This is a genomic window from Aeromicrobium sp. Leaf245 (genome assembly GCF_942548115.1).
Lineage (GTDB): Bacteria > Actinomycetota > Actinomycetes > Propionibacteriales > Nocardioidaceae > Aeromicrobium.
The window spans coordinates 1,176,436-1,233,042 of the sequence record NZ_OW824151.1 but is presented as its reverse complement, the minus strand read 5'-3'; the positions used below and the strand labels follow the sequence as shown (position 1 = coordinate 1,233,042).

Annotated in this window: 58 protein-coding genes (1 of these 58 only partly in view); 10 read left to right on the top strand and 48 right to left on the bottom strand. The window is 71.5% G+C overall.

Translation table 11 applies throughout. The annotated features are described in order from the left end of the window. From NBW76_RS06150 to glmS, 19 genes are all read right to left on the bottom strand, one after another. Positions 1–1,009 carry the start of a fibrinogen-like YCDxxxxGGGW domain-containing protein gene (locus NBW76_RS06150; protein WP_250246820.1) on the bottom strand. The gene continues 1,829 nt to the left of window position 1, outside the view, so 1,009 of the gene's 2,838 nt are visible here — the first part of the coding sequence; the start codon lies at positions 1,007–1,009; its stop codon lies off the left edge, out of view. Positions 1,010–1,153: 144 nt separating this feature from the next. Then, entirely contained in the window at positions 1,154–3,466 is a 2,313-nt protein-coding gene (locus NBW76_RS06145; protein WP_250246819.1) for a fibrinogen-like YCDxxxxGGGW domain-containing protein, read from the bottom strand. Positions 3,467–3,535: 69 nt separating this feature from the next. Further along, on the bottom strand, positions 3,536–3,937 hold the full coding sequence (locus tag NBW76_RS06140) for a DUF779 domain-containing protein (RefSeq protein ID WP_055964453.1): 402 nt from the start codon (positions 3,935–3,937) through the stop codon (positions 3,536–3,538). 84 nt (positions 3,938–4,021) lie between these two features. Then, entirely contained in the window at positions 4,022–5,545 is a 1,524-nt protein-coding gene (locus NBW76_RS06135) for an aldehyde dehydrogenase family protein (protein WP_055964450.1), read from the bottom strand. 817 nt (positions 5,546–6,362) lie between these two features. After that, on the bottom strand, positions 6,363–7,676 hold the full coding sequence (locus NBW76_RS06130; RefSeq protein WP_055964447.1) for a GAF domain-containing protein: 1,314 nt from the start codon (positions 7,674–7,676) through the stop codon (positions 6,363–6,365). Between the two features lie 120 nt (positions 7,677–7,796). Next, on the bottom strand, positions 7,797–8,615 hold the full coding sequence (locus tag NBW76_RS06125; protein WP_056553449.1) for an ABC transporter permease: 819 nt from the start codon (positions 8,613–8,615) through the stop codon (positions 7,797–7,799). Continuing rightward, on the bottom strand, positions 8,612–9,559 hold the full coding sequence (locus tag NBW76_RS06120) for an ATP-binding cassette domain-containing protein (protein ID WP_055964441.1): 948 nt from the start codon (positions 9,557–9,559) through the stop codon (positions 8,612–8,614). The genes NBW76_RS06125 and NBW76_RS06120 overlap by 4 nt, the downstream gene beginning before the upstream one ends. A gap of 64 nt (positions 9,560–9,623) precedes the next feature. Then, positions 9,624–10,667 (bottom strand): tRNA (adenosine(37)-N6)-threonylcarbamoyltransferase complex transferase subunit TsaD, encoded by a 1,044-nt coding sequence (gene tsaD, locus NBW76_RS06115; RefSeq protein WP_056553452.1) that lies wholly within the window; start codon positions 10,665–10,667, stop codon positions 9,624–9,626. A gap of 78 nt (positions 10,668–10,745) precedes the next feature. Beyond that, positions 10,746–11,516, bottom strand: coding sequence for a 1-acyl-sn-glycerol-3-phosphate acyltransferase (locus NBW76_RS06110; RefSeq protein ID WP_055964435.1), 771 nt, complete (start codon positions 11,514–11,516; stop codon positions 10,746–10,748). Positions 11,517–11,571: 55 nt separating this feature from the next. Continuing rightward, positions 11,572–12,030: a DUF5709 domain-containing protein gene (locus NBW76_RS06105; RefSeq protein ID WP_056553455.1), complete on the bottom strand. Its 459-nt coding sequence runs from the start codon at positions 12,028–12,030 to the stop codon at positions 11,572–11,574. Next, complete coding sequence (locus tag NBW76_RS06100) at positions 12,027–12,494, bottom strand: DedA family protein (RefSeq protein ID WP_055964429.1); 468 nt, start codon at positions 12,492–12,494, stop codon at positions 12,027–12,029. The genes NBW76_RS06105 and NBW76_RS06100 overlap by 4 nt, the downstream gene beginning before the upstream one ends. Further along, positions 12,491–12,949, bottom strand: a complete 459-nt coding sequence (locus NBW76_RS06095; protein ID WP_056553458.1) for a GNAT family N-acetyltransferase — start codon at positions 12,947–12,949, stop codon at positions 12,491–12,493. The genes NBW76_RS06100 and NBW76_RS06095 overlap by 4 nt, the downstream gene beginning before the upstream one ends. Further along, positions 12,946–13,587: a tRNA (adenosine(37)-N6)-threonylcarbamoyltransferase complex dimerization subunit type 1 TsaB gene (gene tsaB / locus NBW76_RS06090; protein ID WP_056553461.1), complete on the bottom strand. Its 642-nt coding sequence runs from the start codon at positions 13,585–13,587 to the stop codon at positions 12,946–12,948. The genes NBW76_RS06095 and tsaB overlap by 4 nt, the downstream gene beginning before the upstream one ends. 296 nt (positions 13,588–13,883) lie before the next feature. Next, entirely contained in the window at positions 13,884–14,852 is a 969-nt protein-coding gene (tsaE, locus tag NBW76_RS06085; protein ID WP_056553463.1) for a tRNA (adenosine(37)-N6)-threonylcarbamoyltransferase complex ATPase subunit type 1 TsaE, read from the bottom strand. Then, positions 14,852–15,919, bottom strand: coding sequence for an alpha/beta fold hydrolase (locus NBW76_RS06080; RefSeq protein WP_055964416.1), 1,068 nt, complete (start codon positions 15,917–15,919; stop codon positions 14,852–14,854). The genes tsaE and NBW76_RS06080 overlap by 1 nt, the downstream gene beginning before the upstream one ends. A gap of 41 nt (positions 15,920–15,960) precedes the next feature. Then, a complete protein-coding gene (gene alr, locus NBW76_RS06075; RefSeq protein ID WP_056553466.1) occupies positions 15,961–17,076 on the bottom strand; it encodes an alanine racemase in 1,116 nt (371 codons plus the stop codon). Continuing rightward, a complete protein-coding gene (locus NBW76_RS06070) occupies positions 17,070–18,503 on the bottom strand; it encodes a bifunctional ADP-dependent NAD(P)H-hydrate dehydratase/NAD(P)H-hydrate epimerase (protein ID WP_056553469.1) in 1,434 nt (477 codons plus the stop codon). Before NBW76_RS06070 ends, alr begins: the two co-directional genes overlap by 7 nt. Positions 18,504–18,531: 28 nt before the next feature. Next, a complete protein-coding gene (locus NBW76_RS06065) occupies positions 18,532–18,888 on the bottom strand; it encodes a holo-ACP synthase (RefSeq protein WP_056553472.1) in 357 nt (118 codons plus the stop codon). Positions 18,889–18,895: 7 nt separating this feature from the next. Then, positions 18,896–20,746, bottom strand: a complete 1,851-nt coding sequence (glmS, locus tag NBW76_RS06060; RefSeq protein WP_056553477.1) for a glutamine--fructose-6-phosphate transaminase (isomerizing) — start codon at positions 20,744–20,746, stop codon at positions 18,896–18,898. Positions 20,747–20,801: 55 nt separating this feature from the next. On the opposite strand from glmS, the gene coaA reads away from it, so the two are divergent. After that, entirely contained in the window at positions 20,802–21,743 is a 942-nt protein-coding gene (gene coaA, locus NBW76_RS06055; RefSeq protein WP_055964404.1) for a type I pantothenate kinase, read from the top strand. A 749-nt stretch (positions 21,744–22,492) separates the two neighbouring features. Here the strand turns inward: coaA and NBW76_RS06050 are convergent. From NBW76_RS06050 to rplM, 4 genes are read right to left on the bottom strand one after another with little or no spacing between them, the layout of a single operon-like run. After that, on the bottom strand, positions 22,493–23,458 hold the full coding sequence (locus tag NBW76_RS06050; protein ID WP_055964401.1) for a GNAT family N-acetyltransferase: 966 nt from the start codon (positions 23,456–23,458) through the stop codon (positions 22,493–22,495). A gap of 32 nt (positions 23,459–23,490) precedes the next feature. Beyond that, positions 23,491–24,837 (bottom strand): phosphoglucosamine mutase, encoded by a 1,347-nt coding sequence (gene glmM / locus NBW76_RS06045; RefSeq protein WP_055964397.1) that lies wholly within the window; start codon positions 24,835–24,837, stop codon positions 23,491–23,493. Between the two features lie 5 nt (positions 24,838–24,842). Continuing rightward, on the bottom strand, positions 24,843–25,331 hold the full coding sequence (gene rpsI / locus NBW76_RS06040; protein WP_055964394.1) for a 30S ribosomal protein S9: 489 nt from the start codon (positions 25,329–25,331) through the stop codon (positions 24,843–24,845). 26 nt (positions 25,332–25,357) lie between these two features. After that, a complete protein-coding gene (gene rplM / locus NBW76_RS06035; RefSeq protein WP_055964390.1) occupies positions 25,358–25,801 on the bottom strand; it encodes a 50S ribosomal protein L13 in 444 nt (147 codons plus the stop codon). Positions 25,802–26,127: 326 nt separating this feature from the next. On the opposite strand from rplM, the gene NBW76_RS06030 reads away from it, so the two are divergent. The 3 genes from NBW76_RS06030 (at position 26,128) to NBW76_RS06020 (ending at position 29,818) form a co-directional block, all read left to right on the top strand. Continuing rightward, entirely contained in the window at positions 26,128–27,453 is a 1,326-nt protein-coding gene (locus tag NBW76_RS06030; RefSeq protein WP_082480663.1) for a citrate synthase, read from the top strand. Positions 27,454–27,773: 320 nt separating this feature from the next. Continuing rightward, positions 27,774–28,274 (top strand): TadE/TadG family type IV pilus assembly protein, encoded by a 501-nt coding sequence (locus NBW76_RS06025; RefSeq protein ID WP_055964384.1) that lies wholly within the window; start codon positions 27,774–27,776, stop codon positions 28,272–28,274. Beyond that, positions 28,271–29,818: a pilus assembly protein TadG-related protein gene (locus NBW76_RS06020; protein ID WP_056553480.1), complete on the top strand. Its 1,548-nt coding sequence runs from the start codon at positions 28,271–28,273 to the stop codon at positions 29,816–29,818. Before NBW76_RS06025 ends, NBW76_RS06020 begins: the two co-directional genes overlap by 4 nt. A gap of 6 nt (positions 29,819–29,824) precedes the next feature. Here the strand turns inward: NBW76_RS06020 and NBW76_RS06015 are convergent, their stop codons facing one another. Further along, the gene (locus NBW76_RS06015; RefSeq protein WP_082481772.1) at positions 29,825–31,129 is read right to left on the bottom strand and encodes a metallophosphoesterase family protein; all 1,305 of its coding nucleotides are present in this window, start codon (positions 31,127–31,129) and stop codon (positions 29,825–29,827) included. Between the two features lie 29 nt (positions 31,130–31,158). Here NBW76_RS06015 and truA point away from each other — a divergent pair, with 29 nt between their 5' ends. The 3 genes from truA to NBW76_RS06000 are packed head-to-tail and all read left to right on the top strand — an operon-like array spanning position 31,159 to position 33,549. After that, on the top strand, positions 31,159–31,974 hold the full coding sequence (gene truA / locus NBW76_RS06010; RefSeq protein ID WP_056553486.1) for a tRNA pseudouridine(38-40) synthase TruA: 816 nt from the start codon (positions 31,159–31,161) through the stop codon (positions 31,972–31,974). A gap of 41 nt (positions 31,975–32,015) precedes the next feature. Beyond that, the gene (locus NBW76_RS06005) at positions 32,016–32,894 is read left to right on the top strand and encodes an endo alpha-1,4 polygalactosaminidase (protein ID WP_056553556.1); all 879 of its coding nucleotides are present in this window, start codon (positions 32,016–32,018) and stop codon (positions 32,892–32,894) included. A 55-nt stretch (positions 32,895–32,949) separates the two neighbouring features. After that, the gene (locus NBW76_RS06000) at positions 32,950–33,549 is read left to right on the top strand and encodes a class I SAM-dependent methyltransferase (protein WP_056553490.1); all 600 of its coding nucleotides are present in this window, start codon (positions 32,950–32,952) and stop codon (positions 33,547–33,549) included. A gap of 92 nt (positions 33,550–33,641) precedes the next feature. Here the strand turns inward: NBW76_RS06000 and rplQ are convergent, their stop codons facing one another. The 7 genes from rplQ to infA form a co-directional block, all read right to left on the bottom strand. Beyond that, positions 33,642–34,244 carry a 50S ribosomal protein L17 gene (rplQ, locus tag NBW76_RS05995; RefSeq protein WP_056553493.1) on the bottom strand — a complete coding sequence of 201 codons (603 nt, stop codon included), beginning with the start codon at positions 34,242–34,244 and terminating at the stop codon, positions 33,642–33,644. 43 nt (positions 34,245–34,287) lie between these two features. Beyond that, positions 34,288–35,298 (bottom strand): DNA-directed RNA polymerase subunit alpha, encoded by a 1,011-nt coding sequence (locus NBW76_RS05990; RefSeq protein WP_055964368.1) that lies wholly within the window; start codon positions 35,296–35,298, stop codon positions 34,288–34,290. 59 nt (positions 35,299–35,357) lie between these two features. Beyond that, positions 35,358–35,966 carry a 30S ribosomal protein S4 gene (gene rpsD, locus NBW76_RS05985; protein ID WP_055964365.1) on the bottom strand — a complete coding sequence of 203 codons (609 nt, stop codon included), beginning with the start codon at positions 35,964–35,966 and terminating at the stop codon, positions 35,358–35,360. Between the two features lie 41 nt (positions 35,967–36,007). After that, positions 36,008–36,406, bottom strand: coding sequence for a 30S ribosomal protein S11 (rpsK, locus tag NBW76_RS05980; RefSeq protein ID WP_055964362.1), 399 nt, complete (start codon positions 36,404–36,406; stop codon positions 36,008–36,010). Between the two features lie 5 nt (positions 36,407–36,411). Then, positions 36,412–36,780, bottom strand: coding sequence for a 30S ribosomal protein S13 (gene rpsM / locus NBW76_RS05975; protein ID WP_055964358.1), 369 nt, complete (start codon positions 36,778–36,780; stop codon positions 36,412–36,414). Positions 36,781–36,965: 185 nt separating this feature from the next. Beyond that, positions 36,966–37,079 (bottom strand): 50S ribosomal protein L36, encoded by a 114-nt coding sequence (rpmJ, locus tag NBW76_RS05970; protein WP_008361054.1) that lies wholly within the window; start codon positions 37,077–37,079, stop codon positions 36,966–36,968. Positions 37,080–37,152: 73 nt separating this feature from the next. Continuing rightward, entirely contained in the window at positions 37,153–37,374 is a 222-nt protein-coding gene (infA, locus tag NBW76_RS05965; RefSeq protein WP_007078610.1) for a translation initiation factor IF-1, read from the bottom strand. A gap of 231 nt (positions 37,375–37,605) precedes the next feature. Here infA and NBW76_RS05960 point away from each other — a divergent pair, with 231 nt between their 5' ends. Continuing rightward, positions 37,606–38,319, top strand: coding sequence for a VOC family protein (locus tag NBW76_RS05960; RefSeq protein ID WP_056553496.1), 714 nt, complete (start codon positions 37,606–37,608; stop codon positions 38,317–38,319). 11 nt (positions 38,320–38,330) lie between these two features. Here NBW76_RS05960 and NBW76_RS05955 read toward each other — a convergent pair whose 3' ends face one another. After that, complete coding sequence (locus NBW76_RS05955; protein ID WP_055964351.1) at positions 38,331–38,771, bottom strand: Lrp/AsnC family transcriptional regulator; 441 nt, start codon at positions 38,769–38,771, stop codon at positions 38,331–38,333. Between the two features lie 153 nt (positions 38,772–38,924). Between NBW76_RS05955 and ddaH the strand changes: the two genes are divergently transcribed. Next, positions 38,925–39,800 carry a dimethylargininase gene (ddaH, locus tag NBW76_RS05950; protein ID WP_235492915.1) on the top strand — a complete coding sequence of 292 codons (876 nt, stop codon included), beginning with the start codon at positions 38,925–38,927 and terminating at the stop codon, positions 39,798–39,800. Positions 39,801–39,827: 27 nt separating this feature from the next. On the opposite strand, the gene NBW76_RS05945 is transcribed toward ddaH, so the two are convergent. From NBW76_RS05945 to NBW76_RS05920, 6 genes are all read right to left on the bottom strand, one after another. Then, positions 39,828–40,472: a heme oxygenase (biliverdin-producing) gene (locus NBW76_RS05945; protein ID WP_055964348.1), complete on the bottom strand. Its 645-nt coding sequence runs from the start codon at positions 40,470–40,472 to the stop codon at positions 39,828–39,830. A gap of 37 nt (positions 40,473–40,509) precedes the next feature. Then, positions 40,510–41,322, bottom strand: a complete 813-nt coding sequence (locus NBW76_RS05940) for a heme ABC transporter ATP-binding protein (RefSeq protein ID WP_082480660.1) — start codon at positions 41,320–41,322, stop codon at positions 40,510–40,512. After that, positions 41,319–42,332 carry an iron ABC transporter permease gene (locus NBW76_RS05935; RefSeq protein ID WP_055964343.1) on the bottom strand — a complete coding sequence of 338 codons (1,014 nt, stop codon included), beginning with the start codon at positions 42,330–42,332 and terminating at the stop codon, positions 41,319–41,321. The genes NBW76_RS05940 and NBW76_RS05935 overlap by 4 nt, the downstream gene beginning before the upstream one ends. Before the next feature lie 82 nt (positions 42,333–42,414). Further along, on the bottom strand, positions 42,415–43,503 hold the full coding sequence (locus NBW76_RS05930; RefSeq protein ID WP_200931726.1) for a hemin ABC transporter substrate-binding protein: 1,089 nt from the start codon (positions 43,501–43,503) through the stop codon (positions 42,415–42,417). A 71-nt stretch (positions 43,504–43,574) separates the two neighbouring features. After that, positions 43,575–47,846 carry an HtaA domain-containing protein gene (locus tag NBW76_RS05925; RefSeq protein ID WP_250246818.1) on the bottom strand — a complete coding sequence of 1,424 codons (4,272 nt, stop codon included), beginning with the start codon at positions 47,844–47,846 and terminating at the stop codon, positions 43,575–43,577. 124 nt (positions 47,847–47,970) lie between these two features. Beyond that, on the bottom strand, positions 47,971–48,531 hold the full coding sequence (locus NBW76_RS05920; protein ID WP_055964337.1) for a TetR/AcrR family transcriptional regulator: 561 nt from the start codon (positions 48,529–48,531) through the stop codon (positions 47,971–47,973). A 113-nt stretch (positions 48,532–48,644) separates the two neighbouring features. Here NBW76_RS05920 and NBW76_RS05915 point away from each other — a divergent pair, with 113 nt between their 5' ends. Continuing rightward, positions 48,645–50,582 carry a CHAP domain-containing protein gene (locus tag NBW76_RS05915; protein WP_156368155.1) on the top strand — a complete coding sequence of 646 codons (1,938 nt, stop codon included), beginning with the start codon at positions 48,645–48,647 and terminating at the stop codon, positions 50,580–50,582. Between the two features lie 33 nt (positions 50,583–50,615). On the opposite strand, the gene NBW76_RS05910 is transcribed toward NBW76_RS05915, so the two are convergent. The 10 genes from NBW76_RS05910 to rpsH all read right to left on the bottom strand — a co-directional run bounded on the left by NBW76_RS05910 (position 50,616) and on the right by rpsH (position 56,571). Beyond that, positions 50,616–51,002, bottom strand: coding sequence for a hypothetical protein (locus tag NBW76_RS05910; RefSeq protein WP_055964332.1), 387 nt, complete (start codon positions 51,000–51,002; stop codon positions 50,616–50,618). Next, the gene (map, locus tag NBW76_RS05905) at positions 50,999–51,835 is read right to left on the bottom strand and encodes a type I methionyl aminopeptidase (RefSeq protein WP_082482007.1); all 837 of its coding nucleotides are present in this window, start codon (positions 51,833–51,835) and stop codon (positions 50,999–51,001) included. The genes NBW76_RS05910 and map overlap by 4 nt, the downstream gene beginning before the upstream one ends. Positions 51,836–51,857: 22 nt before the next feature. After that, positions 51,858–52,424, bottom strand: a complete 567-nt coding sequence (locus tag NBW76_RS05900) for an adenylate kinase (protein ID WP_255353796.1) — start codon at positions 52,422–52,424, stop codon at positions 51,858–51,860. After that, on the bottom strand, positions 52,421–53,725 hold the full coding sequence (secY, locus tag NBW76_RS05895; RefSeq protein WP_055964329.1) for a preprotein translocase subunit SecY: 1,305 nt from the start codon (positions 53,723–53,725) through the stop codon (positions 52,421–52,423). The genes NBW76_RS05900 and secY overlap by 4 nt, the downstream gene beginning before the upstream one ends. A gap of 214 nt (positions 53,726–53,939) precedes the next feature. Then, positions 53,940–54,380 carry a 50S ribosomal protein L15 gene (gene rplO / locus NBW76_RS05890; RefSeq protein ID WP_055964326.1) on the bottom strand — a complete coding sequence of 147 codons (441 nt, stop codon included), beginning with the start codon at positions 54,378–54,380 and terminating at the stop codon, positions 53,940–53,942. A gap of 1 nt (position 54,381) precedes the next feature. Then, positions 54,382–54,564 (bottom strand): 50S ribosomal protein L30, encoded by a 183-nt coding sequence (rpmD, locus tag NBW76_RS05885; protein ID WP_055964323.1) that lies wholly within the window; start codon positions 54,562–54,564, stop codon positions 54,382–54,384. Then, complete coding sequence (gene rpsE / locus NBW76_RS05880; RefSeq protein WP_055964320.1) at positions 54,564–55,181, bottom strand: 30S ribosomal protein S5; 618 nt, start codon at positions 55,179–55,181, stop codon at positions 54,564–54,566. The genes rpmD and rpsE overlap by 1 nt, the downstream gene beginning before the upstream one ends. A 40-nt stretch (positions 55,182–55,221) precedes the next feature. Then, positions 55,222–55,605 carry a 50S ribosomal protein L18 gene (rplR, locus tag NBW76_RS05875; protein ID WP_055964318.1) on the bottom strand — a complete coding sequence of 128 codons (384 nt, stop codon included), beginning with the start codon at positions 55,603–55,605 and terminating at the stop codon, positions 55,222–55,224. After that, entirely contained in the window at positions 55,605–56,147 is a 543-nt protein-coding gene (rplF, locus tag NBW76_RS05870) for a 50S ribosomal protein L6 (protein ID WP_055964315.1), read from the bottom strand. The genes rplR and rplF overlap by 1 nt, the downstream gene beginning before the upstream one ends. Positions 56,148–56,163: 16 nt before the next feature. Next, positions 56,164–56,571 (bottom strand): 30S ribosomal protein S8, encoded by a 408-nt coding sequence (rpsH, locus tag NBW76_RS05865; RefSeq protein ID WP_055964313.1) that lies wholly within the window; start codon positions 56,569–56,571, stop codon positions 56,164–56,166. Positions 56,572–56,607 lie beyond the last annotated feature (36 nt).

Sequence of the window (56,607 nt, the reverse complement as noted above, 5' to 3'; positions counted from 1 at the left end):
CGCTCTGGTTGCGCACGGAGGTGAAGTTGCCGCCCACGTACATCGTGTTGCCGATCTGCGCGAACGCCTGCACCTCGGTCGCGAGCTCACCGGTGCCGCCGGCTCCGGTGCCGGTGACGCCCCACGGCTGGGCCAGCGAGCCGCTCTTGGCCACCGGCAGCGCCGTGACGGCACTGGTCCCCGCATCGGGGACGGTCTCGAACGAGAGGTCGGACTGACGCAGCCGCGGGCGGACGAAGACCTGGGTGAACGGCGTGGCGTTCCCGCTGCCCGTGGCGTAGAGGTAGCTCGACGAGGCCGTCGAGCCGGTGACTCCGCTGCCGTAGTTGAAGCCCCGCACCCAGCCGTTGGTGCTGGACTCGAACGTCCAGACCCGGCGCAGGCGGTTGCTCGAGAGGGTGGACGTGGTGCCGAAGTCGCGCGAGGTGGCGCCGGAGAAGGACGTGCCGTCGAACGATGCGGACGTGAGCGGGTGACCCGCGCCGAACGCCCACGACCACGAGGCCAGCGAGCGGATCTGCATCCGCACGTCCTGCCAGGAGGTGCCGTCGACGGTCGCGGCGCGCCGCAGGCGGATGCCGTCGGTGAGGGCGTCGACACGCTTGCCGCCCAGCAGGGCGTCGACGGTCGCGGTGGACAGCTTCTTCGGCGCGAACGCCGACTGACCGGTCGGGGTCGACGCGATCTGGGCCGGGGTGCCCTGGGCGTCGCCGTCCCAGTTCCAGCCGTCGCGTCCGCGACCGACGAGCACCCAGCCACCGCCGTCGGTCGTCATGTCGCAGTAGAACTGCGTGGGCGTCCGCAGCTGCGGGGTCAGCAGCCAGTAGACGCCGTCGGTCGCCGAGGGCTTGACCTGCTTGACCTCCCAGCACGAGGCGGCCGCCGACGCCTGGGTCGAGCCGTCGGGGACCACCGTGGCCGCCTGGGCGGCGGGCACGACGCCGGTCAACCCGGTGACGACGACGGCGAAGGCGGCCGCGAGCGCGGCGAGGCTGGTCTTGGTACGCACGGAGGATCCTTGATCGGTTCGGGGCGCGAGCCGGTCGTTCCCCCGACGGCCCACGGAGTGGAGGAGCACCGCGGCCCGCATCCATGACGCGACTGCCCTGCCGGAGTTCGGGTGGGTCGGGTCACACGTCCCGGGTCGACCCGCTCAGGAGGCGCGAGCGAGGGCGGTGGAGGCCGACCAGCTGCCCTGACCGTCGGCGGCCCGCACGAAGAACCGGTCGGTCGACGTGGAGCCCGGCACCGAGACCGTCGTGGAGCTGGTCGTGGCGACCACCCGGTCGTTGCGCAGCACCTCGTAGGTGACCCCGCTCGTCGAGCCGGCCTTCCACGACACGGTGGCCGACGAGCCCTCGACGACGGCCTTGGCGTCGCTGGGCGCCGACGGGGCCGTCGCCGGACGCTGCGCGAACCGCGCGAAGCCGCCGGAGAACTGGTTGCCCCCGCCGTCCTTCACGCTCGTCTGGATCGACCCGCCCGCCCACAGCGTGCCGTCCTTCGCCACCGTCACCGCCCACACGCCGAACCCGCCGCGCGACTTCCACTGCGGCGCGAACGTCGTCACGAACGCACCGGTGGCGTTCTCCCAGGCACCGAGCAGCGAGATCTTGCCCGCCTGCTTCCAGGCCACCGAGGTGGACCCGACCTTCAGCGTGTCGTAGCTCGTGGCGCCGGTGTAGCTCCAGTCACCGCAGTGGCAGCCGCCGTACACGATCCGGCCGTTGTCGCCGATCGCCTGCAGGTCACCGCCCGCCCGGGTGAGGTGCGCGGCCTTCAGCGCCAGGGTGCTCGCGTCGTACGCGAACATGCTGTGCTGCGAGCCGCCCAGCCAGACGCGGGACCCGACCTGCCGGACCGCCTGCTGGTACGTCGCCGTGCCCGTGGTGCTGTAGCGAGGCTTCCAGGCCGGTGACGCGATGCCTGCGCCCGAGGCCGTGCTGAGCGCGAGGCCCTTGCGCACGGTCCGTCCCGCTGCCTTGGTCATGTAGCCCGCGAGGTAGACGCGCTTCCCGTCCGCTGCGACGTCGAGGTCGGCCACCGTGCCGTTGATGCGCGGCTTCCACGCCCCGTCCCCGCTGCCGGTGCTGAGCTTGATCCGCGCCACGTAGGGCATGGCCGACGACGCCGACCCTCGCACGACGTGGGTGAACCGTCCGCCGAGGTAGAGGCGTCCCCCGGCCACGTCCATCGCGCGCACGGACGCCTTCTCGTCCCCGGTGCGGCGCACGACCCCCGCCGTCCAGGTCCGGTCGAGGGCGCCCGAGGTGGTGAAGACGGCCACGCTGCGTCGCAGGACGCCGTTCACGGACGTGAAGTCGCCGCCGACCGCCAGGCGGCCGTCGGGCAGGGCGGCCAGGGCCCGGACCTGGCGGTCGAGGCTCGGGCGGAACGACGAGATCCACTCACCCGTCGTGGCGTCGAAGGCGGCGAGGTAGGACTGCTTGACGCTCTGGGAGCCCGACTGGTTGCGCACGGTGGTGAAGTTGCCGCCCACGTACATCGTGTTGCCCACCTGAGCGAACGCCTGCACCTCCGTGCCGAGCTCGCCGGCACCACCGGACCCGGTGCCGGTGACGCCCCACGGCTGGGCCAGCGAGCCGCTCCTGGCCACGGGCAGCGCGGTGACCGCACCGGTCCCGGTGTCGGGGACGGTCGCGAACGAGAGGTCGGACTGACGCAGCCGCGGGCGGACGAAGACCTGCGTGAACGGCGTCGCGTAGAGGTAGGACGAGGACCCGGTGCTCCCGGCGACGGCCTGTCCGTGGTTGAACCCACGAACCCAGCCGTTGGCCTGCGACTCGTAGGTCCAGACCCGACGCAGGCGGTTGGCGGAGGTCGTCGACGTCGTGCCGGCGTCACGCGAGGTGGCGCCGGAGAACGACGTTCCGTCGAACGAGGCCGAGGTGAGCGGGTGGCCGGCGCCGAAGGCCCACGACCACGAGGCCAGCGAGCGGATCCGCAGACGCACGTCCTGCCACGACGTCCCGTCGGCGTTCGCGGCACGACGCAGGCGGATGCCGTCGGTGAGGGCGTCGACACGCTTGCCACCCAGCAGGGCGTCGACCGTCGCCGTCGACAGCTTCTTCGGCGCGAACGCCGACGGTCCCGTCGGCGCCTTCGCGATCTGCGCCGGGGTGCCCTGGGCGTCGCCGTCCCAGCGCCAGCCGTCGCGACCCCGACCGACGAGCACCCAGCCACCGCCGTCGGTCGTCATGTCGCAGTAGAACTGCGTGGGCGTCCGCAGCTGCGGGGTCAGCAGCCAGTAGACGCCGTCGGTCGCCGAGGGCTCGACCTGCTTGACCTCCCAGCACGACGCCGCGGCCGACGCCTGGGTCGAGCCGTCGGGGACCACCGTGGCCGCCTGCGCGGCAGGCGCGGTACCGAGGTGCGCCGACGTCGTGACCGCCACCGGGACGATCACGAGCGCGACCAGTCGTCGGGCAGCGGTCGTCCAGGTCACCGACCGACCGTGCCACGTCGGTGGAGGTCGTGCACCGACAATGCCGAGATCCGCGCTGTGAGCCGCGGCTCAGACCACCGGCACCAGGGCTGCGGTCTCCTCCTCGGTGAAGATGCGCGAGCGGATGATGAACCGCTTGCCCGTGGGCCCCTCGATCGAGAAGCCGGCACCGCGCCCGGGCACCACGTCGATCGTGATGTGGGTGTGCGACCAGTAGTTGAACTGCTCGCGCGAGATGTGCACCGGCACCACGCCGGCCTCGTCGATGCCCGGCTCGGGACCGATGTCGAGGTCGCCGAGGTGCACGTCGGTGGGCCCCACGATGTAGAAGCCCTGGGTGAAGCACATGGGTGCCGACCCGTCGCAGCAGCCGCCCGACTGGTGGAACATCAGGGGCTTGCCGTGCGACGTCCGGAGCTCGCGCAGGAGGTCGGCGGCCTTCTCGGTCATCGCGATGCGCTCGACGGTCATGACGGCTCCTTCGGGTGGGACGGATGGAGGACGACCTCGAGGTCCGACCCTGCGGCCGGACCTCGAGACGTCAGTGCTGTCGGCTCAGAAGAAGCCCTGGGCGTTGTTGGAGTAGCTCACCAGCAGGTTCTTCGTCTGCTGGTAGTGGTCGAGCATCATCAGGTGGTTCTCGCGGCCGATGCCGGAGGACTTGTAGCCGCCGAAGGCCGCGTGCGCCGGGTACGCGTGGTAGTTGTTCGTCCACACGCGGCCCGCCTGGATGTCACGACCGGCGCGGTACGCCGTGTTGGTGTCGCGCGACCACACCGCGGCACCGAGGCCGTAGAGCGTGTCGTTGGCGATGCTCATGGCGTCGTCGTAGCCGTCGAACCCGGTGACCGAGACGACGGGGCCGAAGATCTCCTCCTGGAAGACCCGCATCTTGTTGTGGCCCTGGAAGATCGTCGGCGCCACGTAGTAGCCGCCCGACAGGTCGCCGCCGAGGTCCACCCGCTCACCACCGGTGATGATGCGAGCACCCTCCTGCACGCCGATCTCGAAGTAGCTGAGGATCTTCTCCAGCTGGTCGTTGCTGGCCTGCGCGCCGATCATCGTGTCGGTGTCGAGCGGGTTGCCCTGCTTGATCTGCTTCGTCCGCTCGGTGGCGGCGGGCAGGAACTGCTCGAGGATCGAGTTCTGGATCAGTGCGCGGCTCGGGCAGGTGCAGACCTCGCCCTGGTTCAGGGCGAACATCGTGAAGCCCTCGAGCGCCTTGTCGTAGAACGCGTCGTCCTTGGCCGCGACGTCCTCGAAGAAGACGTTGGGGCTCTTGCCACCGAGCTCCAGCGTGACGGGGATGAGGTTCTGGCTGGCCATCTGCATGATCAGTCGACCCGTGGTGGTCTCGCCGGTGAAGGCGATCTTGCGGATCCGGCTGGAGGAGGCCAGCGGGGCCCCGGCCTCGGTGCCGAAGCCGTTGACCACGTTGACGACGCCCGGGGGCAGCAGGTCGGCGATCAGCTCCATCAGCAGCATGATCGAGGCCGGCGTCTGCTCGGCGGGCTTGATGACCACGGCGTTGCCGGCGGCCAGCGCGGGTGCCAGCTTCCAGACGGCCATGAGGATCGGGAAGTTCCACGGGATGATCTGGCCGACGACGCCCAGCGGCTCCTGGAAGTGGTAGGCCACGGTGTCGTCGTCGATCTGCGACAGGTGGCCCTCCTGGGCCCGGATCGCGCCGGCGAAGTACCGGAAGTGGTCGACGGCGAGCGGGAGGTCGGCGGCCATGGTCTCGCGGACCGGCTTGCCGTTGTCCCACGTCTCGCCCACAGCGAGCATCTCGAGATTCTGCTCGATGCGGTCGGCGATCTTGTTGAGGACGACGGCACGCTCGGCCACGGACGTCTTGCCCCACGCGGGTGCGGCGGCGTGGGCGGCGTCGAGGGCGGCCTCGATGTCCTCGGCGGTCCCGCGGGCGATCTCGCAGAAGACCTTGCCGTTGACCGGCGAGACGTTCTCGAAGTACTGGCCATTCGCGGGGGCCTTGTACTCGCCGCCGATCCAGTGGTCGTAGCGCGACTTGTAGGTGACGACGGAACCGTCGGTACCGGGCTGGGCGAACACGCTCATGGTGGCTCCTCGGAGGGGGTGGGATCAGGTGGGCGTGACGCTAGTCACAGGATCGTTGCAACGACGTTGTGTCGACGTTGCGGGGTGGTTGCCCTGACCGCTGCTGCGTCGCTCCGGGGGGTGCGTCGTCGGCTGCCTCTGCGTTCCCGCGGGTGGGTCTTCGCTCACTGCTGCGTCGCTTCGGGTGGGCCTTCCCTGCGGCTGCGCTCCCGTGGGTGGGGCTTCCCCGTGGCTGCGCTCTCGCGGGTGGGCCTCGACCTGCGGCTGCGTCGCCGCGGCTGCGAGTCGGGTCGGTCTCCGAAAGGGCCTCGACCGGCGGCGGGGTCCGAGCTCGGGTTGGGTTCTCGGAGGGCGGCTCGGGGGGACGCAAGGTTCTGCGTTGGTGCGTGAGGGGTCGAAGGATGCTGCGTTCGTTACGGGATCCCGTCACCAACGCAGCATCGTTCGGGCTTGAGCACGCGAAGGCAGAATCTTGCGTCCCGCGGGGCCGGTTCGCGCGTCGGGTGGGCAGGGATTCTCCCTTTGCGCGTGACGGTCCACGCGAAGGGAGAATCCCTGCTCCTGCGTGGCCCCTGGGCGTCGCCACGATTCTTCCTTCGCGAGGCACGGTCCACGAGAAGGAAGAATCGTGCGTGGATCCCGCGCAGAGGGAGAATCGTGGCCGCGCCCCGCAGACCCAGCCGGGACGAGACCCACCGTTCCGGTCGAGGCCCTTTCGGAGACCACCTCGACGCGAAGCCACAGCGACGCAGCAGCACGAGAAGCCCCAGCCACAGCGACGCAGCAGCGGGCGGAGACCCAGCCGCAGCTCGCCCCCTCAGCCGAACGCGCGGTCGAGCTTCTCGACGTGGGCCGCGACCTGCGCGTAGCGGGGCGACGTCGTCGGGAGGATCTCCAGCGCCCGCGACCAGACCCCGAGGTCGTCACGACCGTGCGGGGTGTCGGCGAACGACAGGACGGCGTCGGCGTCGTCGCTGGCCAGCAGGGCCGAGACCAGCTCGAGGTGCAGGTCGTCGCGCAGCTCCTCGACCGCCGGGGCGGTGGAGGCCGGCAGCACCGGTCCGCGGTAGGCCGCCACGGCGCTGCGCAGCCGACCGTCGCGCAGCAGGTCGCGCACCTCGTCGACGTCGGTGCGCACGGCCGTGCGCAGGCGGTAGGGCCGCGACGCCAGCTCGAGAGGCCCGAGCACCCCGCGCAGGCGCGACAGCTCGGCGCGGATGGTGACCGGCGCCTGGTCGTCGTCGCTCAGCGCCACGCCCAGCTCGGCCGCAGTGAGCCCGTCGGGCGCCCGCGTCAGCAGCAGCAGGAGCTCGCTGTGGCGTCCGCTGAGCCGCGACGTGAGCGGACCGACCTGCAAGGTGGCGCCGTGCACGCCGAGCACGTCGAGCCGGGGGGCGGACCAGCCGCTCGAGACCTGCAGCGGCGACGCGCTCGGCTGGAGCCGGGCGATCCGCAGCTCCGCCTCCACGGCCGCAGCCGTCGCGCGGACGAAGCCCAGCCCCTGCGCGGTGGCCACCTCGGCTCCGCCGGTCACGTCGAGGACACCGAGGATCGCACCGGTGTCGGGGTCGTGGATGGGAGCCGCCGAACAGCTCCAGGGCGTGACCTGGCGCCCGAGGTGCTCGGGACCGAAGATCTGCACGGGCCGGTCGATCGCCAGGGCGGTGCCGGGCGCGTTGGTACCGGCGCTCGTCTCGCTCCAGTCGGCGCCGGGCATGAAGTGCATCGCCTCGGCCCGGGAGCGCAGGCCCGACGACCCCTCGACCCACAGCAGCTGACCGGCCGCGTCGCTGACCGCCACGAGCAGCCCGGCGTCGGCGGCGCTCTCGACGAGCAGCCGTCGGATGACCGGCAGGCCGGGGGCCAGCGGGTGGTGCTCGCGGATCTCGCGCAGGGCCTCGTCGTCGAGCGTGATGCGGGGCAGGTCGGTCTCGGGGTCGAGGCCACCGGCCACGCTGCGCTTCCAGGAGTCGCGCACGACCGAACGCACCGGCGCGTCGGTGGTGCCGGAGGTCAGGAACTCCTCGTGCGCGCGGCGGAGCCAGCGCGACAGGGAGTCCGGGTCGGAGCCCGCCGGTACGGCGACGTCGTGCTGCCGCTCGTGCGCCCTGGGCTCCGACGTGCGTGGCATGGAGAAAGTCTACGTGACCTGGCTCACGGGGACAGGGGAGCAAGGTCCCGAGTTCCGGCCGACCGGAGGACGTCCATCGACCGTCTGGGGGCGTCGCGCCGAACCGCCGCGGAGGCTGGGTCAGGCGTCGCGCCGCACGAAGGCGACGGTGCCCAGCACGAGCAGCACCACCACGAAGACCGCCATGACCAGACCGCCCCCGACCGGACCGAACGGGACGACGCCGAAGATCTGCAGGGCGTTGTCCAGGGAGAGGCGCGTGTACATCTGTCCGCCTGCGTCGTAGGGCAGGAAGCGCAGCACCTCGACGAGCCCGCCACGGCCCGAGGGGTCGTCGGAGGCGGCCTTGATCGCGAGGACGACCGCCTTCACGAGGCCCTCGACGAGTGACGGGATGAGCAGCAGCATGGCCACGGCCGCCGTCTGGTTGCGGGTCAGCGTGGCGAACGCGAGCCCCGAGAGCGAGAACAGGGTCGTGTAGAGGACGGTGCCCAGGGCGATGTCGCGCAACCCCTCGAACGTGGGCATGCCGACCCCGAACACCAGGGCGCTGAGGGCCGCGATCCCCACGCACACCAGCGCAGCCACGAGCGACAGCACGGCCGTCGTGAGGATCTTCGCGAGCATGACCGAGAGGCGGCTCGGCAGGGCGGTCAACGTCGCGCGGATCATGCCGTGGCGGTACTCGTGACCCATCGAGAACACCCCGAGCAGGCCGATGACGTAGGCGATGAACAGCGGGGCGAAGCCGAGCGAGGCCCCCACGGTCACGAGGATCGCGAACGTGTTGTCGCCGCCCGACAGCGGGCCGGTCTCCGGGAGGTTCCAGGCGATGAGCACGCTGAGCAGGAGCTGGAAGGCGAAGGCCACCCCGAGGATCCAGTAGGTGGACCGGATGGTGCGCAGGCGCGCCACCTCGTAGCGCAGGGCGTCGATCATCGCTCTCCTCCGCCCTCGCGGTCGTGGCCCGGGTCGGCGATCGCGCCCCGGTACTCCTCGTCGAGACCGGTGGCCGCGAGGAAGGCCTCCTCCAGCGTGGCCCGCCGGGTGGACAGCTCGTGCACGCGCACGCCGTGCTCGTGCGCGAGGTCACCGATGCGGGCGGCGTCGAGACCGGAGACGACCTGGGCTCCGTCGGCGTCCGGGGTGAGCGTGGCCCCGGCGGCGGTCAGGACGGGGGCGAGGACGTGGAGGTCGGGGCTGCGCAGCAGCACCTGGACCGTGCCGCCGTGCTCGACGAAGTCGCTCACGGGACCGTTGGCCAGCAGGCGCCCGCGACCCACGACCACGAGCTCGTCGGCCAGGAGCGCCATCTCCTGCAGCAGGTGGCTGGAGACGAAGACGGAGCGGCCCTCGCCGGCGAGGTGCCGGAGCAGCTGGCGCAGCCAGGTGATGCCCTGGGGGTCGAGCCCGTTGCTGGGCTCGTCGAGCACGAGGGTGTGCGGGTCGCCGAGCAACGCCGCCGCGATGCCCAGCCGCTGCCCCATGCCGAGGCTGAACTTCTTGGGTCGGCCCTTCGCGACCGAGGTCAGGCCGACCAGCTCGAGGACCTCGTCGACGCGACGCCGCTCGATGCGGTTCGCGACCGCCAGCATCTGCAGGTGGTGGCGGGCCTGGCGCGTGGGGTGGAAGGGCTTGGCCTCCAGCAGGGCGCCGACGTGGCGCATGGGCTGCTCGAGCTCGCCGAAGGTGCGGCCGTCGAACGTGGTGCGGCCCTCACCCCGGTCCAGCCCGAGCATGAGCCGCATCGTGGTGGACTTGCCCGAGCCGTTGGGACCGAGGAACCCCGTGACGCTGCCGGGCGTCACGGTGAAGCTCAGGTCGTCGACCGCGCGACGGGTGCCGTAGGACTTGCCGAGCCCTCGTGCCTCGATGACTGCCACGGCGCCAGCCTGCCAGAGACGGCCGCCCCGCGCCGGGAGCCGTGCACAGGCACGCCGCGGACGCTCAGGCGACGACGCGGGTGACGGGCAGGCTGGAGTCGACGGGGAGGTCGAGCGACGACGGGGCGATGCCGCGCGACACGACCTCGGCACCGAGCGCCGCCACCATCGCGCCGTTGTCGGTGCACAGACCCGGCTTCGGGATGCGGACCTCGATCCCGGCCGCCGACGCCCGCTCGAGCACCATCTGGCGCAGCCGCCCGTTCGCGGCCACCCCTCCCCCGACGACGAGGGTGTCGACGTCGTGGTCGCGGCACGCCTGCACGGTCTTGCGGGTCAGCACGTCGACCACGGCGTCCTGGAACGAGGCCGCGACGTCGGCGACGTCGATGTCGCGCCCCATGCGCTGCTCGTGCTGGACGTGCCGGGACACGGCGCTCTTGAGTCCGGAGAAGGAGAAGTCGTAGCGGTACCGGTCGGCGTCCTTGGCGGCCGTGAGTCCCCGGGGGAACCGGATGGCCGCGCCGTCGCCCTCCTGCGCCACACGGTCGATGTGCGGCCCGCCGGGGTACGGCAGGCCCAGCAGCCGCGCCACCTTGTCGAAGGCCTCGCCGGCCGCGTCGTCGATGGTGGTGCCGAGCATCGTGATGTCGGAGGCGATGTCGTCGACGAGCAGGATCTCGGTGTGCCCGCCGCTCACCAGCAGCGCGGCCACCCGGCGGTCGAAGCGACCGTGCTCGAGCTGGTCGACCGCCACGTGGGCGGCCAGGTGGTTGACGCCGTAGAGCGGCTTGTCGTGCGCGATCGCCAGCGCCTTGGCCGCGGCGACGCCCACCAGCAGCGCCCCGCTCAGACCGGGACCGCAGGTGACGGCGATGGCGTCGACGTCGCGCACGTCGATGCCCGCCTGGGCGTACGCCTGCTCCAGGGTGGGCACCATCGCCTCGAGGTGGGCCCGGCTGGCCACCTCGGGCACGACGCCACCGAATCGCACGTGCTCCTCGACGCTGGAGGCCACGGCGTGCGCCAGCAGGTCGGTGCCCCGCACGATGCCGACGCCGGTCTCGTCGCACGACGACTCGATGCCGAGGACGATCGGTTCAGTCACGCCGACCAGTCTCTCAGACCCCGTGGAGCCCGCGGCCGACCTGGTCCTGGGCCGAACGCCGAGGACCGCGAGGTGCGGTCAGGAGGACTGCCCGTCCTGCTTCGCGGCGCGACGGGCGGCCTTCTGCGCCTTCTCCTCGGCGTCCAGCCGGGCCGCCTCCTCCGGCGTCGGGGCCGTCCCGCCGTAGCGGGCCGGGGCCCACCACTGACCCTCCGGGGAGACCGGGTACTCGCGGATCGCCTTGTCGAGCAGCGCCGTCATGGCCTCGCGCAGCACCTGCGTCTCGGCCACCGGATCCTCACCCGTGACCGGGATCGGTTCACCGACGTGCAGCGCGATCGTCTTGCCACGGCCCCAGATGTCGGACTCGTGCCCCTTGGTCTTCAGCAGCTGTGTGCCCCACGTGACCATGGGGATGAGCGGGACGCCCGCCTCGGCGGCCATCCGCACGGCGCCGGTCTTGAGCTCCTTGATCTCCATGGAGCGGCTGATCGTCGCCTCGGGGAAGATGCCCACGATCTCGCCGGAGCGCGCGTACTCGACGGCCTTGTCGTACGACGCCTGTCCGGCGTCACGGTCGACCTCGATGTGGTGGAAGGACCGCATCAGCGGACCGCCGACCGGGTGGTCGAAGGCCTCCTTCTTCGCCATGAACCGCACCAGGCGACCCGACGGCTGCGTGGCGAGGCCGTCGAAGACGAAGTCGACGTAGCCGATGTGGTTGGCCGCGAGGATCGCTCCCCCGGTGCGCGGCACGTGCTCGGTGCCGGACATCTGGAACGACATGCCCAGCAGCTTGAACAGCGTCTTGGCCGTCACGATGACCGGCGGGTAGGTGATGTCGCGCATGCGGGTCAGCGTAGTGCACAGATGTGCACCGAAGGGGTCGTCGCGGACCCGCTTCTCACGTCCCGGGCGAGCCGGCGGACAGGTCGTCGGGATCGTCGTCCACGACGTGCACGGCGGCCTCCTCGGCGCTGGCGGCGGCACCGTCGATGCCGACGTCGTCGCCGACCAGGGCCTTCTCGGTGTCCTCGCCGAGTCCCTCGTCGGGCGCGACCAGACGACCGGAACGCTCGTCGCCCACCTCGTCGTCGTAGATCTCGGGGTCCACGTCGGCGTAGGGGTCGACGTCAGGGACCTCCTGCGCGACGCGCTGGTCGAGGGTCTCGCCCTCAAGCGCCTCGTCGGGCGTGGTGCCGAAGCCCTCGCCCGCGCTCCACTTCTCCGGTGGGGAGTAGCCCTCGTCGAGCACGTCGTCGACCCCTCGGTCGACGAGCGTGTCGTCGGGCTGGAGCTGGTCGAGGACCTCCGACTCGTCGCGGTTGTCCTGGGCGTCGAAATCGATGGGTCCGTCGGTCATGCTTCGAGACTGCCACGCCGACGGCGCGACGCAAGTGCTGCGACGACCGCCACGAGCACCAGGGCCACGCAGCCGACCGCGACCGCCTCCCCGCGCTCGCTTCCGGTGCGCAGCGCCACGAGGAACGCGCCGGCGCCGATCGTGCTCCAGACGGTCGCCCACAGCGCGGCACCGGGAACCAGCCCGACGAGGTAGCGCGGCCAGGTCATGCCGGCGAGACCGGCGCCGGCGTTCACCACGGTCTGCGCGCCGACCGTCAGGAAGCTGGCGGTCACCACCGGCGGACCCCACCGGTCCACGCGGTCGGCGGCCGCGCGCAGCCGGGGGCCGGGCTCGCGTCGACGCAGCACACCCGCCGCGACCAGACGACCGACACCGTAGGTGGCGCCGGCGCGCAGCAGCACGATCGCGAAGAGCGCCAGCCACGCCCAGGCCCACGGCCACGACCGGATCTCCTCCATCATCGCGACGACTCCGGCGTGCTCGCGGGGAGTGCCGCCTCCAGCACGAGCGCGTCCCGGCCGGGGCCGTAGTAGCCATGGCGACGTGCGATCGGCTCGAAGCCGTGGGCGGCGTACAGGGCGAGCGCAGGGGCGTTGTCGTCGGCGACCTCGAGCAGCATGCGCGTCGCGCCACGGTCGGCGGCCGCCGTGCTCGCCGAGCCCACCAGGCCCGACGCGACGCCGTGGCGCCGGTGCGCCGCGCCCACGACCACGCGGTGCAGGTCGGCGACGTCGGCCACGACGCCGACGTCGACGTAGCCGGTCGTCACGCCGTCGCGCTCGTCGACGAGCACGATCCGGTCCCGCAGGGCGAGCTCCTCGCGCAGCGTGGCCGCCGACCAGGCTCCCTGGCCGAAGGCCTCGCGCTCGAGCTCGACGAGGGCCGCGAGGTCGCCGTCGTCCGCGGGACGGATCACCGCACGGGCGACGCCGGCCGAGCGTCCGGCCGGCGCAGGTAGAGCGGCTCCAGGGGCAGGACCTCGACCTGGCCGCTCACCACGCCGTCGGCGAGGGCCGCGGCCGACGCGTCGAGGGGTCCGTCGAGCGCCGTGAGCACGTCGGCGTACAGCTGGGCCCCTCGTCCGACCACGGGCAGGTCGGGGAGCAGGCGCGCGAGCTCGGCGGGCTTGTCGACGTTCGGGCCGTCGACCCGGCGCAGGACGCCGTCGTCACCGGGCGCGTACCGCGCCCAGTAGACCTCCTTGCGGCGGGCGTCGATGGCCACGACGTGCTCGTGGTCGAGCGCAGCGGCGAGGGCCAGGGCGTCGAGGGAGCACACGCCGTGGGCCGTGAGCCCGAGGGTCGACGCGAGGGTGCGCGCAGTGACGATGCCGACGCGCAGTCCGGTGAAGGGTCCGGGCCCCACACCGACGGCGACGTCGGTGAGGTCGCCCGCCGTCCGACCGGCCTCGGCGAGGGCGTCGCGGATCGCCGGGGCGAGCAGCTCGCCGTGCGCCATCGTGCCCTCCCCCTCGGCCCGGCCGACGACGACGTCGCCGTCGTGGACGGCGACGCTCACGGCGGGGCCGGAGGTGTCGATCGCAAGCAGCAGCACACGAGTGAGCCTACCCTCACTCCACTGGGCCATCGGGGCACGCCCGCAGCGTCGGGCAGCGATCATTCTCGTGGACCGGTCCCCCACGCAGAGAGCATCGTTCGTCGGTCCGGGCGGTCAGAGGTAGGTGACGCACCGGTCCGCGGCCCGGACGGGTGCGAGGCCTACCTCCGACGCCTTCGATAGGTGCGCCACCTACCTCTGACGGCTCCGACACGTGCGTCACCCGCCTCCGAGGAACGCAGCCTCAGACCGCCGAGAAGCCGCGTCGACGCAGACGCAGACCGAGCAGGACCTCAGCCGAGCAGGGTCGAGCGCAGCGGGACGTCGACCCAGCGGGGACCGTTCGGCTTGATGGTGACCACGCGCGGCTCCGCCTCGTCGGGGTGGTCGCCGTCGTGCTGGGTGCCGAGCGGGTCGATCGGGCGGGCGCCGCGCACCTCGATGCTCACCGAGAGCCAGCTGTCGTTGAGCTGCTCGGCCATGCCCGCGCCCCACTCCACCACGGTCACCGACTCCTCGGCCGTGGCGTCGAGGTCGAGGTCGTCGACCTCCTCGGCGCCACCCAGCCGGTACGCGTCGACGTGCACGAGCGCCGGACCGTCGGACTGCGACGGGTGCGTGCGGGCCAGCACGAACGTGGGCGACGTGATGGGTCCGCGGACGTCGAGCGCGGCTCCCAGGCCCTGGGTGAACGTGGTCTTGCCCGCACCGAGGTCGCCGGTGAGGACCAGCAGGTCGCCGGGTCGCACGAGCTCGGCGACCCGCGCGGCCAGGTGGTGCATGACCTCGGGCGTCGGGACCTCGCGGGCGAGCCAGAGCGTCTTGCCCAGCACCAGGAGCGGACCCTCCTGGTCGACCGGGTAGTACTTGCGTCGCGTCCAGAACCGCACCGTGTCGGGCAGCTCCTCGCGCACGTGCAGCCAGATGCCGTCCTTGCCGCGCTCCTCGGCGGTGTCCTCGGCCACGCCCACCATGGCCGAGGCGACGCCGCGCGACTGGATCTCGGGGTCGACCGCCACGCGCCGCAGGCCCAGCTTGCCGGGGCGCGACTCGTCGAACAGCAGGGCACCCATGGGTACGCCACGACGCTCCACCAGCAGCCCGCCGGCCGTGCCGAGGACCTCGGCGACCGACTCGACCGTCTCCTCGAGCGCGGTCGACGGCGGGTCGAGGTCGGGCCGCACCCTGAAGGAGCGGTGGATGATGTCGACGACGGCCTCGGCGTGCTCGGGACCGGCGTCGATGACGTCGAGAGCGCGCATCAGCGGTCCTGCTCCCGCACCGGATGACCGACGGCCTCGAGCACGTCCTCGATCGCACGGGTGACGGCCACGTTCTCCTCGAACGGGATCATGTGTCCGGCGTCCTCCAGGGTCACGAGCTCGGCACCGTCGATGGCGTCGGCCAGGCGCCGGGCATGGCTGATCGGCGTGAGCAGGTCCTTCGTGCCGCAGGCCACGACGACCGGCACCTGCGCGAGACCCTTGGCCCCGGTCCGCACGTCGAGGTCGACGAACGCGGGGTAGAAGTCGAGCAGCACGGAGGTGTGCGCCCGCAGGATCATCTCGTCGGACATGTCGGCGTACTTCTGCGGCGCGTCGGGACCGACCGCCCAACGACGCACCACGCTGTAGCTGTTGAAGGTGCGTCCCCAGTCGAGCAGCGGGCTTCCCGCCCGCAGCAGCGGCAGCAGCCGGCGCAGCCCCGGGCTCTGGCGCACGAGACGACCGGCGCTCGTCGAGAGCAGCACCGCTCCCACCACCCGGTCACCGAACAGCGAGGGTGACTCGGCGGCCAGCTGCTGGACGGTGATGCCGCCCATGGAGTGGCCGACCAGGACCACCGGGCCGTCGGGCGCGACCTCGTCGAGGATCGTGCGCAGGTCGTCGGCGAGCTGCTCGAAGCTCGAGCCGTGCCGGGTCGATCGTCCCGAGCCTCCGTGCGAGCGCTGGTCGTAGAACACCATGCGCACGAGGCCGCGGAGCGCCAGGCGCTGGTAGTGCCACGTGTCGAGGGTGCAGACCCAGCCGTGCACGAACACCACGGTCAGCGGCGAGTCCTGCGTCGAGGAGCCCGCCTCGTGCCGGCCGGCCGGCGTCCCGTCGCCGCGTGTGCGTGCCTCGTCGACCTCGACGTTGAGCGCGACGCCGTCGGAGGCGATGACGGTGCGCGGCGTGCTGTGCACGCTGCCGAACGGCACGTCCTCGCCCCGCTGCTCGCGTCGGTGCTCGCGCCGGCGGGTGTCGACGACCTTCGCGGCGACCCCGGCCGCCACGAAGGCCCCGGCGGTCGCGGCCAGGGCGGTCAGACGGGCGGGAAGGTGGCTCATCACGGTCCTCGGTGGGCCGGCCGACGGACGGTGCGTCCGGCTCAGCCTCGGTAGGTGCGCTCGATGCGGCCGCCCAGTCGGGTGACGACCTCGTACCCGATCGTACCGGCGGCGCTCCCCCAGTCCTCCGCGGTGGGGGCGCCCGGCTCCGCGCCGAACAGCGTGACCACGTCGCCGCGGGTGGCGTCCCGGTCGCCCAGGTCCACGACCAGCTGGTCCATGCAGATGCGTCCGACCACGGGGGCGCGGCCCCCCGCGAAACCGACCTCGGCGCGACCCGACGCGGTGCGGAGCACGCCGTCGCCGTACCCGAGCGGGACCAGCCCCAAGGTGGTCTCGCGGTCCGTGGTCCAGGTGTGGCCGTACGAGACCGACGTGCCCGCCGGCACGCGCTTCACGGCGGCGAGCCTGCCCCGCAGCGTGAGCACCGGTCGCAGGTCGGCGATCCCGGAGAGGGCGGGGTCGGGGGCGATCCCGTAGGTGGCGATGCCGGGCCGCACGAGGTCGAAGTGGGCCGAGGGGCGGGTGAGCAGGGCCGCCGAGTTGGCCAGGTGGCACCAGCGTGGGTCGAGGCCGGCACCCCGCACGGTCTCGACGGCCTGTCGGAAGACCTCCTCCTGGAGGTCGTTGGCCCGGTGGCTCGGCTCGTCGGCACAGGCGAGGTGCGACCACACCCCCGTGACCTCGACGCGGCCCGACGCCTGCGCGGAGGCGGCGGCCCCGACCAGGTCGTCCCACTGCGGACCGAAGGCGCCGTTGCGGGCCAGACCGGTGTCGACCTTCAGCTGCACGCGCGGACGTCGGCCGGTGGGCACGTCGGCCAGGATCTCGGCGAGCTGCTCGGTCGATGACGCGGTGAGCTCGACGTCGCGCTCGACGGCGGCGGCGTAGGAGGCGCCGGGTGCCGCGAGCCAGCAGAGCAACGGCCCGGTGTCGCCGGACTCGCGCAGCCGGAGCGCCTCCTCGGGCGTCGCGACACCGAGCCACGAGGCGCCGGCCTCCCGCGCCGCGCGGGCCACCGGGAGCATGCCGTGGCCGTAGGCGTCCGCCTTCACGACCGCCATGAGCGCCGCTCCCGGAGCGAGCCGCGCGAGGGTGGCCACGTTGTGGCGGTACGCGTCGAGGTCGACGACCGCCTCGGCCTGCGGGCTCACCACCGGCGCACCTCCACCAGGGTGCCGTCGAGGAACGCCGCCACGGTGGTGGGCAGGGCCGCGGCGACCTCCGACGCGGCGACGGGACCTCCGGGGTTCGCCCGCACGGCCGCCGCTCCGTGCAGGAACGCGGCGAGGCGCCCGGCGTCGAACGGGTCGAGCCCGCCGGCCAGCAGCGACCCCGCGAAGCCGGCCAGCACGTCGCCGGACCCCGCTGTGCCCAGCCACGGCGTCCCGGACAGGTTGACGGAGCACCGTCGCTGGCCGGAACCGTTCCGCGGGGCGACGACGAGGGTGCGGGCACCCTTGAGCAGGACGGTGGTCCCCCAGCGGTCGGCGGCCGTGGCGGCGTGCGCCCAAGGATCGGCCTCGACCGTCTCGCGGTCGACGTCGAGCAGGCGGGCCAGCTCACCCGCGTGCGGGGTGAGCAGCACCGGCACCTGGGGGTCGTGCGGCAGGTGCTCGATCGCACCGGCGTCTACGACCAGCGGCACGCCGTCGTCGAGGCACGCGGCGAGCTGATCGCCCACGTCGTCGCCGGCCCCCGGGCCGACCACCCAGGCCTGCACCCGACCGCGTCCGTGCACGACCTCGGGCGCCCGGTCGACCACGCGGGCGGCGAGCGCGTCGGTGCCCACGAACCGCACCATGCCCGCGAGGCCGGACTGCGCACCGGCCACGCAGAGGTGCGCGGCGCCGGCGTAGGCGTCGGACCCGGCCGATACCCCGACCACGCCACGCGCGTACTTGTGGGACTCCCCGCTGGGCACGTGTCGTCGCAGCACCTCGCCGTCACCGACCTCGAGCGCCTCGACGGCGGCGCCCGGCAGGTGCGGGCCGAGCCCGATGTCGACGAGGTGGGGCGGCTCCCCTCCCCCGGCGTCGGCGGCCGGCCCGACCAGGGAGCAGACCTTGTACGTGCCGAACGTGACCGTGCGGTCCGCCCGCACGTGCACGCCCGGGGCAACTCCCGTGTCGACGTCGACGCCGGAGGGGACGTCGACCGCCACGACGTGGGCAGACGTCTCGTGCGTCCACCGGGCCCAGTCCGCGGCCCGACCCTCGAGGCCGGCACGGGCACCGATGCCGAACAGGGCGTCGAGGCACCAGCGCTGGGCACCCGGGCCGTCGACGTGCTGCGCGCCGGCCGCCCGGGCCGCTGCGAGGCCCTCGGCGTGCACGGCGCCGGGGTCGAGCAGCGCGAGGTCCACGCGCACGCCGCGGTCGAGCAGATGGGCTGCCGCGAACAGGGCGTCGCCGCCGTTGTTGCCGGGACCGACGAGCACCACCACGACGTCGCCGGCCGGGACGTCGTCGAGGGCGTCGGCCAGTCCGCGGGCGGCGCGCTGCATGAGCGCGTCCCAGCCGGTCTCGCGGGCGAGCCGCTCCTCGGCGTCGCGCACCTGCGCGACGGTGTGCCCGCTCAGCACGTGCTCACGCCCCTGCTCATGACCCCCGTCATGATTCCGCCACGACGAACGCCGTGGCCACCGACGTGTCGTGCGACAGCGACACGTGCACGCGCGTGATGCCGAGGTCGGCCACCCGGGCCTCGGCCGCCCCGGAGAGCGAGAGGTGCGGAGCGCCGTGCTCGTCGAGCACGACCTCGATGTCCTGCCACGACATGCCCGCGGGCGCTCGCAGGGCCTTCACGAACGCCTCCTTGGCGGCGAAGCGTGCCGCCAGGCGCTCGGTGGAGAGCACGGCCTCGGCGGGGGTGAAGAGTCGCGAACGCAGCTCGGGCGTGCGCTCGAGGGTCCGCTCGAACCGGCCGAGGTCGACGACGTCGACCCCCACGCCCCAGATGCCGGACACCGTCGACCTACTCGACCGTGACCGACTTGGCGAGGTTCCGCGGCTGGTCCACGTCGTGGCCGAGCAGCGACGCCAGCTCGCACGCGAAGATCTGCAGCGGCACCGTGGCCACGAGGGGCTGGAGCAGCGTAGGCACCTTGGGCAGCCGGATCAGGTGGTCGGCGTAGGGCACGACGTCGTCGTCGCCGTCCTCGGCCAGCACGATCGTGAGGGCGCCGCGGGCGCGGACCTCCTGGATGTTGCTGACGATCTTCTCCTGCAGCTGGTCGCGTGCCTTCGGTGGCACGACCACGAAGACGGGGATGCCGTCCTCGATGAGCGCGATCGGGCCGTGCTTGAGCTCGCCCGCGGCGAAGCCCTCCGCGTGCAGGTACGCCAGCTCCTTGAGCTTGAGCGCCCCCTCGAGCGCCACGGGGTAGCCGACGTGCCGACCGAGGAACAGCACGGACCGACGGTCCGACAGCTCCGCGGCGAGCTTGCGCACCTGGTCGCCCTCGTCGAGCATCCGCTGGATGCCGGCCGGCAGCTTCTCGAGCGCGCCCATGATGGCGTCGATCTCGTCGCCGTACTTGGTGCCCTTGACCTGGGCCAGGTACAGACCCAGCAGGTAGCAGGCCACGACCTGCGACAGGAAGCCCTTCGTGGACGCGACGGCGACCTCCGGCCCGGCGTGGGTGTAGATGACCGCGTCGGACTCGCGCGGGATGGTGGAGCCGTTGGTGTTGCAGATGCTCAGCACCCGGGCGCGCTGCTGGCGGGCGTACCGGATGGCCATGAGCGTGTCCATGGTCTCGCCGGACTGGCTGATCGCCACGACGAGCGTGGACTTGTCGATGATCGGGTCGCGGTACCGGAACTCCGAGGCGAGCTCGACCTCGCACGGGATGCGCGTCCAGTGCTCGATGGCGTACTTGGCCACGAGTCCGGCGTAGGAGGCGGTGCCGCAGGCGATGACGATGATCTTGTCGACGTCGCGCAGCTCGTCGTCGCTGAGGCGCATCTCGTCGAGCTGGAGGCGGCCCGCACGGCTGTAGCGGCCGAGCAGGGTCTCGGCGACGGCCTGCGGCTGCTCGTCGATCTCCTTGAGCATGAACCAGTCGTACCCGCCCTTCTCGGCGGCCGAGACGTCCCAGTCCACGTGGTAGCTGGTGGTCTCGGCCGGCGTACCGTCGAAGCCGGTGACCACCATGTCGTCGCGGGTGATGGTGACGACCTGGTCCTGGCCGAGCTCGACCGCCTCGCGGGTGTACTCGATGAAGGCCGAGACGTCGGACCCGAGGAAGTTCTCGCCCTCGCCCCGCCCGACCACGAGCGGGGAGTTGCGCCGCGCGCCGACGACGACGTCGGGCTGCTGCGCGTCGGTGATGACGAGCGTGAAGGCACCCTCGAGCCGGTTGCAGACGGCACGCACGGCGTCGTCGAGGGCGGGCGTGCGCACGAGCTCGTCGGAGAGCAGGTGGGCCACGACCTCGGTGTCGGTGTCGGACTGCATCTCGTGCCCGGCGGCCTCCAGCTCGGACCGGAGCACGGCGAAGTTCTCGATGATCCCGTTGTGCACGACCGCGATGCGACCGTCCTCGCTGAGGTGCGGGTGCGCGTTGCGGTCGTTGGGCGCGCCGTGGGTGGCCCAACGGGTGTGCCCGATGCCCGTGGTGGACTCCGGCAGCGGCGACTCGGCGAGCACCCCGTCGAGGTTGACGAGCTTGCCCGCCTTCTTGGCCCAGGCGATCTGACCGGTCTCGGGGTCGGCCAGCGCGACTCCGCCGGAGTCGTAGCCGCGGTACTCGAGGCGACGCAGCCCGCCCATGACGACGTCCAGGGCGCTGCGGTGCCCGACGTAACCCACGATTCCACACATGCGCTCCAGGGTACCCAGGGAACCCGCCGGCTCCCGCTACCGGCAGGATGAGGCCATGGCTCGTGAGCTCTCGCCGTACGTCGAGATCGAGAGGTCCGCATGGGCCGACCTCGCCGACGACGTGCCGCAGCCGCTCACCGAGGCCGACGTCGAGCGTCTGCGTGGCCTCGGCGACGAGCTCGACATCGACGAGGTGCGCGAGGTCTACCTGCCCCTCACCGAGCTGATCAGCCTCCGGGTGCGTGCCGCGACCCGGCTCTGGGAGGCCACCGAGTCGTTCCTGCGGGAGCCGCAGCCCCAGCGCACCCCGTTCGTCATCGGCGTGGCCGGGTCCGTGGCCGTCGGCAAGTCCACGACCGCCCGGCTCCTGCGCGCTCTGCTCTCCCAGTCACCGGACCACCCGCGCGTCCAGCTGGTCACCACCGACGGCTTCCTCTGGCCCAACGAGGAGCTCGAGCGTCGGGGCATCCTCCAGCGCAAGGGCTTCCCGGAGTCCTACGACCGCAAGGCGCTCCTGCGCTTCGTCATCGACGTCAAGTCCGGCGTCGAGCAGGTCTCGGCGCCGGTCTACTCCCACCTCACCTACGACCGCACCGACGAGACGGTGGTGGTGGAGCGGCCCGACATCGTCATCGTCGAGGGCCTCAACGTCCTCGCTCCGGCGAAGGAACGCGGCGACGGGTCACCCGGGCTGTCGGTGAGCGACTACTTCGACTTCTCCATCTACGTCGACGCCTCCAGCAAGGACATCCGCCGCTGGTACGTCGACCGGTTCCTGGCCTTGCGCCGCACGGCGTTCGCCGACCCCGCCTCCTACTTCCACCGCTACAGCAGCCTCACCGACGACGAGGCGCGAGCCCGCGCCGAGGAGCTGTGGGACACGATCAACTGGCCCAACCTGCGCGAGAACATCCAGAGCACCCGCGGCCGCGCCGACCTGGTGCTGCGCAAGAGCGCCGAGCACTCCGTGAAGTGGGTGCGGTTCCGCAAGATGTGAGCCGGACGAGCCGGACTGCGGGTGCGGCGGCCGGCCGGTCGTGTCCTGCGGGTGAGTCGGCCCGGCCGAGACCTCCCTGCTGCTGCGACACCTCGGCCGGGCTCTCGGCTGCGGCTGCGTCGCTGTGGCTCCACGTTCTCCTGCGGCTGCGTCGCCGTGGCTACGAGGCGGGGCGGTCTCCGAAAGGGCCTCGACCGGAGCAGGGGAGGGGTCTCGGCTCGGCTGGGTCTGCGGGGCGCGGCCACGATTCTCCCTCTGCGCGGGATCAGTGCACGATCCTTCCTTCGCGTGGACCGTGCCACGCGAAGGAAGCATCGTGGCGACGAGAAGAGGCCCCGCACGGGCAGGGATTCTCCCTTCTCGTGGACCGTCACACGCGAAGGAAGAATCTCTGCCCATCCCCCGCGCACCGGCGCCCCGGCGGACGCAGGATTCTGCCTTCGCGTGCTGAAGCCCGAACGATGCTGCGTTGGTGACGGGATCCCGTAACGAACGCAGCATCCTTCGCCCCCTCACGCACGAACGCAGAATCCTGCGTCACCCCAGCCACGCTCCGAGAGCCCACCCGAGCCCGGACCCCTCCGCCGGTCGAGGCCCTTTCGGAGACCGACCCGACTCGCAGCCACAGCGACGCAGCCGCAAGGCATGACCCAGCCGGAGCAACGCAGCCGCGGGTCGAGGCCCATCCGGAACGACGCAGCAGCAACGGCACGGGACGCCCCGGACGACGACTCGACCGACGCCGAGGATCAGCCGCCCAGCCCCTTCACCAGCTCGGCCGCCCACGCCACCTGCCGGTACCCGATGGCCTCGTTGACGGCGATCATCGGCGTGTTCGAGGCCGCGTTCCAGGTGGTGACGCGCGTGCGACCCTCGAGCAGGTCGGCCGCCTCGTGCAGGGCCGCCACCTTCATGGCCAGACCGAGGCCGTGGCCGCGGTGGGCCGGGAGCACGAGGGTGTCCCACTGGTAGGCGGTCTCGCCGTGATCCGGCACCACGAGCTGGGTGTGCCCGGCGAGCGTGCCGTCGGGGGCGACCGCCGCCACCGTCTGTCCGACACGGCCCTGCTCGCGCCACCGCGCCTCCTCGTGGCGCACCCGCGCGGCGTCGAAGTGCTCCGGCCCGATGCCGACGTCGCCCGACGGGGCCTCCGCCAGGATGAGCGCGCGGAGCACGGCGTACTGGTCGACCCACTCCTCGGGGCAGTGACGCCACGCGACCGCGGTGTACCCGTCACGCCACGGCGCCTGAGGCGGCGCGGCCGGGAGGCGCAGCTCGCGGATCGCGTCGAGCAGGTCGACGCGATAGCCGTGCAGGGCGGCGAACACCGACCCTGCGCCGGCCTCGTCGTGCACCGACCACGACGCCTCGGCGAAGGCGTTGACCCGACCCTCGGCCCTCACCCGATCCTCGACGGCCCGCAGCAGTGCACTGCCGAGGCCGGCACGACGCCGTCCAGGGTCGACGAAGACGTGCAGGTACGCGAGCGTCCGGTTGTCCTGCTGGGGGAAGGAGACCCACGCCCCACCCACCACCTCGTCGTCGACGACGCCGGCGAGCACCACGTGCTCGGCGTAGGGGTCGCTGGTGAGGTTGGTCCGCTTCTCCGCGATGCCCCAGGGCTCGTCGAAGGGTTCGGCGTGGCTGCGGGCGTAGACCGCGTGGAACGCGGCGTACTGCTCGTCGTCTGCGAGGTCCACCCGACGGATCTGCACGGGCCGACGCTACCGCGCCGCGAGCGGGCCGATCAGACGCCGAGGGTGTGGCGCACCACGTCGGCGAGTCGCTCGGCCACCGACGTGGCCTCGTCGAGCGACGGGGCCTCGACCATGACGCGCACCAGCGGCTCGGTGCCCGAGGAACGCAGCAGGATGCGGCCGCGACCGTCGAGGGCACCGTTGGCCGCGACCAGCTCGCCCTGGAGCACGGGATCGGTGTCGACCCGCGACTTGTCGACGTCGGGGACGTTGACCAGCACCTGCGGGAGCCGCTGCATGACCGACCCGAGGTCGGCCAGCGACCGACCCGTCGCTCGCATGCGCGCCGCGAGGTGCAGCGCGGTGAGCACTCCGTCGCCGGTCGTCGCGTGGTCGGCCATGATGACGTGGCCCGACTGCTCGCCACCGAGCGTGAAGCCGCCGGCACGCATCGCCTCGAGGACGTAGCGGTCGCCCACCGCGGTCTGCAGGACGCGCAGACCCGCCGCCTCCATCGCCTGCACGAAGCCGAGGTTGCTCATGACGGTGGCCACCACCGTGTCGTCCTTGAGCGTGCCGGCCTGCTGCCGGGCGAGCGCGAGGACGGCGAGGATCTGGTCGCCGTCGACCACACGCCCCTCGGCGTCGACCGCGAGGCACCGGTCGGCGTCGCCGTCGAACGCGAAGCCGGCGTCGGCGCCGTGCCGCACGACCGCGGCCTGCAGGTCACCGAGGTGGGTGGAGCCGCAGTCCTCGTTGATGTTGAGACCGTCGGGCTCGTCGTGGATGGTGACGACCTCGGCACCGAGCTCGGCGAACGCGGTGGGGCCCACGTGGAAGGCGGCGCCGTTGGCGCAGTCGAGCACGACCTTGAGACCCTCGAGCCGATCGGGGACGGTGCTCACCAGGTGCTTGACGTAGGAGCTCACGCCCACGTGGCTGTCGCCGATGCGTCCGACGCCGGCCCCGACCGGGCGCTCCCACGGCTCCTGCAGGCGCTGCTCGATCGCGATCTCGATCGCGTCGTCGAGCTTGTGTCCACCGCGCGCGAGGAACTTGATGCCGTTGTCGGGCATCGCGTTGTGGCTCGCGGAGATCATGACGCCCATGTCGGCGTCGAGCTCGGCGGTGAGGAAGGCGGCGCCCGGGGTGGGCACGACGCCGAGCCGGTGCACGTCGACACCGGCCGAGGCGAGACCCGCGACGATCGCCGCCTCGAGGAACTCCCCCGAGGCGCGCGGGTCGCGGGCCACGACCGCCGTGGGCCGGCTGTCGGCGAACGCTCCGGCCTCGCCGAGCACATGTGCCGCCGCGACCGACAGGTCGAGCGCGAGCTCGGCGGTCAGGTCGCGGTTGGCGAGGCCTCGTACCCCGTCGGTGCCGAAGATCCGGCCCAACGGAATCAGCGCTTGCTGTACTGAGGAGCCTTACGGGCCTTCTTGAGGCCGGCCTTCTTGCGCTCCTTGATGCGAGCGTCGCGGGTCAGCAGTCCGGCCTTCTTCAGCAGCGGACGGTTGACCTCCTCGTCGATGGCGTTGAGGGCACGGGCCACGCCGAGGCGCAGCGCGCCGGCCTGGCCGGTCATCCCGCCGCCGGTGACGCGAGCCACGACGTCGAAGCTGCCCTCGAGGCCGGTGGCCGCCAGGGCCTCCTTGGCGATCTGCTGGTGCAGCTTGTTCGGGAGGAAGTCCTCGAGCGGCTTGCCGTTGACGGTCCACTGGCCGGAGCCGGGGACGATGCGCACGCGGGCGACCGCCTCCTTGCGGCGGCCGGTGGCCGCGCCGGGGGCCACGAGGGACTTGCTCGTCGCGATCTCCGCGGACGGCGAGGTCTCGGAGGTGTAGACGCCGTCGGTGGTGGTGGGGACGTCGGTCTCGGTGGTGTCAGCCACGGTGCTCGTCTCTTCTGCTCGGGTGCTCACTGGGAGATCTGCTTGATCTCGTACGGCTGGGGCTGCTGCGGCGCGTGCGGGTGCTCCGGGCCGGCGTAGACCTTCAGCTTCTTGATGATCTTGTCGCCGAGGCGGTTCTTCGGCAGCATGCCGCGCACGGACTTCTCGATGGCCTTGCGGGCGTCCTTCTCGAGCAGGTCGCCGTACGCGATCTGCTTGAGCCCGCCCGGGTAGCCGCTGTGACGGTAGACCGGCTTGTCGGTGCGCTTGTTGCCGGTCAGCGCCACCTTGTCGGCGTTGATGATGATGACGAAGTCACCACCGTCGACATGCGGGGCGAAGGTCGCCTTGTGCTTGCCGCGCAGCAGGTGCGCGGCCGACACGGCAAGACGGCCCAGGACGACGTCCTGAGCATCGATGACGTGCCACTGATGGCTGATGTCAGCAGGCTTGGGGCTGTACGTAGGCACGGCGTGACCTTCTCGTTGTGGTTCTGGGTGGCACTAGCTGGATCTGGGTCGTTGTCGCTGCACGTCCGGACCGTGGGCGGACCACACGTTCTCCGTGGCCGTCGAGTCCGGGGGCACAGGCCGCCTGGGCTTCGGCGCAGGACCGCCGGGAGGCGATCGCGCACGCAGGGCACAACGACGTCCAAGAGTAACCGGCGTGGCCGCACGCGGTCAAAACGGGTGGGCGTGGCCGGACGTCGAGGCTTCCCGGCGCTCGCTCCTCGAGACCCAGCCGTGCGTGTCTCGGGAGGCCGCACTAGGTTGGAGATGAGTCCGGGGCCACATCAATGACCCGTTCAGCACGTCACAGGAGACCCATCGTGACCGACCAGACCTTGACCGTCCGCGACAACCGGACGGGCGACGAGTACGAGCTCGAGATCACGGACGGCACCGTCCGCGCGTCCGATCTCGGCAAGATCGGCAAGACCGAGGACGACCCCGGCATCGCCGTGTACGACCCCGGGTTCACCAACACCGCGTCGACCCGCAGCGCCGTCACCTTCATCGACGGCGAGAAGGGCATTCTCGAGTACCGCGGGTACCCGATCGAGCAGCTCGCGGAGTCCTCCACCTTCCTGGAGGTCGCGTACCTGCTCATCCACGGCGAGCTGCCCACGAAGGAGCAGCACGACCAGTGGGTGCACGACATCACGTTCCACACGTTCGTGCACGAGAACCTCAAGAGCCTCATGCAGGGCTTCCGCTACGACGCGCACCCCATGGGCATGCTGCTGTCGAGCGTCGGCGCCCTCTCGACGTTCTACCCCGAGGCCCGGGCCATCCACGACCCCGACGTCCGACGCGAGCAGATCGTGCGCATGATCGCCAAGATGCCGACGCTCGGCGCCTGGTCGTTCCGCCACGCGCAGGGCAAGCCGTACGTCTACCCCGACAACGAGCTCTCCTACACGGAGAACTTCCTGTCGATGCTGTTCAAGATGAGCGAGCCGAAGTACGACCCGGACCCGCGTCTGGCCAAGGCCCTCGACGTGCTGCTGATCCTGCACGCCGACCACGAGCAGAACTGCTCGACCAACGCGGTGCGCTCGGTCGGTTCGAGCCAGGTCGATCCGTACTCGGCGGTCTCGGCCGGCATCGCGGCGCTCTACGGCCCCCTGCACGGTGGCGCCAACGAGGCCGTGCTGCGCATGCTCAAGCGGATCGGGACGAAGGACAAGATCCCGGAGTTCATCGAGGGCGTGAAGAACGGCGACGAGAAGCTCATGGGCTTCGGTCACCGCGTCTACAAGAACTACGACCCGCGCGCCAAGATCATCAAGAAGGCGTGTGACGACGTCTTCGAGGTGACCGGCGTCAACCCGCTGCTCGAGATCGCCCAGGAGCTGGAGAAGATCGCGCTGGAGGACGAGTACTTCGTCTCCCGCAAGCTCTACCCGAACGTCGACTTCTACTCCGGCCTCATCTACGAGGCGCTGCAGTTCCCGCCCGAGATGTTCACGGTGCTGTTCGCGATCGGTCGCACGCCGGGCTGGCTGGCCCAGTGGCTCGAGCTGGTCGACGACAAGGAGCAGAAGATCGCGCGCCCGAAGCAGATCTATACCGGTGACCGGACCCTCGAGTTCGTGCCCGCGGAGCAGCGCTGGGCCTGACGCCCACCCACGCGAGTGAACCCCCGCCTCGGCGGGGGTTCTCTCGTTTCCGCCCAACGGGGTTCCGGGCCGCGGACGGATGGCCAGCCGGCGGGGGTTCCGGGCCACGGGCGGATGACCAGCCGGCGGGGGTTCCGGGCCACGGGCGGATGACCAGCACAGCCCCCTGTTCCCTGATTCCAGGGACAGGGGGCCTTTCGTCACGCTAGATTTCAGGACGAAAGCCTCGGCCGGATGGGAGTTCCGGGACGGGGAGGGAGCTTTCGCGTCGGTCCTGCACAGGGCGGAGCCGACAGGTCACGGGTCGAGGGAGCATCGTGATGGTCGGACCACGACAGGCACGCACGGACGACGGGCGATCGCGCCGTCGTCGCGACGACGGTGCTGCTGCGGTCGAGTTCGCCCTCGTGCTGCCGATCTTCGTCGCGCTGCTGTTCGGTGTCATCAGCTACGGCTGGATGCTGAGCTACCGCCAAGGCATCAGCCAGGCCGCCGCCGAGGGCGCCCGCGCCATGGCCGTCTCCGTCTCCCCCACGGGGTCGACCGTGCCGGCCGATCGAGCCCGAGCGGCGATCAACCGCTCGCTCTCCTCCTACGGCGTCACCTGCACCTCGACAGGCACGCTCACCCGCAACGGCGCCACGGTCGGGACGTGCAGCGTCTCCACCACGGCGTGCACGACCGGCTCGACCGTGCAGTGCGCCCGGATCGCGATCAGCCACAACTACCGCGCCAACCCGCTGATCCCGTCCTTCCCCGGGCTCGGCATCACCCTCCCCACCACCATCGGCTACACCACGACCAGCGAGGTGAGCTCGTGAGGCGCCAGCGCCGTGACGAGCGGGGCGCCATCCTTCCCCTGACCGCGCTCATCATGGTCATCGTGGTCGGCTTCACCGCGTTCGCGACCGATCTCGGGGTGCAGCGCGTCGCTGCGCGCGACATGCAGGCGGTCGCCGACGTGGCCGCCCTCGACGCCGCACGCAAGCTGCCGACCTGCACCACGTCGACGCTCCAGGCCGCGGCGAACGCGAGCCTGGCCCGCCAGGGCCGCCGCGTCGGCACGTCGTCGCCGCTGGTCGTGACGCCGGGCCACCTCAGCTCCACCGGTGCCTTCGTCGCCGGCTCCGGGACCACCGGCTGCGACGCCGTGCGGATCACCGCGGCCACGACCGTGGACTACGCCTTCGCCCCCGTGATCGGGAACGACTCGGGCTCGGCCACACGCACGGCGATCGGGACACGGTCCGACGCGGCCGTCTGCTTCTCCGTCGGCACCAAGACGCTCACGCTCAGCACGTCCGGCAGCGCCATCGGACCGATCCTCGACCGCGTCATCAAGGTCAACGGTCTCGACGTCGTCGGCTACACGGGCCTCGTGAGCCTCAAGAACGTGCAGGTCCCGCTCGTCGACCTCGCGGCGGCCCTCGGCGTCGGCACACCGCAGGAGCTCGCAGCGCTCGACGTCTCGCTGCAGACGTTCACGCTGGCGGCGGCCTCCGTCGTCCGCAAGCAGGGTGACCTCGTGAGCGCGACCCTGCTGGAGTCGATCGCCGCGCGTGCCACGGGTCTGCGGGCCGACGTGAGCAACTTCCTCGCACTCGACACCACCGGCAACGCCGCCCTCTCGGCGTCGGTCAACGCGCTCGACCTCGTCGGGGCGTCCTTCGTCGCCGCCAACGGCACCAGCGCCTTGCGCATCGACCAGCTCGGTCTCAGCCTCCCGCTCGGCCTGCTCAACGCCAACGCCCGGATCGTCATCGTCGAGCCACCACAGATCGCCTGCGGCAAGGCCGGGGTCACCGCTCGCACGGCCCAGGCCCGGGTCGACCTCGAGACAGTCGTGGGGACCTCGCTCCTCGCCTACGCCGAGATCAGCATGGGCGTCCGCGTCGGCGAGGGCTCGGCCACCCTGTCGTCCTTGCAGTGCACCGGCCCGGCCAGCGTGACCATCGCCGGGCAGACCACGGCAGCGCGCGTCGTCGGGTACGGAGGCACGGGGTCGGCCCGACTGACCGCAGCCAGCCTGCTGAACCCCCGCAAGGACCTTCCTCTCCACCTCAAGGAGGTGGTGGCTGCGACGAACGCGGGCAGCCACACCTTCACCTATCCCGCCGGCGCGGGCCTTCCCACGCCCGCCAACCACACCTTCAGCAGCAACGTGAACTTCGCCGTCGAGGTCGACAACAACGGTCTGCTGGGCGGTCTGCTCTCGTCCGTCACGAACTTCCTCCTGACGGTGCTCAACCCCCTGCTCGAGGGTCTGCTCACGCCCCTGCTCTCGTCGCTCGGGATCAAGATCGGCACGATGGACGTCACGATGCTCAGCCGTCCCTCGTGCAACGCCGTCCGCCTGGCCGGCTGAGCGCTCTCAGCGTCGGGTGACGGACTTGTCGCCGTCGGCGTCCTTGGTGATCGTCACGTCGTCGAGGGCCGCGCCGTACGCGATCGACGGCGTCGAGCCCGACCCCTTGGAGGCGACGATGGAGCGGAACCGCAGCGTGTCCGCGGCGACGTCGACGACCTGGTAGGTGCTGATCCTCTCGGCCCACCGCGCACGGGTGGCACCTCGGCGGTCCCAGTCGGCGCGCGAGATCTCGTAGAACTTGGGGCCGGACACCGAGGTCGCGAACACCGTGCTGTCGGGGTCGCCCCGGTACCCGCTGCTGAAGACGTGGTCGTGACCGCTGAGCACGAGGTCGACGTCGTGCTTCTCGATGACGGGCAGGACCGTCGAGAAGACGGCACTGTTGGTGCGGTCCGCCCGCGACGCGAACGGACCGGCGTGCAGCAGCACGACGCTCCACCGGTTCGGGTTGTCCTGCAGCTGTGCGTCCAGGAAGCGGGCCTGGGCCGCGAGGTCGGAGCCGAAGGAGTCGAGCACCACGAAGCGGACGCCCTGCTGGTCGAAGCGGTACCAGGTGGGTCGCTGGCCGGAGACGCCGTTGGACGGCGACGAGAAGTAGGTGCGGAACCCCTGCGCGTCGCCCGAGCGGCAGTCCCGCACGAGGATGCACTGCTCGTGGTTGCCGATGGAGGCCACCACGTTGCGACTCGTCCGCACCGGGGCGAGCGCGGCCATGAGGTCCACCCACTCCTGGTGGACCCACGGGTGGTTCACGACGTCGCCGGCGTGCAGCACGAGGTTGGCCGAGGGGAAGCGGTTCACCGCGGCCTTGACGATGGCGGCCGGGCGGTCGGCGTTGGCCACCTGGGTGTCGCCCAGGGTGAGGAACGTCCAGGGCTCCAGCTCGGCCGCTGACGTCGTGAAGTGGTAGTCGCCCGCGCTGCCACCGTTGTTGACCACCCGATAGCGGTAGCGCGTTCCGGGCTCCAGGCCGGTCAGCGTCGCGGTGTACGCCGGGCGGGCCGAGCCGCTGTCGCGCACGCTCGTCGCGGCCTTGCGCCGGGCCGCCGCGCGCACCTGGGTGCCGCCACCGACCGGCTGCGCGACGACGCGCTGGTTGCCCCACGCCTTCACCGAGCGCCACGTGACGACCTGCGAGGCCGAGGTCGCCGCTGGGGTGAGCACGACCGCCATGGGCGGCGTCCCGGTGCTCGCGGCCGGCACGGCGTCACTCTCGACCACGGGTGCGGAACGGTCCTCGTCCGGCGCCGCGGAGCAGCCGCCCACCAGCAGGGCCATGCTCGCCAGTACCACCGGTCCGGTCCTCATGGGTCCACCGTAGGCACTACCGTGGCCGCGTGCGACTGCGACTCGATCTCTCCTACGACGGCGCAGGGTTCCGGGGCTGGGCCGCCCAGCCCGGTCTGCGCACCGTGCAGGAGACCGTCGAGACCTCGATCGCCACCGTCCTGAGGCTCGAGGAGCGGCCCTCGCTCACGTGCGCGGGCCGCACCGATGCCGGGGTGCACGCCCGCGGCCAGGTGGCCCACGTGGACCTCGACGACACCGTGCAGCCCGACCAGCTGGCCCGTCGGCTCCGCCGGATCCTGCCCGACGACGTCGTCGTGCACGCGGTCACCGCCGCTCCGGACGGGTTCGACGCGCGGTTCGCCGCGGTGGAGCGCCGCTACGCCTACCGCCTCCAGGACCAGCCCGGACGGCTCGACCCGTTGGCCCGGGCGCACGTGGTCGCGTGGCCGAAGCCGCTCGACGTCGAGGCGATGAACGCAGCCGGGGTGCTGCTGACCGGGGAGCACGACTTCGCCGCGTTCTGCCGCCGACGCGAGGGCGCCACGACGATCCGGACCCTGCTCGAGCTGACGACGACCCGCTCCCCCGGCGACGGGCTCCTCGTCACCACGGTGCGCGCCGACGCGTTCTGCCACTCCATGGTGCGTGCCCTGATGGGTGCGCTCGTGGCCGTCGGCGGGGGTCGGTACGAGCCGTCCTGGGCGCGCGACGTGCTGCGGACCGGTGAGCGCGACCCCCGCGTGAAGGTGATGCCGGCCCACGGGCTGGTGCTCGAGGAGGTCGTGTACCCGTCCGACGACCGGTTGGCCGCCCGAGCCCACGAGGCACGCCGACGTCGCGACGAGCCCACCGAGGGCCCCTGAACGCGTCCGGGCGGCGCCCGCGGCCCCGTATCGTGGTGACGGTGCCGACCTCCCCCCGCCGCTGCGCCTCGACACGCCTCCGCGCGCCACGCCCCGTCGGTGCCCGCCTCGTCGGCGCCTGCCTCGTGGTCGCCCTGACGGTTGCCTGCTCGGCACAGGGCGCGCCCGCCGCCCCGCCGGCGACACCGTCGGCCACCGCTCCTGTCCCGCTGCCGCGCGACGCCGTCGTCGACTACCAGCTCGGGGGCTCGTACCGCCCCGCGGCCGACGTCACCGTGGTCGTGCGCGACCGCACCGAGAAGCCCGATCCCACCCGGTACTCGGTCTGCTACGTCAACGCCTTCCAGACGCAGCCCGGACAGCTCGGCTGGTGGAAGAAGCACCACCCGACCCTGCTGCTGAAGCGCCAGGGCGTCCTCGTGCGCGACCCGGGCTGGCCCGACGAGGTGCTGCTGGACCAGCGCACCGCCGCGAAGCGCGCCGCCATCGTCTCGATCGTCTCCGGCTGGTTCCGCGGGTGCGCGAAGGCCGGGTACGACGCGATCGAGGCCGACAACCTCGACGCCTGGACCCGCTCGCGCTCCCTCCTCACCCGGGCACAGACGACGTCGACGGCGAAGGGACTCGTCCGCGCCGCCCACGCGACAGGGCTGGCGATCGCGCAGAAGAACACGCCCGAGATCGACGGCCGCGCCCTCGGCTTCGACTTCGCGGTGGCCGAGGAGTGCGAGGTGTACCGCGAGTGCGGCGACTACACGCGGCTCTACGGGCGCGGCGTCGTCGAGATCGAGTACACCGACAACGGTCGGGCGGCCTACGCGCGTGCCTGCCGCCAGCGAGCCGGCGACCACCCCATCACGCTCCGCGACCGCGACGTGGTGCCTCGTGGCGCGCGCGGCCACGTGTTCCAGCACTGCTGACCACGACGTCCGGGCACCGACCGTGCTGCCCGACGCCTGCTGCGAGGATGAGCACGTGACCGGGCACTACTTCGACGACCGGCCCTCCGGGGCCGACGACCGCCGGAGCGTGCGCTTCGACGCCTGGCAGCACACGTTCACGTGCACCACGAGTGGCGGAGTCTTCTCCGCCGACCACCTCGACCACGCCACGCGGATCCTGCTCGACTCGGCGGGTCCGCCCAGCGGCACGGTGCTCGACCTCGGGTGCGGGTGGGGGCCGATCAGCTGTGCGGTCGCTGCCGCGTCGCCCTCGGCGACCGTCTGGGCGGTCGACGTGAACGAGCGCGCCCGCGAGCTGACCCGCCTGAACGCCGCGGCGGCCGGCGCGGCCGACCGCGTGCACGTGGCCGCTCCCGACGAGGTGCCCGCCGACCTGCGGTTCGACGCCCTGTGGTCGAACCCGCCGATCCGCATCGGCAAGCAGGCCCTGCACGACCTGCTCCAGCACTGGCTGGCGCGGCTCAGCGACGACGGTCACGCCCGCCTGGTGGTGGGCAAGAACCTCGGTGCCGACAGCCTGCAGCGCTGGCTCACCGACCAGGGCTGGCCCACCGAGCGCACGGCCAGCAGCAAGGGCTTCCGCGTGCTGACCGTGCGCCGCGGGGAGCACTGACGTCGAGGCACCCGCACCGCCGGCCCAGCAGGTCCACGCACGAACGGCCCCCACCGCAGTCGCGGTGGGGGCCGTTCGTCGACGGGCCTGGATCAGGCCTTGTCGGTGCCCTCGGAGGTCGCAGCCTCGTCGGTGCTCGTCTCGTCGACGGCCTCGGCCGCAGCCTCGACGTCCTCGGAGGTGGCCGGCTCGGTCTCGGACTCCGTGGCCGGAGCACCGGCAACGACGTCGGTCTCGACCTGCTCGGCGTCGTCGGACGCGTTCACCGCGGGGGTCTCGTCCTCGACCGGAGCCGCGGCGGGTGCAGCGGCAGGAGCGGTCGCCTGCGCGGCGAACTCCTTGGCCTCGACGATCTCGATGACGGCCATGGGGGCGTTGTCGCCCTTGCGCGGACCGATCTTCGTGATGCGCGTGTAGCCGCCGGGACGGCTCGCCATGGCGGGACCGATCTCGGTGAACAGGGTGTGCAGGACGCTCTTGTCACGCACGACCTTGACGACCTGGCGGCGGTTGGCCACCGTGTCGGTCTTGGCCTTGGTGATGAGCTGCTCGGCGTAGGGCCGCAGACGGCGGGCCTTGGCCTCGGTGGTGGTGATCCGGCCGTGCTCGAACAGAGCCGTCGCGAGGTTGGCCAGGATCAGGCGCTGGTGCGACGGGCTGCCGCCGAGGCGGGCTCCCTTGGTGGGCGTGGGCATGTGTCTGTCTCCAGGTCAGTGAACAGGTCGATGAGCGAGCAGCTCAGTACTGCTCGTCCTCGGCGAAGCTGGCGTCGTCGTCGTAGGAGTCGAGCACGGCCGACGGGTCGAACCCGGCCGGGCTGTCCTTGAGGGCCAGGCCCATCTCGGCCAGCTTGGCCTTGACCTCGTCGATCGACTTCGAGCCGAAGTTGCGGATGTCGAGCAGGTCCTGCTCCGAGCGCGTGATGAGCTCACCCACGGAGTGGATGCCCTCGCGCTTGAGGCAGTTGTACGAGCGGACCGTGAAGTTCAGGTCCTCGATCGGCAGGGCGAGGTCGGCGGCGAGCTGCTCGTCGACGGGCGACGGGCCGATGTCGATGCCCTCGGCCTCGACGTTGAGCTCACGAGCCAGGCCGAACAGCTCGACCAGGGTCGAGCCGGCCGACGCGATCGCGTCACGCGGCGCCATCGACGACTTCGTCTCGACGTCGATGATCAGCTTGTCGAAGTCGGTGCGCTGCTCGACTCGGGTGGCCTCGACCTTGTAGGTGACCTTGAGGACGGGGCTGTAGATCGAGTCGATCGGCATGCGGCCGATCTCCTCGTCGCCGGTCTTGTTCTGCACCGCCGAGACGTAGCCACGGCCACGCTCCACGACGAGCTCGATCTCCAGGCTGGCCTTGTCGTTCAGCGTGGCGATGTGCAGGTCGGGGTTGTGGACCTCGACGCCCGCGGGGGCCTCGATGTCGGCCGCGGTGGCCACACCGGCACCCTGCTTGCGCAGGACCATGACGAACGGCTCGTCGTGCTCGGAGGAGACGACCAGGTTCTTGAGGTTGAGGATGATCTCGGTGACGTCCTCGGTGACACCGGGGACGGTGGAGAACTCGTGCTGGATGCCGTCGATCTTGATCGACGTGACCGACGCGCCCGGGATGGAGCTGAGGAGCGTGCGGCGCAGCGAGTTGCCGAGGGTGTAGCCGAAGCCGGGCTCGAGAGGCTCGATGACGAACCGCGAACGGTTGTCGGCGACGACCTCTTCGGTCAGGACGGGGCGCTGTGCGATGAGCATGGAACTTCCTTTCCGGTCCTCCCGCTATTTGAAGGACCGGCTCAGTGGAACGGGGGCGATCAGATCTTGGAGTAGAACTCCACGATCAGCTGCTCCTGGATGGGGACGGTGATCTGCTCGCGGACCGGGCGCTGGTGCACCAGGATCCGACCACGATCGGGATCGACGTCGAGCCAGCCGGGAACGGTGTCCTTGTCGTGCGTCTCACGGGCGACGATGAACGGCGTCGTCTCCAGGCTCTTGGGCTTGACATCGATGATGTCGTGCTTGCTGACCTGGAAGGACGGGATGTTCGTCTTCACGCCGTTGACGATGAAGTGTCCGTGCGTCACGAGCTGGCGCGCGTGGCGACGGGTGCGGGCCAGGCCGGCACGGTAGACGACGTTGTCGAGCCGGCTCTCGAGCAGGCTCAGCAGGTTGTCACCGGTCTTGCCGGGCTTGCGGTGCGCGTTCTCGTAGTACTTGCGGAACTGCTTCTCGAGGACGCCGTAGGTGTAGCGCGCCTTCTGCTTCTCCTGCAGCTGGGTGCGGTACTCCGACTCCTTGATGCGGGCACGACCGTGCATGCCCGGGGGGTAGGGACGACGCTCGAACGCGGCGTCGCCACCGACGAGGTCGACGCCGAGACGGCGCGACTTCTTGGTGAGAGGTCCGGTGTAACGGGCCATGATCTAACTCCTGGATTCTTCGCGGACTCTGATCGCGGGGATCAGAGACGACGGTGCTTGGGGGGACGGCAGCCGTTGTGGGGGCTGGGGGTCACGTCGGAGATGGTGCCGACCTCGAGGCCGACGCCGCTCAGCGACCGGATCGCCGTCTCGCGGCCCGAACCCGGGCCCTTCACGAAGACGTCGACCTTCTTCATCCCGTGCTCCATCGCCTGGCGACCGGCGGCCTCGGCCGCCATGCCCGCCGCGAAGGGCGTGGACTTGCGCGAGCCCTTGAAGCCGACGGTTCCGCCGGAGGCCCACGCGATCACTCCACCACTGGGGTCGGTGATCGTCACGTGCGTGTTGTTGAACGTGCTCTTGATGTGGGCCTGGCCCTGAACGACGTTCTTCTTCTCCTTGCGGCGCACCTTCTTGGCGCCTGCACTCTTAGGAGGCATCTAGATCACTTCTTCTTTCCGGCGACGGTGCGCTTCGGGCCCTTGCGGGTGCGCGCATTGGTCTTGGTGCGCTGGCCGCGGACGGGCAGGTGCGCACGGTGGCGACGGCCCTGGTACGAACCGATCTCCATCTTGCGACGGATGTCGGCCGTGACCTCACGGCGCAGGTCGCCCTCGACCTGGTAGTTGGCCTCGATGTGGTCACGCAGCGCGACGAGCTGGTCGTCGTTCAGCTCGTGGACGCGGACGTCCGGGCTGATGCCGGTGGCGGCGAGGGTGTCGGCGGCGCGGGTGCGCCCGACGCCGAAGATGTAGGTGAGTGCGATCTCGATGCGCTTGTCGCGCGGGAGATCGACTCCGACGAGGCGTGCCATGGTGGCAGTTCCTTCCGGTTCGGCAGAGGTGTCGTCACCTGGGGCGTCCCGGCTGCCTCCAGGACTCCCATGGTGGGTTCCTGAGCCGGGCCCCGGCCTCTGCGCCGGGGGTGACCCGCGTCCGCCTCGTGGGAGGAGGCGCGGGAGCCATCAGATGTTCAGTGTGTCGCGGTGAAGAAGTGCGATCAGCCCTGGCGCTGCTTGTGCCGGGGGTTCTCGCAGATCACCATGACGCGGCCGTGGCGACGGATCACCTTGCACTTGTCACAGATCTTCTTCACGCTCGGGTTGACCTTCATCGAGAAGCTCTCTCTTCTTCAGTCTGAACGTGTATCGGTGTGCAGTTGTCTCGTGCTCCGGCCTGGGCCGGGGTCACTTGTAGCGGTAGACGATCCGTCCACGGCTGAGGTCGTACGGCGACAGCTCCACCACGACCCGATCCTCGGGGAGGATGCGGATGTAGTGCTGGCGCATCTTGCCGCTGATGTGCGCCAGGACCTTGTGGCCGTTGGCCAGCTCGACCCGGAACATCGCGTTCGGGAGTGCCTCGACGACAGCACCCTCCATCTCGATGACGCCTTCTTTTTTCGCCATGGACCTCAGCTTCTCGGTTTGATCGTCTGTGTCGGCCGACGCACGCGACGGCACCCTCGACTCCGAGGAGCCGTTCCACGCGGCGCGAACCGCGAGGACCGAACCCTGAGGACTGAACCTCCGAGGGCAGGGGGTCGTGACGCCCGAATCAGGCCGACAGGGAAGTCTACGTCGGCGGGGGCCCTTCGTTCAAATCGGGTCCCGGTGCCGCACCTCGGGCAGGATGGCGCCATGCGGCTCGAGAACATCGTCTGGGACTCGCCCGATCCGCGCGCGCTCGGCCACTTCTGGGCCGAGGCCCTCGGCGCCGACGTGCTGACCGAGGACGACGACGGCCTCGAGGCGCGCCTGCACCTCGCGCCGGAGGTGTTCCTCGACCTCTGCTTCCCGCCCGCCTCGACGCCCGCCGACGTCCCCCAGCGGCTCCACCTCGACCTGCGGGGCGCCGAGCAGCAGCACGCTGTCGCCGAGCGTCTCGTGGGGCTGGGCGCCCGCCGCGTCGACATCGGTCAGGGCGACGTCCCCTGGGTGGTGCTCGCGGACCCCGACGGCAACGCGTTCTGCGTCATGGAGGACCGCCCCGCCTACCGCGCCGGCTCCGGCCCGGTCGCTGCGCTCCCCCTCGACTGCGCCGACCCCGACCGGGAGGCGCGCTTCTGGGCCGCGGTCACCGGGTGGGCGCCCACGGCCGACCCCCACGCCCTGGCCCACCCGTCGGGCGCGGGGCCGCTGCTGGAGCTGTGCCCGGAGCCCGGACCCCGCCGCGGGAAGTCGAGGCTGCACCTCGACGTGCGGCCCGGTCCCGACGACGCCACCCCCCTCGACCTCGTCCGCGACCACGGCGGCACCGTCCTCCCCCAGCCCGCACCAGGACTGCCGTGGACGGCGTGCGCCGACGCGTCGGGCAACGAGGTGTGCCTGCTCGGCGTCGCCCCACCCGCCTGATCGGCCGCCCCTCAACCGGTGTAGCGGTCGATCAGCCTGGAGAGCACGATCGCGGTGTCGGTGTGGTCGACGTTGTCGACCTCCATGCGGACCCGTTCGAGCGCCCGCTCGAGGTCGCGGACGTCCCGCGCGACGATGCGCAGCATCGCGTCGGCCTGGCCCGACACCGTGGCGGCCGCGTGGACCTCCGGCACCTTCGCGAACGCCTCGCCGAGCGCCTCGGGCGTGATCGTGCCCCGGCAGTGCACCTCCACGTACGCCTCGACCGACCATCCCATCAGGTCGGGGTCCACGACGGCGGTGAAGCCCTTGATCACGCCGTCGTCGACGAGGCGGTCCATGCGGCGCTTCACCGCGGGTGCCGAGAGCCCCACGTCGGCGGCGATGCGGGCGTATCCCGCTCGTCCGTCGCGCACGAGGTGGTCGATGATGCGGCGATCGAGGTCGTCCATGCCCTCATCGTGCAACAGATCGCCGCATCCGGGCTGGATTCGTCGGATTCCTGCGTGCCGACGTGCAGTTTCGAAGTCCTCGTTCGCGAGGAGCCGCGGCTAGGCTTGATTCGTTGCGTGAACACGCACCGTCGACCACCGCAGGAGGCCCTCGTGACCGTGCTCGACACCCGCACCCCCACTCGCACGACGCTCGACCGCGTCACCGCGCGCACCGCCCGCGTCCGCTCGTACCTGATGTGCGCACCCACCCACTTCGACGTCACCTACGCGATCAACGCGTGGATGCAGCCGGGCATCCACGTCGACCGCGACCGCGCCGTGGCGCAGTGGCAGGCGCTCGTCGAGACGTACCGCGCACTCGGGCACCGCGTGGACCTGCTGGAGCCTGCCGCCGGCCTGCCCGACATGGTGTTCGCCGCCAACGGCGCCCTGGTCGTCGACGGACGCGCCTACGGCGCCCGGTTCCGCCACGTCGAGCGCCAGGCCGAGGCCGTCCTGCACGCCGGACTGCTGAGGGAACAGGGCATCGAGGTCGTCGAGCCGACCCACACCAACGAGGGCGAGGGCGACTTCCTGGTGCTCGCCTCCATGATCCTCGCCGGCACCGGCTTCCGCACGAGTCTGCACGCCCACGTGGAGGCGGCCGCCGCACTCGACCGGCCCGTCGTGAGCCTGGAGCTGGTCGACCCGCGGTTCTACCACCTCGACACCGCCCTCGCGGTGCTCGACGACGGGAACGGCGAGGCTCCGGCCGACATCGCCTACCTGCCCTCGGCCTTCTCGCCCCACAGCCGCCGGACCCTGCGTCAGCTGTTCCCCGACGCCATCGAGTGCAGCGAGGCCGACGCCCTGGTCCTGGGCCTCAACGCGGTGAGCGACGGCCACCACGTGGTCCTGCCGTCCCAGGCCACCCGCCTCGCGAGCCAGGTGGCCGACCACGGCTACGCGCCCGTCCCCGTGGACGTGAGCGAGCTGCTCAAGGCCGGCGGCAGCGTCAAGTGCTGCACCCAGGAGCACCACGCCTGAGACCGAGCGCGTCCTCGGCGACGCGCCTCAGCGTCGGTAGGCGTCGAGGTCGGCGGTGAGCTCCTCGAAGAGCGCGCCGTTCAGCCCGAAGACCGTCTTGACCTCGGTCAGCACGGCGAGCTTCTCCTCCGCCGTCAGGTCGAGGCCGTCGAGCCGGGCGCGGTAGGCGTCCTTGTAGGGCTTGGGCTTCGGGATGCCGGGGAAGGCGTAGAACGCGAGACCGTCCGGCCGCTCGAAGGTCTGCTCCAGGAGCCGTCCGATGATGCGGCCGCCGGAGAGGTCGCCGAGGTAGCGGGTGTAGTGGTGAGCCACGAACCGGGCCGGCGAGGCGGCGATGCTCTCGATGCGTGCCACGTACGCGTCGGTGGCCGGCGTCGCCGCGTGGCCGACGCCCCAGTGGGCCTGGTCCGCGTCGATCGAGGGTGTGCGCTCGAGCGCCGGATCGAGCACCGCGTCGGCGACGGGGTCGCCCGCGAGGGCGCGGCCGAGGGACTCGAGCGCGTCGTAGACCCGACGCAGGCGTGCCAGGTAGTCGGCGTACCCGCGGGCGTTCACCCGGCCCGCGAGGAGCTCGGTCATGAACGACGAGCCCTCGGCGGCCTGGTGCTCGGCCCGGGAGCCCTCGCGCAGAAGGCGCGAGAGCGAGGAGGTGTCGGGTTCGGCGATCGTCATGGGGAGCCCTTTCGTCGGGATCTATCGTGACACATTGTCATGATCGTGGTGACGGAATGTCACCATCTGGACGCGTCGTGGCCCCGGTCGGCACGACGGCGAGCCGGTCCCCCACCCGGTGGACCTCCACCGGGAGTCCGTAGGTCCGACCGACCAGGTCGGCCGTCAGGACCTCGGCCGGCGTGCCGTGGGCCGCAACCGTGCCCTCGGCCACCACCACCAGCTCGTCGGCATGGGCCGAGGCGAGGGAGAGGTCGTGCGCCACGACGACCACGGTGCGTCCGGCCCGGGCCAGCCGACGGGCCAGCACGAGCACCTCCTCCTGGTGCCGGAGGTCGAGGGCCGCCGTCGGCTCGTCGAGCAGCACCAGGTCGGTGTCCTGTGCGAGGACCCGGGCCAGCGAGACACGGGCGCGCTCGCCTCCCGAGAGCTGGCGGAACGACCGCCCGGCCAGGTGCACGGTGTCCGTGCGCTCGAGCGCCCAGGCGACCAGGTCGGCGTCGGCCGCCACATCGTCGCGAGACGTCCACGGATAGCGCCCCATCGCGACGACCTCGGCCACCGTGAAGCCGAAGCTCACGTCGTGGGACTGGCCGAGGACCGCGCGCCGTCGCGCGAGCTCGGCGGGGGTCCAGTCGGACAGGGGCCGGCCGTCGAGCGCCACGGTCCCCGCGGTGGCCGGGAGGTCGCCCGAGACCACCGAGAGCAGCGTGGACTTCCCCGCGCCGTTGGGTCCGACGACCACCACGAGCGTGCCGGCACGCACGTCGAGGTCGACGTCGTGGAGCACCTCGCGCCCACCCAGGCGGCACGAGACCCCCCGCACGGACACGACCGCGTCGGCCGTCATGCCCAGCCCCCGGCGCGCGTGCGGGCGCGCCGCACGAGGTGCAGGAAGAACGGACCCCCGACGACCGACGTCAGCAACCCGATCGGCAGGTCGGCCCCGGTCACGAGCGTCCTCGCCAGCACGTCGGCCCAGACCAGGAGCACGGCACCGGCGAGGACGCTCCCGAGGAGCAGAGCCCGGTGGGCCGGGCCCAGGACCATCCGCAGCGCGTGCGGCACGACGAGCCCGACGAACGCGATGATCCCCGTGAAGGCCACGGCCACCCCGGTCAGCAGCGCCATGACCGCGATGGAGACGATCCTGAGTCGCTCCACGCGCACACCGAGGTGGGAGGCCGAGCGCTCGCCGAGCGCGAGCAGGTCGTAGCGGCGGGCCGCGGCGAGGGCGAACAGCACGCCGGGCACCGTCACGACGGCCACCACGAGCACCTCCGACCAGCGGGACCCGTTCATCGAGCCGAGCTGCCAGAACACGATCTGCTCGCGCGAGCCGGTGTCGCCGGCGAAGAGCACGAGCGCGAGTCCCGCACCCGCGAAGGCGTTCACGGCGATGCCGGTCAGCAGCAGCGTCACCACCTCCGTGCGTCCTGCGCTCCGTGCCGTCGTGTACACGAAGACCGTCGCCGCGAGGCCACCCAGGAAGGCGAACAGCGCCACCGCCCATCCCCCACCGACGGTGATCCCCGTCGCGATCGCCACGGCGGCCCCGAGGGCGGCTCCTGCGGAGACCCCCACGACCCCGGGCTCGGCCAGCGGGTTGCCGAAGACGGCCTGCATCATCGCGCCCGCCACCGCGAGCGCCGCTCCGACGACCACGCACATGGCGACCCGGGGGAACCGGACGTACCAGAGCGCGTCGACGAGGAGGTCCTCGTCCGGACGCCACGACGTGCGCACACCGACGCCGTCGAGGACGGTCCCGACGACCGCGCGGGCGGAGACGTCGAGCTGTCCGACGAGGGCCGAGACCACGACGCCGACGAGCAGCGCCGCGACCAGGGCACCGACCACGGCCGCAGCCCGCCTGCGCGGCGCCGTCCCCACCGGCGCACGAGTCCGTACACGCACGTCCGTGGCGGTCATCCGGTGCCGCTCATGCCGGGCCACGCGGTGCGTACACGGCGCGGGCCAGCGCGTCGAGGACGCCGGCCGACCGCGGACCGAACGACAGCACGTCGCCGTCGGCCATGTCCACGAAGCGTCGGTTCCGTCCGGCGGCGGTGAGCGCGAGCGTCGTCTTGTCGGCGAGGAGCGCGTCGACGCCTCCGACCGACTCGAGCCCGTGCGACATCACGATCACCAGGTCGGGATCGGCCGCGAGGACCGCCTCGTCGGTGAGGGGCTGCATGTCCTTCCAGCCGAGCTCGGCGGCGACGTCGACGCCGCCGAGTCCCCGCACCAGGTCCCCCGCGCCGGAGTCCTCACCGAGCAGGTAGTAGACGCCGGCCGAGCCGCGCAGGTAGAGGAAGACCATCGACAGCCGGTCCTCGGCGGCGGCCGGGGCGAGCCGGTCGACCTGGGCGCGGACGTCGTGGAGCTGCGCAGCGATGCGCTCGGCTAGCCGCTCACCGGCGGCGGGGACGCCGAGCGCGGCGGCCACGTCGCGGGCGAGGTCCTGGGCACCGTCGAAGGAGGCCTGGTTCTCCACGAAGACGACGGTGACCCCGGCATCGCGGAGCTGCTCCACGACGTCGCGCGGGCCGATCGACCCGTCGGTGACGACGAGGGTGGGACGCGACCGCAGCACCGCCTCCGCGTTGAGGGAGTGGCCGTCGCTCGTGACGACGGGCAGGTCCTCGGTGCCGGGGAAGGTCGTCGAGACGTCACGACCGACGAGCCGGTCGCCGAGGCCGAGGCCCCACACCGTCGCGGCGAGCGTGCCGGAGATGTCGAGGGCGAGCACCCGGTCGGTGTCGGTCACCTCGACCTCGCGCTCGCCGGCGCGGTCGTGCGAGACCACCGTCGCAGGAAGGGTCTGCTCGGGGTCCTCGACCACCGGTTCGACGGTGCGGTCGGCGAGGACGGCCGTGCTCGGTCCCTGCCAGCCCTTCGGGTCGTCGACGGGCTGGACCTGCGCGAGCGGGACCGTGCCGGCCGCGCCTGCCGCGCCCTCGGAGTCGGCCACTCCCGGTCCCGCGCACCCGGCGGACAGCGCGAGCGCTGCCACGGCGAGTACCGCCACCGGGAGCGCGCGGATCGTGCGGGGCGCCCGTCGGGCAGCCGTCCGCGCACCGCGGCCTCGGACGGTCGCGGTCACCGCAGACCGCCCGAGCGACGGCGCAGGCTCGCCATGCCGAAGCCGACGACGAGCGCGAGCGCCGCGGCCACGGCGACCCACCAGGCCGGGACCCCGCTGTCGGACGCGGTGCCGGCGAGGCCCGCCGCCTCGGTGGTGTCCGTCGGGGCCGCGGACGCCTCGCCCGCCGTCCCGGCGCAGTCCGCGGCCGTGGTGACGGTGAGGTCGATCGGGTCGAAGGCCGTGCCCGCCTCGTAGGTGCCGAAGACCCCGTGTCCCTGCTCGGTGAGCACCGCGGGTGCGTCGGTCACGGTGTACCCGGTCCCGTCGTCGGTGCGCTCGACCTCGGCCCCGGACAGGTCGAGCTCCACGAACGGCACGTCCTCGGTCGTCGTGGGAGCTGCGTCGCCGCCGGCCTCGGCCGCCGCGCGGTCGCCTGCGGTCATGTCGAGCAGCAGCACCGCGGTGTCGGCGTCGGTGAACCGGACCACCGGGTCCTCGAGCACGACCTCGAGCGCACCGGAGTGGCCCGAGAAGCGGATCGCGCCGTCGAAGGCCACGTCACCCTCGGTCGTGGCGGCGTCGAACGAGCCGGAGCCGCCCGAGAAGCCGAACTCGGGCGTCTCGTAGGACGCGTCGCCCGAGGTGGTCCAGTCGCCGTTCGCGATGGACCCGGACACGTAGGACCGGAAAGACTCCTTCACGCCCCAGGTGAGGGTGGCGTCGGCCACCTCGCACCGCTCGGCCTCCTCGGCGTCGGCCACGGTGAACACGGCCCCGCGGCTGATCGAGCCCTGGAAGGTCAGGGTGTGCTCCCCCGGCTCGAGATCACCCGGCAGGACGCCGCTCCACGTGGCACGGCCCTGCGCGTCGGCGCTGAGCGAGCGCTCCAGCACGACCGGCGTGGAGTAGACCACGACGGCGATGTCGGTCTCCCCGGGCCGGAACCCGGACGCGCTCGCCGTCAGGCGGTCGCCTGCGCGGACGGTGTCGCCGTCGGCCAGGTCGAGCGTGACGCCCGTCGAGGCCGGCGGGGACGCCGGAGGGACGAAGCCGGTCGTGCTCACGGCAGCGGCCACGGTGCCACCACCGGACGCCGCACCTCCGTCGCTGCCGATCGTGAACGTCACCGGGTCCATCGCCTCACCGGCGGAGTAGAACCCCTGGAAGGCGCGGGCACCGGCGGCGGTGAGGCGCACGGGCGCACCCGAGTACGTGACCGCTCCGGCCTTCGTCGTCCTCGAGGCGCGCGCCAGGTCGACCGATCCGACGTCGATGCGCCGGCCCGCCATCACGGCCGAGAGGGTCCCGACCCGGCCTGCACGGACGGTGACCGTGGGGTCGGTGACGGACAGGTCCAGCGCACCGGCGTGACCCGTGAAGCGCACGGTGCCGCCGTAGCGCGTCGCACCACGAGCATCGGCTCCGGACGCGGCGGTCGACTTCTGGAAGAAGCGGTAGCTCCCGCCCGAGGCCGAGGCCCCCCGCGACACCGAGACCCGGCCGTTGGCGATGGGGCCGGTCACGTAGCTGCGGAACGCTGCCTTCACGCCCCAGCGCAGCGACCCGCTCGTCCTCGGCGCGTCGACCCCGCCCCCTGCACCCGGGCCGGCACCAGGACCGGTGCCGGGGTCGGGGTCGGTCGGCGTCGGCGGGGTCACGACGCCGCCCTTCAGGAGGGCGACGTCGAGGTCGATCGGCACCTCCACCGTCTGCGACGGGTCGGACGCAGCCTGACCATGCGCCTTCAACGAGTAGACCGCGTACTCCTTCGTCGGGTCCAGCGTCGCGATCTCCGAGGCCGACGGGGCCAACGTCACCGTGAACGTGCCACCCGCACCCATCTGCGTGTGCTGCACCCACTCCGTGCCGACGTACGCACTCGCGTCGGAGGTGCTCCCACCACCGACCGGAGCGATCGCGACGTAGACACCGGGCGAGGCGACCGCGTATCCGGAACCCTTCACGGCGACCTTCAGGCTGCCCTTCCTCTGCTCCGCCACCGACACGTCCAGTGTCGGACCGTTCGGCCCAGGATCGACCGGCTCGTCGTCGCCCTGCAGCAGCGCGACGTCGAGGTCGATCGCCTTCTCGACGCTCTGCGTCGCGCCGGGGTCGGGCACGCCGTGCGCCTTGAGCGAGTAGACCGAGTAGTCCTCGGTCGGGTCGAGGGTCGCGATCGCGGCTGCGTCGAGCTCGATCGTCCGCTCGAACGTGCCGCCCTCGCCCATGGAGGAGGCCTGGACCCAGATCGCGCCGCGGTAGGCACCGGCGTCCGTGGCGCTGGCGCCACCGGACTCGGAGATCCCGACGTAGACGCCCGGGGAGGTCGTCGCGTAGCCGGAGCCCGCGACGTCGACCTTCAGGCTGCCCTTCTTCTGCTCGACGACCTCCACCTCCAGCTGCGCACCCTGAGGCTCGGACGCAGGCTTGAGGACGGCGACGTCGATGTCGAGGGGCGCCTCGACCGTCTGGGACGGATCGGTGGCCGCCTGCCCGTGCGCCTTCAGCGAGTACACCGAGTACTGCTTCGTAGGGTCGAGCGTCTCGATGTCGTCGGCGTCGAGGGTCAGCGTCCGCGCGAAGGTGCCCCCCACGCCCATGGTCGTGCTCGGGACGAGGACCGCGCCCCGGTAGGCGCCGACGTCCGTGGGGCTGGCGCCCCCGGACTCGGAGATGCCGAGGTAGACGCCCGGCCCCGTCGTGGCGTAGCCGAAGCCCTCGACGTCGACCTTCAGGCTGCCCTCGACCTGCTCGACGACCTCCACGTCGAGCGTCGGGGTGAGGACACCGGGGTCGGTGAACGTGATCGGGGTGGCGGTCTCGTAGGCCGCGACGGACGCACCCGAGCCCGCGTACGTGTAGATCCCGTAGTTCCTCAACGACTCGGCCGTGGCCTTGGCGTCCAGCGCAGCCTTGTCGACCGTCAGCTCCGCCGTGAACGACCCGTCGGGACGCAGCTCGACCGCACCGCCTCCGGCACCACCGATCGCCCCCATGTCGGCTGCCGAGACCGCCCACTTCTGCGACGAGTTCACCCGCGTCGAGGATCCCGCACCCTTGGACGGCTGCCACACGTCGGCGAACTTGCCCACCACCACGTAGGCGCCAGCAGGCTTGCCCGCCAGCGGCGGACGCACACCCGTCGCCGACGCAGGATCGAAGTTCCTGCCCTCCACCGTCACCGTCGCCGCACCCTCGGCCGAGAACTCCGACCGCGACACCGACACCGACGGCGCAGGCTTCGTGAACGTGATCGGGGTGGCGGTCTCGTAGGCCGCGACGGACGCACCCGAGCCCGCGTAGGTGTAGATCCCGTAGTTCCTCAACGACTCGGCCGTGGCCTTGGCGTCCAGCGCAGCCTTGTCGACCGTCAGCTCCGCCGTGAACGACCCGTCGGGACGCAGCTCGACCGCACCGCCTCCGGCACCACCGATCGCCCCCATGTCGGCTGCCGAGACCGCCCACTTCTGCGACGAGTTCACCCGCGTCGAGGATCCCGCACCCTTGGACGGCTGCCACACGTCGGCGAACTTGCCCACCACCACGTAGGCGCCAGCAGGCTTGCCCGCCAGCGGCGGACGCACACCCGTCGCCGACGCAGGATCGAAGTTCCTGCCCTCCACCGTCACCGTCGCCGCACCCTCCGCCGAGAACTCCGACCGCGACACCGACACCGACGGCGCAGGCGCCTCGGGCTCCTCGGGCTCGACCGGCTCGGTCGGCGTCTCCGGCTCGGTCGGCGTCTCCGGCTCGGTCGGCGTCTCCGGCTCGGCCGGCGTCTCCGGCTCGGCCGGCGTCTCCGGCTCGGCGGGCTCCTCGGTCTCGACGAGGGTCGTGAAGTCGAGGTCGACGGGGACCTCGGCGTTCTGCGACGGGTCGGACGCCGCCTGGCCGTGCGCCTTGAACGTGTAGACGGCGTACGTCTTCGAGGCGTCGAGCCGCGCGATCTCGTCGGCGCCGAGCTCGAGCGTCTGGGAGAAGCGACCCCCGTCACCGATCTGGACCGGACGGACGAACTCCGTGTGGACGTAGGCGCTCGCGTCGACCACGCTCGCACCACCACGGGGCGCGATGCCGACGTAGATGCCCGGCGCCTCGCGCGAGTACCCCTCGCCCGCGACGTCGATCGCGAGCCGCGTCGGAGTCGACTCCTTCACCGTCGCGGCGAGTGAGACCTCGGCCGCCGCAGCACTCGTCGGCGCGAGGAGGGCCGCCGGGAGCAGGACGCTCAGGAGCAGGGGCAGGACGGCACGGACGGAGCCGCGTCGAGACGGTCGGGGGCGCATCGGACCTCACTGTGTTTAGGCTTGCCTAAGGTAGGCTAGGCGAGCCTAAGTAGACCACAATGATGACAAGGTGTCCGCATCCGGCGACATGACGCGGGTCACATCGACGGACGATCGCGACGCCTCAGGCGAGGAGGGCCCGCTGCACGAAGTCCACGACGGTGTCGGCGTCGACGTTGCGAGGCTGCAGGCAGGCCTGCACCAGCCGCATGACCTGGTCGATGTCGACCTCGCGGAAGTCGCCCGTCGCGACACCGTCGACCAGGATCGTCCGCACGACGTCCTCGATCTCGAGGACGTGGTCGCGGATCGCGAGGCGGGACTCCGGCCCGAGCTGGCCGTAGATGTCCGGGCCGAAGCCGAAGTGCTGCTCGCCCTGGGTGTCGATGTGGTGCCGCACGTAGGCGCGCAGCCGCTCGCGCGGAGTCCCTGCGTCGGCCAGCACCGCGTTCAGTCGCTCCAGGTACTTGCTCGTCTCGGAGGTCGCGAACCCCACGATGACGGCATCCTTGTCGCGGAAGTGGTTGTAGATCGCCGTGCGGCCCACGCCCGCCTCGGCCGCGAGGTCGGCCATGCGGACGGCGTCGAAGGACATGCGGTCCAGGAGCCGGACGAGCGCGTCGAAGACCGCCTGCCGCGTCTGGGTGCGGTGCTCCTCCAGGGAGCCACCGGTGATCTTGGGCACGGGCTCAACCTACGGGAACGGACCCCCTGGCACCGGCTGGAGCGACGGGAGTCCGGTGGCCTCCCGCGTCACTTCCGCCCCACGAGTCCCGAAAATCACGTACGCTGCTCGGCGTGTCGCAATCTCGGGTGCTGACCGCGCTGATATCTTTCGCCGCCTCCCTGGCCGTGGTGGGCGGACTGATCGTCTCCGCGGGCGTCTCGGCGCAGGCCGGCTCGTCGTTGCTGTGCTCGGGGTACGCCTCCTGCAAGCGCGCCGGCTACGACCACTTCGGCTACGAGACGAAGCAGAGGACCAGCTACTGGCGCATGTACACGGGGACCAACTGCACCAACTACGTCGCCTACCGACTGATCACCACCAACGGGATGCCCAACGTCCGGCCGAAGTCGGGCGTGGGCAACGCGCGCGACTGGGGCACGGCGATGGCGTCGGTCACCGACCAGACACCGACGGTCGGCTCCGTGGCCTGGTGGGGCAGGACCGGCAACCACGTCGCCTACGTCGAGAAGGTGGCCTCCCCCACCGAGATCATCGTCTCGGAGTCCAACTGGGGTCGCACGTTCGACCACCGCCGGATCACCAAGTCCGGATCGGGGTGGCCCGACGGGTTCATCCACTTCGCCGACCCCGACACCACGCCCGCCTTCAGCGCCACGCCCCGCCCGACGTTCACGGGCGGGGAGACGGTCGGCAGCCGGTTGAGCGCCACCACGTCCGCCTGGAAGCCGGGCGCGAGCTTCACCTACCAGTGGTACGCCGACGGGAAGGCCATCTCCGGCGCCTCCTCCGCGACCTACACCCTCGCCGCGGGCGACCTGGGCAAGGCCGTGCGGGTCATCGTCACCGGCAAGAAGTCCGGGTACCCCACGAAGAGCCTGGCCTCGACGCGGATCACCGACGCCGTGACCGCCGGCAGCTTCGCCTCGACGAGCCGTCCCACGTTCTCCGGTCAGGAGACGGTGGGCTCGCGGCTCGTGGCGAGCACGCCGGCCTGGTCGCCCACCGCCCAGGTCAGCTACCAGTGGTACGCCGACGGCAAGCCCATCCCCGGGGCGACCTCGGCCGTGCACACGGTCGACGCCGATCAGCTCGGGGCGAAGGTGCGCGTCCTCGCGACGGCCACGCGCCCCGGCTACACCTCCCGCACCCTGGCGTCCGAGCGCCTCACCGGTCCCGTGGCTCCGGGCGGCTTCACCACCACGCCCCGCCCCGAGCTCACCGGTGAGGAGAGCGTCGGCTCCACCCTCACCGCCACCACTGCCCCGTGGTCACCCGAGGCCACCCTCGCGCACCAGTGGTACGCCGACGGCAAGCCGATCGCCGGCGCCACCTCGGCCACCTACACCCTCACCGCCGCCGACCGCGGCAAGAAGGTCCGCGTCATCGTCACCGGCACCCGCGACGGGTTCACCACCAGGAGCCTGGCCTCGGTGCGCATCACCGGCCCCGTCGCCGCCGGACGCTTCACCACGGCGCCGCGCCCCGAGCTCACCGGTGAGGAGAGCGTGGGCTCCACCCTCACCGCCACCACTGCCCCGTGGTCGGGCGACGCCGCGCTGGCCTACCAGTGGTACGCCGACGGCAAGCCCATCGTCGGTGCCACCTCGGCCACCTACACCCTCACCGCCGCAGACCGCGGCAAGAAGGTCCGCGTCATCGTCACCGGCACCCGCGACGGATTCACCACCAGGAGCCTGGCCTCGGTGCGCATCACCGGCCCCGTCGCCGCCGGACGCTTCACCACCGCGCCGCGCCCCGAGTTCACCGGCGCGGAGAGCGTCGGCTCCACCCTCACCGCCACCACTGCTCCGTGGTCGCCGTCGGCGCGGTTCACCTACCAGTGGTACGCCGACGGCAGAGCCGTGCGCGGGGCGACCCGCACGACCTACACCCTCACCGCGGCCGACCGCGGCAAGAAGGTCCGCGTCATCGTCACCGGCACCCGCGACGGATTCACGACCAGGAGCCTGGCCTCGGTGCGCATCACGGCGGGCGTCACGGCGAAGTCCGCTGCGACGTCGGCCACCACGGCGCCCACCGACGACTGAGGCCTTCGGGGCGCTCGCTCGTCGAGAGGTGCCTCAGGCCGCGCTGTCGAACAGGACCTTCCACGTGCCGTCGACCCGCTGGACCTCGTAGGACTCGCTCGGGTCGCCGTCGTTCCAGTCGATCTCGACCGTGGCCTGGTCCCCGGACGACTCCGCCACGGTGAAGTCCACCTCGTCGAGCTCGAGGCCCTCGTCGGCGAACATGCCACCGAGGTCCGTCACGAAGCCGCAGTCGATCTCCGAGGGAGTCAGCACCACGTCCTTGACGGCCTGGCAGTCGCCCGCGTCGAGCGCTCGCATCATCGTCTCGACCGCTGCGGCCGGGTCGTCGGAGCCGTCGGAGCCACCGGAGCACGCTCCGACCAGCACGAGGACGGCGCCGGTGAGCAGCGCAGGGACGAGCCGACGGATGCCGCTCATGCGTCGTCCCCGGCGTACGCGACCCCGAGCGCCGCGAGCTGGGCCCGGCCGCCGTCGACCGCGGTCAGCACCCAGGCTCCCTCGTCGGTCCACGTCACCGTGTGCTCCCAGTGCGCGGCCCACGAGCCGTCCACCGTCACGACGGTCCACTGGTCCTCGGTCGTGCGGTTGTCCGGCGAGCCGAGCGTCACCATCGGCTCGACTGCGAGGACGAGTCCGGGCACGATCTTCGGGCCCTTGCCGGGCCGGCCGACGTTCGGCACGTCGGGTGCCTGGTGCATGGCGGTGCCGATGCCGTGACCGGTGTAGCCGTCGGCGATGCCGTACGTCCCGGCGGACCGGACGCTGCGCTCGATGGCGTGGCTGATGTCGCCGACGCGACGCCCGGGCGCCCCCGCGGCGATCCCCGCCCAGAGGGCCCGTTCGGTCTCGACCACGAGCGTGTGCACCTCCGGCCGCACCTCACCCACCTCGACGGTGATGGCCGCGTCGCCGTGCCAGCCGTCGACGATGGCCCCGCAGTCGACGGAGATGACGTCGCCGTCGCGCAGGACCCGCGGGCCCGGGATGCCGTGCACGACCTCGTCGTTGACCGAGGTGCAGATGACGCCCGGGAAGCCGGGGACACCCGGCTCCGCGCCGTAGTGCAGGAAGTTCGAGGTGGCGCCGTGCGCTCGGATCGTGTCGTGCGCCAACGCGTCCAGCTCGGCGGTGGTCACGCCGGGCGCGATCGCCGACCTGACCGCGTCGAGTGCATGGGCCACCACGAGCCCGGCACGCCGCATCGCGACGACCTGCTCCGGACTCTTGAGCTCGATGCCCCGGCCGAACACGGACGCGCCCCGGACCGCGCGGTCAGAGACCGAGCGCGGCGTCGATGCGCGCCTCGACCTCGTCGACCGTGCCCATCCCGTCGACCTCGCGCAGCAGGCCCCGCTCGCGGTAGACCGGCAGCAACGGCGCGGTCTCGGCGATGTAGACCTCCTGGCGGTGCCGGATGACGTCCTCGGTGTCGTCGGCGCGACCGCTGGTCTCGGCCCGCTTCAGCAGTCGGCCGATCAGCTCCTCGTGATCCACCGTCAGCACCAGCACGTGGTCGAGCTGGGACCCCAGGTCGGAGAGGATCGTGTCGAGGGTCGAGACCTGCTCGACCGTCCGCGGGTAGCCGTCCAGGATGAACGCGTCGCGCGCGTCGTCCTGGGCCAGTCGATCCTTCACCATGGCGTTCGTGACCTCGTCGGGCACGTACTCACCGGCGTCCATGTAGCGCTGGGCCGTCTTCCCCAGCTCGGTCTGCTGCTGCACGTTCGCCCGGAAGATGTCACCGGTCGAGATGTGGGCGCCGCTGATGCGCTGGGCGAGCGTCGCCGCCTGCGTCCCCTTGCCCGCCCCCGGCGGGCCCATGATGAGAAGTCGCGTCACCGCAGGAACCCTTCGTAGTTGCGCTGCTGGAGCTGGCTCTCGATCTGCTTCACCGTGTCGAGGCCGACGCCCACGATGATGAGGATCGACGTGCCGCCGAACGGGAAGTTCTGGCTCGCGCCGAGCAGGGCGACGGCGATCATCGGGATGAGCGCGACCATGCCCAGGTACACCGCGCCGGGCGCCGTGATGCGGCTCAGGACGTACGCGAGGTAGTCCTGCGTGGGACGACCCGCGCGGATGCCCGGGATGAACCCGCCGTACTTCTTCATGTTGTCGGCGACCTCTTCGGGGTTGAAGGTGATCGCGACGTAGAAGTAGGCGAAGAACACGATCAGCGCGAAGTACGTGATCATGTAGTACGGGTGGTCGCCCCGCACGAAGTGGTCGTTGATCCAGACCGCGCCCACGCCGTCCGGACGGAACTGGGCGTAGAGGGCCGGCAGGTACAGCAGGCTCGAGGCGAAGATCACCGGGATGATGCCGGCCTGGTTGACCTTCAGCGGGATGTAGGTCGACGAGCCGCCGAACATGCGACGCCCGACCATCCGCTTGGCGTACTGGACGGGGATGCGCCGCTGGGCCTGCTCGATGAAGATGACCGCCGCGACGATCACGAGACCGACGGCCACGACGGCGGAGAACGTCGCCCAGCCCTTCTGCTCCTTGATCAGCCACATCGCGCCGGGGAAGGTGGCGACGACCTGCGTGAAGATCAGGATCGACATGCCGTTGCCGACGCCGCGGTCGGTGATGAGCTCGCCGAGCCACATGATGACGGCGGTGCCGGAGACCATGACGAGCACGATGAGCAGGAAGGCCAGGATGCTGTCCTGGCGGTAGAGCAGGTCGCCGCAGTCGACGCCGCCGAACAGCTGTCCGCTGCGCGCCAGGGCCACGATGCCGGTCGCCTGGAGCACGGCCAGACCCAGCGTGAGGTAGCGGGTGTACTGCGTGATCTTCGCCTGACCGGACTGGCCCTCCTTCTTGAGGGCCTCGAGCCTGGGGATGACCACGACGAGCAGCTGCAGGATGATGCTCGCGGTGATGTACGGCATGATGCCGAGCGCGAACACGGTGAGCTGCAGGAGCGCACCACCGGAGAAGACGTTGATGAGCGCGAACAGGCTGCTGTTCTCGCCCTGGGAGGCGAGGTCGACGCAGCGCTGGACGTTGCTGACGTTGATGCCGGGAGCCGGAAGGGTCGAGCCGAGACGGAACAGCACGATGACGCCGAGGACGAACAGCAGCTTGCGCCGCAGGTCAGGCGTCTTGAACGCGTTCACGAAGGCGCTGAGCACCTGATGTCCTCCTCGATCGTGGAACCCGTACGGGCCCCCGCGACTCTAACAGTCAGTTCTCGCAGGTCGGCCGTTGCCCGGTGGTTGCAGGACGGTCGTCCTGCGCCGGCACGGCGTCTGCGTCGGCACGAGGTGCCGGACGACGAACGACGGCGAGGCTCTCGGGTGGACCCGAGGGGTCCGAGAGCCTCGCCGTCGTGCGTCAGAGCGTCATTCAGAGCTCGGTCGCGCTGCCGCCGGCGGCCTCGATCTTGCTGCGGGCCGAACCGGAGAACTTGTGAGCCGTGACCTGGACGGCGACCGAGAGGTCGCCCTCGCCGAGCACCTTGACCAGGTGGCCCTTGCGGACCGCCCCGGCCTCGACCAGCGCGTCCACGTCGATGGCGCCACCCTCGGGGAAGAGGGTGCCGATCCGCTCGACGTTGACGACCTGGTACTCCTCACGGAAGGGGTTCTTGAACCCCTTCAGCTTGGGCAGGCGCATGTGGAGGGGAATCTGGCCACCCTCGAAACCGGCCGGCACCTGGTAGCGGGCCTTGGTGCCCTTGGTGCCGCGGCCGGCGGTCTTGCCCTTGGAGCCCTCACCGCGACCCACACGGGTCTTCGCGGTCTTGGCACCGGGGGCGGGGCGCAGGTGGTGGAGCTTCAGCGCCATGTCAGTCAACCTCCTTGACGTCCACGAGGTGCGGGATGGTCTCAGCCATGCCGCGGATCTCCGGACGGTCTTCCTTGACGACGACGTCACCGATGCGCTTGAGACCCAGCGACCGCAACGTGTGGCGCTGGTTCTGCTGGCGACCGATGGCCGAACGAACCTGGGTGATCTCGAGACGTGCCATCAGACACCAGCCTCGACGGGCGCGTTCTGCGCCTCCTTGATGCCCTCGGCCTGCGCCTTGAGCAGGGCGGCGGGCGCGACGTCCTCGACCGACAGGCCGCGACGCTGCGCGACCATCTCGGGCGACTCCAGGCCCTTGAGGGCCGCCACCGTCGCGTGGACGATGTTGATGGAGTTCGAGGAACCGAGCGACTTGCTCAGCACGTCGTGCACACCGGCGGCCTCGAGCACCGCGCGCACCGGGCCACCGGCGATGACGCCGGTACCGGGCGATGCCGGACGCAGGAAGACGACACCGGCCGCCTTCTCGCCCGTCACCGGGTGCGGGATGGTGCCCTGGATGCGCGGGACGCGGAAGAAGTTCTTCTTCGCCTCCTCGACACCCTTGGAGATCGCCGTGGGGACCTCCTTGGCCTTGCCGTAGCCGACACCGACCTGGCCGTCACCGTCGCCGACGATCACGAGGGCGGTGAAGCTGAAGCGACGTCCACCCTTGACCACCTTCGCGACACGGTTGATCGTGACGACCTTCTCGATGTAATTGGACTTGTCGCCGCCGCGGTCGCCTCGACCACCGCGACGGTCTCCGCCTCCTCGGCGGTTCTGCTGGGCGCTCATGCGGCACTCCCCATGTCGTTGGTGTTGATGTTGTGGGTCATCAGAACTCCAGCCCGCCTTCACGCGCACCGTCAGCCAGCGCCGCGACACGACCGGCGTACCGGTTGCCCGCGCGGTCGAAGACGACGCTCTCGATGCCGGCGGCCTTCGCCCGGTCGGCCACGAGCTCGCCGACCTTCTTCGCCTTGGCGGTCTTGTCGCCCTCGAAGGACCGCAGGTCGGCCTCGAGGGTCGAGGCCGAGGCCAGCGTGTGACCCTCGAGGTCGTTCACGACCTGGGCCACGATGTGCTTGCTGGACCGGGTCACGACGAGACGAGGACGCTCGGGCGAGCCGTGGAGCTTCTTGCGACCGCGGATCTGGCGACGCGCGCGCGACGTGGCGCGAGCGGAGCGACCCTTGGACTGCTTGATGGAGACGGCCATCACTTACCAGCCTTTCCAGCCTTGCGCAGCACGCGCTCGCCGGCGTAACGGACGCCCTTGCCCTTGTAGGGCTCGGGCTTGCGGATCTTGCGGATGTTCGCGGCGACCTCGCCGACCGACTGCTTGTCGATGCCGATGACCGAGAACTTGGTCGGGGCCTCCACGTTGAACGTGATGCCCTCGGGGGCCTTGACGACCACGGGGTGGCTGAAGCCGAGCGCGAACTCGAGCTCCGTCGGGCCCTTGGACAGGACGCGGTAGCCGACGCCGACGATCTCGAGCTTCTTCTCGTAGCCGTCGGTGACGCCGACGACCATGTTGCTGATGAGCGTGCGGCTCAGCCCGTGGAGGGCCTTGCTCCTGCGCTCGTCGTCGGGACGGTTGACCTCGAGGCTGCCGTCCTCACCACGGGCGACCGTGATGGGGTCGGCGACCGTGTGGGACAGCTCGCCCTTGGGGCCCTTGACGCGGACGTCCTGGCCTTCGATGGTGACCTCGACGCCGTTCGGGACGGCGACGGGCAGCTTGCCGATGCGCGACATGTGTTCGTCTCCTCCCTCACCAGACGTAGGCGAGGACTTCTCCGCCTACACCCTTGGTCGTGGCCTGACGATCGGTCAGCAGGCCCTGGCTAGTCGAGATGATGGCGACACCGAGTCCGCCGAGCACCTTCGGCAGGTTCGTGGACTTGGCGTACACCCGCAGGCCCGGCTTGCTGATGCGGCGGATGCCGGCGATCGAGCGCTCGCGCTGGGGGCCGTACTTGAGGGTGATCTGCAGGTTCTTGGCCACCTCGCCCTCAGCGGGCTCGATGACGCGGTAGTCGGTGATGTAGCCCTCCTGCTTGAGCAGGGCGAGGACGCCCTCCTTCAGCTTGGAGTACGGCGCCGACACCTCGTCGTGGAACGCCTGGTTGCCGTTGCGGATCCGCGTGAGCAGATCCGCGATCGGATCGGTCATGGTCATGGTGGTGTGTTCCGTTCCTGCCGCGGTTTCGCATCC

Coding starts and splice junctions, on each gene's coding strand:
- NBW76_RS06140 (WP_055964453.1), bottom strand. CDS start 3,937: ATGACCGTCGAGCGCATCGCGATGACCGAGAAGGCCGCCGACCTCCTG.
- NBW76_RS06135 (WP_055964450.1), bottom strand. CDS start 5,545: ATGAGCGTGTTCGCCCAGCCCGGTACCGACGGTTCCGTCGTCACCTAC.
- NBW76_RS06130 (WP_055964447.1), bottom strand. CDS start 7,676: ATGCCACGCACGTCGGAGCCCAGGGCGCACGAGCGGCAGCACGACGTC.
- NBW76_RS06125 (WP_056553449.1), bottom strand. CDS start 8,615: ATGATCGACGCCCTGCGCTACGAGGTGGCGCGCCTGCGCACCATCCGG.
- NBW76_RS06110 (WP_055964435.1), bottom strand. CDS start 11,516: ATGCGCGACATCACCTACCCGCCGGTCATCGTGACGGCCAAGACGCTG.
- NBW76_RS06105 (WP_056553455.1), bottom strand. CDS start 12,030: ATGACCGACGGACCCATCGATTTCGACGCCCAGGACAACCGCGACGAG.
- NBW76_RS06100 (WP_055964429.1), bottom strand. CDS start 12,494: ATGATGGAGGAGATCCGGTCGTGGCCGTGGGCCTGGGCGTGGCTGGCG.
- tsaE (WP_056553463.1), bottom strand. CDS start 14,852: ATGCGCGCTCTCGACGTCATCGACGCCGGTCCCGAGCACGCCGAGGCC.
- NBW76_RS06080 (WP_055964416.1), bottom strand. CDS start 15,919: ATGAGCCACCTTCCCGCCCGTCTGACCGCCCTGGCCGCGACCGCCGGG.
- glmS (WP_056553477.1), bottom strand. CDS start 20,746: ATGTGTGGAATCGTGGGTTACGTCGGGCACCGCAGCGCCCTGGACGTC.
- coaA (WP_055964404.1), top strand. CDS start 20,802: ATGGCTCGTGAGCTCTCGCCGTACGTCGAGATCGAGAGGTCCGCATGG.
- NBW76_RS06030 (WP_082480663.1), top strand. CDS start 26,128: ATGACCCGTTCAGCACGTCACAGGAGACCCATCGTGACCGACCAGACC.
- NBW76_RS06025 (WP_055964384.1), top strand. CDS start 27,774: ATGGTCGGACCACGACAGGCACGCACGGACGACGGGCGATCGCGCCGT.
- NBW76_RS06015 (WP_082481772.1), bottom strand. CDS start 31,129: ATGAGGACCGGACCGGTGGTACTGGCGAGCATGGCCCTGCTGGTGGGC.
- rplQ (WP_056553493.1), bottom strand. CDS start 34,244: ATGCCCACGCCCACCAAGGGAGCCCGCCTCGGCGGCAGCCCGTCGCAC.
- NBW76_RS05990 (WP_055964368.1), bottom strand. CDS start 35,298: ATGCTCATCGCACAGCGCCCCGTCCTGACCGAAGAGGTCGTCGCCGAC.
- rpsD (WP_055964365.1), bottom strand. CDS start 35,966: ATGGCCCGTTACACCGGACCTCTCACCAAGAAGTCGCGCCGTCTCGGC.
- rpsK (WP_055964362.1), bottom strand. CDS start 36,406: ATGCCTCCTAAGAGTGCAGGCGCCAAGAAGGTGCGCCGCAAGGAGAAG.
- rpsM (WP_055964358.1), bottom strand. CDS start 36,780: ATGGCACGCCTCGTCGGAGTCGATCTCCCGCGCGACAAGCGCATCGAG.
- rpmJ (WP_008361054.1), bottom strand. CDS start 37,079: ATGAAGGTCAACCCGAGCGTGAAGAAGATCTGTGACAAGTGCAAGGTG.
- infA (WP_007078610.1), bottom strand. CDS start 37,374: ATGGCGAAAAAAGAAGGCGTCATCGAGATGGAGGGTGCTGTCGTCGAG.
- NBW76_RS05960 (WP_056553496.1), top strand. CDS start 37,606: ATGCGGCTCGAGAACATCGTCTGGGACTCGCCCGATCCGCGCGCGCTC.
- NBW76_RS05955 (WP_055964351.1), bottom strand. CDS start 38,771: ATGGACGACCTCGATCGCCGCATCATCGACCACCTCGTGCGCGACGGA.
- NBW76_RS05945 (WP_055964348.1), bottom strand. CDS start 40,472: ATGACGATCGCCGAACCCGACACCTCCTCGCTCTCGCGCCTTCTGCGC.
- NBW76_RS05940 (WP_082480660.1), bottom strand. CDS start 41,322: ATGACGGCCGACGCGGTCGTGTCCGTGCGGGGGGTCTCGTGCCGCCTG.
- NBW76_RS05925 (WP_250246818.1), bottom strand. CDS start 47,846: ATGCGCCCCCGACCGTCTCGACGCGGCTCCGTCCGTGCCGTCCTGCCC.
- NBW76_RS05910 (WP_055964332.1), bottom strand. CDS start 51,002: ATGAGCGGCATCCGTCGGCTCGTCCCTGCGCTGCTCACCGGCGCCGTC.
- rplO (WP_055964326.1), bottom strand. CDS start 54,380: ATGGCGCTGAAGCTCCACCACCTGCGCCCCGCCCCCGGTGCCAAGACC.
- rpmD (WP_055964323.1), bottom strand. CDS start 54,564: ATGGCACGTCTCGAGATCACCCAGGTTCGTTCGGCCATCGGTCGCCAG.
- rpsE (WP_055964320.1), bottom strand. CDS start 55,181: ATGAGCGCCCAGCAGAACCGCCGAGGAGGCGGAGACCGTCGCGGTGGT.
- rplR (WP_055964318.1), bottom strand. CDS start 55,605: ATGGCCGTCTCCATCAAGCAGTCCAAGGGTCGCTCCGCTCGCGCCACG.
- rplF (WP_055964315.1), bottom strand. CDS start 56,147: ATGTCGCGCATCGGCAAGCTGCCCGTCGCCGTCCCGAACGGCGTCGAG.
- rpsH (WP_055964313.1), bottom strand. CDS start 56,571: ATGACCATGACCGATCCGATCGCGGATCTGCTCACGCGGATCCGCAAC.